Here is a 57,671-nt window from a genome sequence, read left to right as displayed (position 1 = left end):
GGGCGCGCCAAGGTGGAGCTGGTCATTGATAACGAGGACGGCGCTCTGCCCCTGCCACATGCTGAAATTCGACTGTCTCGGACCATGTTTTCTGCCGGTGGGTCTGAATATGAGATTAATGGTCAGTCTGCGCGTCTTGCTGATGTGCAGGATCTGCTGGCGGACGCTGGGGTGGGCCGAGAGCTCTATACCCTGGTGGGCCAGGGGCAGGTCGATAAGATTCTGCACGGCACCGCCGATGACCGCAGGGAGCTCATCGAGCAGGCTGCTGGCTTGCTCAAGCACCGCAAGCGTCAGGCTAAGACTGCCGGCAAGTTGGATGATCTGAAGACTAACCTGGACCGGTTAGAGGATCTTGCTGGTGAGCTGGCTGACCAGTTGGAGGGGCGTAAGGAACAGGCTGAGGCGGCCAGGGCTGCTGGCGAGGTGGCCAGCCGCGTCCGCAGTCTTACTGCCGACCTACTGACCTGCGAAGCTCGGGGCATGGCCAAGGAGCGAGAGGCTGAGATAGCCGCCGGTGAACAGGCTGAGTCTGCCCGAATGCGGGCTCAGGAGCGCAGTAGCGCCCTTCAGGAACAGCTAGGAAAGCTGAGTGTTGCCCATCAGGCAGCCAAGGAGGTGCTCGAAAAGGTTGCCCGGCGCAGTACCGCGCTCAAGGAGCTTGCCCACCGGGTGGAAACGGTGCAGTTGGTTGCCGCTGAACGCTTGAGTGGCGTTCAGCATGAAGAGGAAGAAAAGGACGCCGCCACCCGCTTGGCCCAGGCTGCCCAGGTCTGGGAGCGGGAAAAGGAAACGTACGCTCAGGCCCAACAGGCGGCTCAGGCAGGGGCTGAGGAGGTGGCTTCTGCCCGAGTAGTCTTCGAGGCTGCCCAGAAGCTGTTGAATGAAACCCAGCAGGCCCTTGAGGTAGCCCAGCAGCAGGCTAAGGGCTACCGGGAAAGCCTGTCTGAGCTCACCACGGGGCTGGCCTCTGCCCGTGCAGCTTTTGAAAAAGCCCGGGAAGAAACAGGGCGACGGGCAGCTGAATATGCTGAGGCCAAGGAGCAGGGTGCCTCAGCCGGGGCTGATACCGAAAAGGCTCGGGCAAGGGTGGAAGGTTTCCGGGAGCAACTGCTAGAGGCAGAAAACCAGGAGAAAAAGCTTCGTCAGGCCCGCCAGCAGGCGGATGCTCAGGTTGGAGAGAGCCGCCATGAGCTGCATCAAGTTCAGGTAAAGCTTCATTCTGCTCGGGCACGATATGAAGCCTTAAAAGCTGCCTGGGACCATGATGGAGATGAGAGCGGGGATGATGAAGGTCTACGTCAGCAGGCCCTGGAGCAGGGAGCTGAAGAGCTTATTTCTCTACTTGAGGTTGAGCAAGTCTGGCAGGGCGCTCTGGCTACTGTACTGGGTCCCTATTTGCGAGTCCTGGCTCTAGACGGTAGCGCTGCCCTGCCTGGCGAGGTCTCCCAGATTTACTCTCTTGAGATACCTCTTTCTGTATCTGACATGTATGAACTGTCTTTATCTCAAGCTGAGGTTTATAAAGCCAGTAGATGCATTGACGTCCTTTCCGCTCCGCAGGCCCTAAAACCTACCCTGGCCCTACTGACTGCCAACGTCTACCTAGTCCCCGATGAAACAACCGCCCGAACTCTGGTCCAGGATTACCCACAGGTCAGCGCCGTGACGCCAGAGGGGATAAGTGTAACTGCCGGGTCTGTGCTCTACCCCTCGGAACAGAGACCCCTGACTGAAAGCTACGCTGAACTGTCCCAGGCTGAGCGAACCTGTGGCGTCCTTGCTGATGAACAGCAGCAAGCAGAGACAGTCTATAGGCAGGCCCAAGAAGCCCTTAAAGCTGCTCAGGAGGCTGAGAAAGCACAGGCGCGAATCACAGGCTCCCTGGCGGCCCAGCTGGCCACCGCCCGCGCAGAACTGGCCACCCTCACCGGCCGGGCAGAAAGCTCCCAGGCCTCTCTTAGGCGCCTACAAGAAGCTGCCGCTCGCGCAGACGAAACCCAGAAAGAAGCCCAGGCAGCACTGTCCAAGGCCCAAGAAGCTCTGGCTCAGACTCAGCAGAACAAACCCGAGGCTGACCTCGATACCCTGAGCGGAGCCGTCCGCGCGGCAGAACAGACCCTGGCCGAGGCTGCCGAAACAAAAACCCTGGCCGAGGCTGCTTGTATTTACGCCCGCGAAAAGGAAGAGGCCGCCCAGGCCCGCCTGACCCAGGCTCAAGAGGCGCTCAGCGCCCTGGAGCAGGCGGATAAGGCTCGCCAGCAGCGCCAGCAGGAGGAGGCGGACGCCCGCCACCAGGCGCGCAGGGTCGCTGCCCGTGCGCAGGCCCTGGCACTGGCTATTGAGCGGGTGCAGGCTCTGGAAGATGAGGCGCATCAGAAGGCCCTGAAGAAAGTCCAAGAAGCCAGTAAGGTTCTGAACGCTACCCGTGAAGAACTAGCAGGATCCCAGGCTTCGCTTGCTGCCGCCCTGACCCTGCAAGCTGAAGCTGCTGCCCAGGGAGCCCGGGTTGAAGCCCGCTGGGAAGCCCTTGCCCGGCGGGTGGAGAAGGACCTGGGGCTCAGTCTCGACACCCTGCTCGAAACCAGGGAAGTGAGTGATCTGCCCCGCGAATCTCTTGAAGCTCACCTGGTAGCAGCTGAGGCAGAACTGGCCCGCTTTGGAGCCATCAACCCCCTGGCCCTTGAAGAATACGAAGCCCTAGAGCAGCGTCACAGCTACCTGCGCCAGCAGATTAAGGACATCAAGGCATCGAGATCTGACCTACGGGCCGTGATGAAAGATGTGACCGGTCATATTGAGTCCTCTTTCACCCGGGCCTTAGCCGATGTGCAGGTGGAGTTTAGCCGGATTTTTGCTCTGCTCTTTCCCGGCGGGCAGGCCGAGCTGGTACTGGCAGACCCCAACGACCTGGAACACAGCGGCCTTGATATCCGGGTCAAGCCTGCTGGCAAGAAGGTTACCCGCTTATCCCTGCTCTCTGGCGGCGAGCGCACCCTGGCCTCACTGGCACTGTTGCTGGCAGTCTTTATGGCTCGCCTAGCCCCCTTCTATGTGCTCGATGAGGTGGAAGCGGCGCTTGATGACCGGAATCTAGGCCGCCTGCTGGAGGTGCTGGCGGAACTTCGGGAGAAGTCCCAGCTGCTGATGATTACCCACCACCAGCGCACCATGGCTCAGGCTGATACCCTTTACGGCATTTCCATGCGGCAGGGGGTTTCGACCGTCCTTTCTCATCGCTTAGAGGACTAAGAGTTCTACCTGCCGGTGTAGCCCTCGTCGGCTATATCGGCCGGGAACTTGGGCCGGTAGCCGGGGAACCAGCCGATAGCTGCAAGAAGTAGCAGGGAACCTGCGACGATGAAGGTGGGGAAGAAGCCCCAGGCATCGATGATAAAGCCGGCTACAAGCGGGCCAACGATGAGGCCGATGTCCGAAACCATCTGATAGTAGGCCAGGGGCTGGCCACCGGAGCGCTTATTGCCCACGATGTCTGACACGGCAGCCTGCAGGGAGGGCCCGAGCAGGGCTGAGGCGATACCGAGAAGCACAGCCGCACCTACAAAGACCGCGGGATGGGTGATGATGCCGAAGACGATAGTGACGATTCCCGCCAGAATCAGCCCAGAAAAGATCATGGGGCGGCGGCCGATCTTATCGCCCATCTTGCCTGAATAAATCTGTACAAGGGCATTGCCAGCTGCATAGGTAGCGAGGGTAAAGCCTGCCAGCTTGGCCCCGGCAACAGCGGCATCGTAGCCAGCCTCCCCGGCATGCAGGTTGGCCAGGAGGGCTACCGCGGCAAGAGGGACCACGGTGGACTGTAGCCCGAAGACGCTCCACCCTACCGCCAGGTTAGTTACCAGGGCGGCTTTGAAGTTGGTGAATTTGAGGGCGTCAGCCAGTTTGAGTTCGGGCTTGGGAATAGCAATGCCCTGGGTGTTGAGGTTGACTTCCTGCGGCTCGTCCTTGAGCTGGGTAAGAACTACCAGAGCTGCGCACAGGAGCATCGCGGCATAAACAAAGAAAGGCATCCGCATGCCCAGAGAGGAAGCCGCTGCGCCCAGTACCGGCCCCAAGATATTGCCCAGCAGGAAGGACGTAGCAAAGTAGCCCGAGACCTTACCCCGAATAGTGGGGGGAGAGTTGCGCACCAGAATACCCATGGCCGCTACGGTAAACATGACCGAACCGGTTCCGCCTACAATACGGGAGACAATGAGCATTGGGTAGTTGACCGAAAGACCGGCTCCGATGGAGCCCAGCCCCACGATAATGAGGCCCGCTGAGTAGATGCGGCGCTCCCCGAAGCGGGAGATGAGGCGACCGGACGCCGGCGCGAAGGCCAGGCGGGAGAGGGCGAAGGCAGAGACAACGAAGGTCGCTGCCATGGCACCCACGTCAAAGCTGCGGGCAAATCCTGGGAGGACCGGGGCTACGAGTCCGTAGCCGAGGGCTATCAGAAAGGAGGCTGCAATGAGCACCTTGATCTGGGTGGGTACCTTGACGGCTTTGGTTGCGCTCGGCTTTTGAGTGCGGCTTTCCTGCCGTACTAATTCGGGGATGATGGGGATAGCCCCGGTATCCATGGAGGGGGTGGGTATGTGGTTACTCATGTGCGTGTGTTGTGGTGCCTCTGTGCTGTATCTATCGTTCCGAAAAGTATCTTAGCTCACAATGGCTGCTGTTGTGGGGTGGCGCTGTGCAGAAGTGCATTCTACTCCCATCATCGGGGCTGTATGGGGCGGGGAGAATATGGCAAGCTAGAAGGGTGAACGATTCTCTAACTCTCATTGTGTACATACTTCTGGGTGTGCTGATTCTAGGCGGCGTACTCGCCGTTCTGCTGCGCGGCCCCAAAGCCCCTAAGGAAGGCTACGAGGGCACCCGCGATTCTGATGACCTACCCTCTGATAGCGCTGACGGCCCGGTTACCACGATCGAGCGTCCGGCCTCCGCCCAGGGGCGACTGGTGCGCCTACGCGCCCGCCTTTCCCGGTCCAATAACCTGCTGGGTAAGGGGCTGCTGGCTCTGCTCTCTCGCGACAAGATTGACCAGGACGTCTGGGATGAGGTCGAAGAAACCCTACTGCTAGCAGACTTGGGTGCTGAGCCCTCCGCTCGCCTGGTGGAGGCTCTGCAGCAGCGTGTACGCGTGGAGGGCACCGAGAACCCCGCCCACGTTAAGCAGATGCTGCGTGAGGAACTTCTTACTATCGTGGGTGAAGATACCGACCGCTCCCTGGCGCTAGATGGTGCCGATGGCAACCCCGGCGTTGTGCTCGTTGTGGGCGTCAACGGCGTCGGCAAGACCACTACAGTGGGTAAGCTGGCCCGCGTGATGGTCGCTGAAGAGAAGAATCTGCTACTGGGTGCGGCTGATACCTTCCGTGCGGCAGCGGCCGACCAGCTTCAGACCTGGGGCGATCGGGTGGGTGTTGATACCGTCCGCTCAGAGAAGGACGGCGCCGACCCTGCTTCCGTTGCCTTCGAAGCTATTCGCGAGGGCAAGGCCCGCGGTGTTGATACCGTCATGATCGATACCGCCGGACGCCTGCAGAACAAGGCCGGGCTGATGGACCAGCTGGGCAAAATCAAGCGCGTGGTTGAGAAGGAAGCGCCCGTGACCGAGGTGCTCCTGGTCATTGATGCCACCACCGGCCAGAACGGCATGATTCAGGCCAAGGTCTTCTCCGAGGTGGTTCAGATTACCGGTATCGTGCTGACCAAACTCGACGGCTCAGCCAAGGGCGGCATCGTAGTTGCTATCCAGGAAGAGCTGGGTGTGCCGGTCAAGCTCATCGGCCTGGGTGAGGGCCCTGACGACCTGGCGCCCTTCGAGCCCGGTGCCTTTGTCGACGCTCTCCTCGACTAAAGTACAACCTGAGTTCATCTAGGAACCGGGGGAACTGTTTCTAACAGTTCCCCCGGTTTTTCATGCCCGCTAAGAGGGCCGGTAACCTGCCCGTTACCGCCCGAAACACCCCCGTAACCGGTGTTTTCATACCCGCAACACGGGGAGGGCACCTGTAACCGGAGCGAAACTCCATGCGCAAGCAGCCGAAACACGCGCAGAGAACAATAGAAACTGTCAACACACCAAGAGCCGGTCTACCGGCACACAGGTTTTCTTTACGGGTTTTGAAAGGGGTAACAGGTATGGAACTCACCGCTAGTGATGTTTGGACCGTGGTTGCCGCGGCACTTGTTCTGTTCATGACGCCGGGTCTCGCTCTCTTCTACAGCGGTATGACGCGAGCCAAGTCAGCACTCAACATGATGATGATGTCGGTCATCTCCATGGGTCTCGTTGGTGTCTGCTGGGTACTCTGGGGCTACAGCATGAGCGGGGGAGATGCCCTCATCCACGACATCGTCGGCTCACCCTTTAACGATTTTGGCCTATCAGCTACGCTTGCGGACGGCGGCACCAACCTTCTTTCGGTAGCCTTCAGCTCCACCTTCGCTATCATCGCGGTGGCTATCATCTCAGGGTCTATCGCGGATCGCGCCCGCTTCGGAGCCTGGTGCATCTTTGTGCCCCTCTGGCTCACCCTGGTCTACTGCCCCCTGGCCTTCATGGTGTGGGGCGGCGGTCTCTTCGGTGAAGAAGGCTTCATCGGGGCTATGTTCGGCGAAGCGATTGACTTCGCAGGTGGCTTGGTTATCCACATCAACGCCGGTGTAGCAGGTTTGATCCTGGCCCTGGTATTGGGCGCTCGCAAGGGCTTTGGGGAAGACCCAAACCAGCGCCCCCACTCCCTGCCCCTGGTCATGCTCGGTGCAGCTATCCTCTGGTTCGGCTGGTTCGGTTTCAACGTGGGGGCTGCTGCGGACGGCGCCCAGGCAGGTCTGATATGGGTCAACACCCTTGCAGCCCCGGCAGCTGCCATGCTGGGCTGGGCCTTACTGGAGCGCATCCGTGACGGCCACGTGACCTCCCTGGGGGCGGCGTCCGGCCTGGTCTCGGGTCTGGTCGCTATCACCCCGGCCTGCGCTAACGTCGATCCGGTTGGTGCCCTAGCTCTGGGCTTTATCTCGGGTATCGCCTCAGGCTGGGCAGTGGGCCTCAAGTACCGCTTGGGCTACGACGATTCTCTTGACGTAGTGGGTGTACACCTGGTTTCCGGTCTCATCGGCACTTTGGCTCTGGGCTTTATCGCAACCCCGGCTACCGGAACTGCAGGTCTCTTCTACGGTGGAGGTCTAGGCCTGCTGGTCACCCAGACCGTTGCAACCCTGATTTCTATGGCCTACTGCGCGGTTGTGACCCTGCTGATTGTGATCACGATTCACCGCACCATGGGTTTCCGGGTCAGCGAGAAGCAGGAGATCCAGGGTATCGACCTGGCCCAGCACGCTGAAACCGCCTACGCCATGTCGAGTGGCACCTCCGGTGCCTTCGCTAAAAACTAGAGGGAATTCACGCTATGAAACTTATTACCGCTTTGATTCAGCCCGAAAAATTCGACGACATCCGCCAGGCCCTCGAAAACTTTGGGGTCGACGGGATGACGGTGTCAGAAGCCCAGGGCTACGGACGCCAGCACGGGCACGTAGAGGTCTACCGCGGCAAGGAATACGACATTCGCCTGATTCCTAAAATTCGACTGGAAATCCTGGCTGATCTTGATCGGGCGGAGGACATCATCGACTTGATCATCGCCACCGCTAACACCGGCAGCGCCGGGGACGGCAAAATCTGGGTGAGCAGCGTGGACGAGGTGGTTCGGGTGCGCACCGGAGAACGCGGCGTCTCCGCCATCTAAACACAAGCGTCCTACAGATCTAGGGCAGACCCACGGTTTCGTGGGTCTGCCCTCACCTTTTGCGGTCTAGGCAGGAGAGCTAGCAGGGAGGGGCGGACGAGGTCAGGGCGGCGGCAGGGGAGTGCCGGGTAGACTAGAGGGCATGAAACTTGTCTCCTGGAATGTTGATTCACTCAATGCTGCACTCACCAGTGAGTCGGCCCGTGCCCTGCTCTCGCGCGATGTCTTTGCCTCCATCGCCCTGCTGAACCCCGACGTCCTTGCCCTCCAAGAAACCAAGCTTTCAGCCAAGGGACCCACCAAGAAACATCTCGAAGCCCTGCATGCCTACTTCCCCGATTACAAGATCGCCTGGGTATCTTCCGACGAACCGGCCCGCAAGGGCTATGCGGGCACCATGTTCCTCTACAAGCAGGAGCTAGAGCCCACCGTCACCTACCCCCGCCTTTCTGCCCCCACCACCATGGATGCAGAAGGGCGCATGATTACCCTGGAATTTGAGGACTTCTACGTCACCCAGGTCTACACCCCCAACGCTTCAGACGGGCTGCGCCGTCTGCCTGACCGCCAGGTCTGGGACCGTCTCTACGCCGATTATCTTGCCGGTCTGAACGCCTCCAAGCCCGTGCTTGCAACCGGCGACTTCAACGTTGCCCACACCGAAATTGACCTGGCCAACCCCAAGGCTAACCGCCGCTCACCCGGCTTCACCGACGAAGAGCGCGAGGGCTTTACCCATATTCTCTCCCGGGGTTTTACCGACACCTTCCGCCACCTGCACGGGGACGTCGCCGGAGCCTACACCTGGTGGGCCCAGCGATCCCGTACCTCAAAGATCAACAACACAGGCTGGCGCATTGACTACTGGCTGGTATCAGACCGGGTCGCTGAGAAAGTGCGGGCTTCAGAAATGATTGATTCAGGCCCGCGCCAGGACCACACGCCGATTCTGCTAGAAATCGACCTGTAAGCACCGATGGGTAGACGGGGCACCTGCATAAGCGGGTGCCCTTTTGCTGTGGGGGAGGGCCCGCTATCTGACATGAATTATTAATAATTTGTGAAGCATCGTGGCAAGGAAAAGCTGGGGGTGGGTGTAGGGAGCGGACGCCGCCCGCCGGTTTTTCGGGTTTTTTCAGCCCGGTGGGGTGCTTGAGGGTAGGTAGGGGAGGCGTCGGCGCTGCTGCAAGGAGCGCACAATAAGAGGGCCTTACTTGATGTGATGGGTGCGACAAAATATACTCAATTCATTACGTCATCTTATGTCAGGTGTCACACGCTGGCAGAACCCGTAAAGGCACACACAATGTTTCATCCCACGAACGAGGTCGCCGCATGATTAAGTACCTCTTAAGGCGCATCGCCGTCTACGCCGTCATGATTTTCTTGACGACCACCGGCGGTTACTTCCTGGCCGTTACCTCCCTTAACCCCGCCCTGCTCGAGCAGGAGCGCATTCCCCGGCCCACTCCGGAGCAGATTCAGCGCAACTTTGCTGCCCTGAACCTTGACCCCTCGATGAGCGCCTGGGAACGCTACGTTCAGTGGCTGACCAATGTTGTTCTGCACTGGGACTGGGGCCGCAGCCCCAACGGCGCCTACATCAACGCTGAATTCGGCCAGCGCGTGTGGGTTTCAACCCGCCTCTACATTGTGGCTGTGATTCTTTCGCTGATTATCGGTGTTGCCCTGGGCGTTTACTCAGCAGCCCGTCAGTACAAGTTCTCTGACCGCGTTATCACCGGCTACTCCTACCTGGTGTACATTCTGCCTGCCCCCATCGCCTACTTCATGGTGCAGCTCGGTGCAGTGGCCATCAACAACATGGCGGGGGAGCGCATCTTCTTCGTCACCGGTATCTCGTCCCCCGGTGTGGAGCCGGGTTTGCCCTACATCATTGACCTGGCTGCCCACTACATCGTGCCTACCTTCTGTATCACGATTATGAGCTGGGGCGGCTACCAGATTGCCCAGCGCCAGTACCTGCTCGATAGCGTCAACGCCGACTTCGTGCGTACTGCCCGAGCCAAGGGCCTGACCCGCAACCAGGCTATTCGCCGTCATGCCCTGCGCGTTTCCTTCATCCCCGTGGCCCAGTCCATCGCCTTTACTGTCCCGGCTATCTTCACCGGCGGTATCTTCGCCGAAATGATTTTCGCCTGGCCCGGTGTTGGCCTCTGGTCGGTGCAGGCGATTGGCGCACAGGACGTCAACGCGGCGGTAGCTACCCTGGCCTACGGTTCTTTCATCTTTGCGGTAGGCGCAATTCTTGCTGATATTGCTACCACCATCGTCGATCCCCGAGTGAGAATCTCATGAGCAATTCACCTTCGCTAGACCATAACAACATGACCGGGATTATCACCCGCGTGGATCAGGCTAACGCTGATTTTGAGATTATCAGCAAGAGCAAGATTATCTTCCGCCGCTTTATGCGTAACCGGGCGGCAGCCTTTGGCCTGGTTGTCTTCCTGCTGGTGGTAGCCTTTGGCTTCTTTGGTGGCCTGCTGGCCCAGTGGGATACCACCACCATCGACCCCTTCTATATCTCAACCGGCCCCAGCGCCGCCCACTGGTTCGGTACTACCAGTGCTGGAACCGACCTTTACGCCCAGATGGTTGAGGCGGTGCGCACTTCGGTCTTTATCGGCCTGATTGTGGGCGGTGTATCGGTTATCTTCGCGGCAGTCTACGGCTGTGTGATGGCCTACTTTGGTGGCAAGGTCGATAAGACCATGCTCTTTGCGCTGGAAACCCTGATTATGGCTCCCAGCCTGCTGGTAGTTGCTATCGTGGTCAACGGTGCTGGCGGTCAGGGCCTTCGCGAAAACGTGCCCGGCTGGCTGCTGCTGACCATCGTGCTCCTGATTTTTAGCTGGATGTACACGGCCCGTGTGATTCGAGCTATGGCTATGTCACTGATTTCCCGCGACTACGTGAAGGCTGCCCGCTACATGGGTGTGCACCCCATGAAGATTGTGTGGCGCCACCTGGTTCCCAACATTGGGTCGCTCATGGTTCTGGAGTTCACCCGCGGTATTACCGCAGCGATTCTGGCTGAGGTCTCCTTCACCTTCATCGGTATTGGCGTCAAGTACCCCAACTTCTCTCTGGGCTCCCTGATCGCCCAGGCATCGAGCCAGATTAACACCCTGCCCTGGATGTTCTGGATCCCGCTGCTGTTCTTCTTCCTCTTGGTAGGCCCCCTGGCCCTGATGAATGACGGTCTGCGTGACGCCTTTGACCCCACCTCCCTCTCCGTTGGCAAAGTTAAGAAAAAGAAGAAGTAAATGAGCACTACACCAGTACTGAGCGTCAAGGACCTCAACGTCAAGTTCAATACAGAAAACGGTATTGTGCATGCGGTGCGCGGCATTGACTTCGACCTGTATGCAGGCAAAACCCTGGGTATTGTGGGTGAGTCTGGCTCCGGTAAGTCCGTAGCTTCTATGGCAATCATGGGCCTGCACCCCACCACCGCTGATATCACCGGCTCTATTAAGTACAACGGTACTGAGCTTCTGGGGCTTTCTGATAAGCAGATGTGCGAGTATCGAGGTAAAGATATCTCGATGGTCTTTCAGGATCCCCTCTCATCCCTGACCCCGGTGTTTTCCATCGGCCACCAGCTTGCCGAGGTGCTCAAGGTTCACAACAAGAACATGAGTGCCCAGGCCATCAAGGCCCGCTCTGTTGAGCTGCTGCGCATGGTGGGTATTCCTTCACCTGAGAGCCGACTCAAGTCTTTCCCCCACGAGTTCTCTGGCGGTATGCGCCAGCGCGTGATGATTGCTATGGCCATTGCCAATGAGCCGCGTGTGCTGATTGCCGATGAGCCCACCACTGCGCTCGACGTAACGATTCAGGCCCAGGTGCTTGAGGTTATGCAGAAGGCCCAGGAGGAGACCGGCGCTGCAACCATCATGATTACCCACGATTTGGGTATCGTGGCGGGCATGGCTGATGAAATCATCGTCATGTACGCCGGTAAGGCGGTTGAACATGCGGTTGCCGAGGATCTCTACAAGAAGCCCTCTATGCCCTACACCATCGGTCTGCTAGGCGCTGTGCCGCGCGTAGACCGCAAGGAGAAGGTGTCACTGGTTCCGATTGAGGGCACACCCCCCAACCTGCTCTACGAGGTTAAAGGCTGCTCCTTTGCCGATCGCTGCCCGGTGGCTACGGACGAGTGCCGCGTGATTGAGCCTCAACTGAAAGAGGTTGCGGGTACGGCCCGAAACCACCGAGCTGCCTGCCTTTTTGCTGACCGGTTTGTGAACGAGCGCCCGGAGCAGATGTTCCCTGTACCCCAGATCCCTGTTTCTGAGCTCGATGCCCTGCCGCGTGAGCAGCGGGCCTCGGTGCTTGAGGTCAAGGATGTTAAGAAGTTCTTCCCGCTGACCAAGGGGGCGCTCTTCAAGCGCCGGGTAGGTACCGTGAAGGCCGTTAACGGCGTCAGCTTTGATATCCGTGAGGGTGAGTGCTTCTCGATTGTAGGTGAGTCTGGTTGCGGTAAGACCACCACCTTGCTGGAAATCATGGAATTTAACAAGGACCTTGACGGTGAGATTGTCATTGACGGCGTCTCAAACAAGCAGGGTCTTCGCGGTTCTGAACTCAATGCCCTGCGTAAGAACCAGCAGATGGTCTTCCAGGACCCCACCGGTGCCCTTGACCCCCGTTTCACTGTCTATGAGGTACTGGCTGAGCCCCTGATTAACCAGGGCTGGGCTGTGAAAGACATCAAGAAGCGGGTGCTGGAGCTCATGAAGACGGTGGGCCTGCAACCTGACCACGTCAACCGCTTCCCCAACCAGTTCTCGGGTGGTCAGCGTCAGCGCATCGGCATTGCACGAGCTCTGGCCGTGAACCCCAAACTGGTTGCTTTGGACGAGCCCGTTTCGGCTCTGGACGTTTCGGTGCAGGCAGGCGTTATCAACCTGCTTGAAAAGCTGCGTGTTGAGCTGGGCCTCAGCTACCTCATGGTGGCCCACGACCTGGCGGTGGTTCGCCATGCATCTGACCGGGTAGCTGTCATGTACCTGGGCCGAATCGTTGAAATCGGTCATGTAGATGCGGTCTTCGATAACCCCGTCCACCCCTACACCCGGGCCCTGCTCTCCGCGATTCCGGTGCCTGACCCTGAGGTAGAGGCCAACCGCCAGCGCATCATGCTTGAGGGTGATCTGCCTACACCTGTTAATGCTCCTGAGGGCTGTGCTTTTGCAACCCGCTGCCCGATTTTCAAGCTCCTGCCTGAAGATAAGCAGCGCAACTGCACCCAGAACCAGCCGGTGCTGTCATCTGCCGGTGAGGATCACCAGTTTGCCTGTCATTATCCCGAACACAAAGTTGCTATGAGCTAAATCTCATGTGTACTATGTGATGTGAACCATCACACATGTGTCTCACCCCCATCCTCTTTACAAAGGAGAAGAGAGAATGAACAAGAATATCGTTCTGAACCGTCGCACCCTGCTGTGGGGTACCGGTACCCTGGGCACCATCGGCCTGCTGACCGCCTGTGGTAGCTCCGGTGGAACCACCACTAGCGCAGCTAGCGCAAGCATGGCTTCTGCCGGTGCTAGGGTCGAAGCTCAGATTAACGCACAGGATGTAGCTAACCTGCAGACCGGTGGCACTCTGACTCTGCCTGTTGGCACGCTTGGTCCAGATTTTAACAACACTTCCCAGAACGGCAACGCAGCGGATAACTCCTTTGTTCTGTCGACTTTCAACACTTCAATGACCAGCGGTATCTGGCAGTCAGACTTTGATGGTACCCCCTCGGTCAACCCTGACTTCTGTGAATCTTACGAGGCTGAAACCGTTGACGGCGTGCAGACCATTCGTGTCAAGCTCAACCCCAAGGCCAAGTTCAACGATGGCACCCCCATTGACATTGAATCCCTGCGTACCTCCTGGCAGGTATTCCGTTCGGCTGACGGTGACTACAACATCGTCAACTCTGGTATGTACGAGTTCATTGAGTCCATTGAAGAAGATGGCGATGCCTTCTCCGCTGTGGTAACTATGAGCCAGCCCTACTATCCGGCTGACAATATCTTTGGAGCTCTTCTGCACCCGGCTTTGCGCGACCCCGAAGTCTTCAATAACGCTTATACTGATAACCCCAACCCCGACTACGCGGTAGGTCCCTTCAAGTTGGAAGAGTGGAACTCTACTGAAAAGCGTCTCTCGGTAGTTCCCAACGAGAACTGGTGGGGCACTAAGCCTCTGCTGGAGCGCATCACCTTCCGTCAGATGGAGGCCGCCGCAGCCCGTGCAGCCTTCCGTAACGGCGAAATCGATGCTGTTAGCGCACGAACCCAGGCAGCCTACAAGGACGTTGAGGGCACCGCAGATGCCGAGCCCCGCCGCGCTCTGCGCCTCTTCGCTGGTGGCCTCAACCTGAACCCTGCCCGCATTCAGGATGTTGCCCTGCGCCGCGCTATCTTTGCAGGCACCGACCGTAAGGCAATCTCTGATATCCGCTTCCAGGGTCTGAACTGGACCGAAGAGACCCCCGGCTCTATGATGCTTCTGCCTATCTCTGAGTATTACTCAGATAACTACCCCGAAGAGCGCGGGGTTGAGGCTGCCCAGAAGATTCTGGAAGATGCAGGTTACACCAAGAACGGCGACTTCTACGCTAAGGATGGCGTGAATGCTAGCTTCCGCATTACCAATTTCGGTGATGATCCTGTGGGCGCAGCAATGTCGCAGACCATGATTGAGCAGATGAAGGCTATCGGTATTGAGTGCTCTATCGACCAGCAGCCTGATGCTAACTTTGCATCGGTGGTTGGCAATAAGGAATACGACATGACCTTCTCGGGCTATGGCGTTGGATATGATGCAACGACCGCTGCCCGTCAGTTCTACCACTCAGCTAACCTTGATGGTGCCGCAGGCTCCCCTGAAATCGATGCCATGATTGCTGAGATGGAGCAGATTGAGGATGACGCCGAGCGCATGGCTAAGTGCAACGAGATCGAGAAGAAGTTCATGGCCGAGTTTGCAACCCTGGGCACCGTCTTTAATGGTCCGGATATTCAGTACTGCAAGAAGAGCCTGGCCAACTACGGTGCTGCTATGTTCGGCGCACCTGCTTCTAACCCCCAGCTCTGGACCCGCATGGGCTGGATGAAGTAAAAATATTAGAGTTCACTCAAAAGGTTTTGCAGGCTTACGCTTTCTATTGGTTTCTTCGGTCCATACATATTGAGGTGTACCTCAAGCACGAGCCAACGGGTTCGCTGTGAGCCTGCTTTACCAGTCTTTTGAATAAACTTAAAAGGAGCAAGGCGTTGAAAACGCCTTGCTCCTTATATTCTTTCGATAAATTTTAGGCGGGATATTTTGTACAGATATCCCGCCTAAAATTTATCTGGTATTTATCTACCAGCACCGAATTATTCCACCAGCCAGTCTAAAGCAACCTACGGAGCCTCCGCCACCTCCGCCACAAGCTGGATTAGAGCTCGAGGATAATGAAGTGGTCAGAGGAGATACGCTTAATGGGGCGCACTCCCCACCGCCTCTAGATGGCAGACTATGCGCATTTGCAGGCGCAAATCCTGAAATCGCTAGAAGTGATGTAGCAGCTGCGGAAAGTAAAATTTTATTTATGTGTTTCATGTCTCAATATTATTTTTTAAAAACTTCTCCGTCAATATTTCTTTGTCAAAAGATTTTTGACTAAATCCATGCGTAGCGTTTAGATTTCCTTAATTATTCCTTGATTTTATTGTAAATAAAAAATCTCAATATGTGAGAGAGGGGGTTGGTGGGGGTGGTGGGTAATGCATTTTTTTCTGCTAGGGTTGTCTCAATCACACAGATGGTGTGGCGAATATTAAGTTCTTCTGAACTGTTTTCTTTCGAACTATCTTTTGAACAAGGGGTGGCATCATGTCTGCACAGCTCAACATCAACCGCAGGTCCTTCTTCCTCGTCTCAGGCGTAGCCGGCATGACCGGCCTGCTGGCAGCCTGTGGCGGATCCGGTAACACAACCTCAGCCGCTACCGCTTCAGCAGCAGCCGCCGGTGACGATATTTCCCAGCTCGTCTCCATCAACGAGCGTGACCGCTCCGAGCTACAAACCGGCGGAACCCTCACCCTGGGTGTTGCAACCCTGGGCCCTAACTTCAATGTCGCTACCCAGACCGGCTACACCACCTCCAACCTCAACGTCATGGCAGCGGTCAACACCGCCACCGTCAGCGGCCTCTGGAAGACCAACGCTACCGGCGAGTACAGCATCAACACCGACTACTGCCTCTCCTACGAGTCCACCGAAACCGACGGTGTGCAAACCGTCTCCATCAAACTCAACCCCGAGGCCAAGTTCAACGACGGTACCCCCGTCGACATCAAGGCCCTGCAGGTCACCCACAAGACCCTCACCGAAGAGGGCTACAACATCGTTGATCCCGGCGTTTATGCCCACATCGCCTCTATCGAAGAAGACGGAGACGCTTACTCGGTCAAGATCACCATGACCGAACCCTATTACCCTATCGAGGGCCTCTTCGGCACCGGCCTGGTCCACCCCGCCATGGAAGACCCCGCAATCTTCAACGATGGCTTGCTCGATACCATCAACAATGACTACCTCTCTGGCCCCTACAAGGTCGATAACTGGGATTCCGCCCAGAAGGTGCTCACCGTCGTCCCCAATGAGAACTGGTGGGGTGAAAAGCCCCTGCTCGAACGGATCACCTTCCGCCAGATGGAAGCCGCCGCCGCCCGCGCAGCCTTCCGCAACGGCGAAATCGATGCTGTAACCGCAAACAGCCTGACCGCCTACAACGACATTGACGGCACCAGCGGCGCTGAACCCCGCCGCGGCCAGAACCTCTACGCCGGTGGCCTGGTCATCAACCCTGAGCGACTCACCGATACCGCTCTGCGCCGCGCTATCTTCGCCGCAATTGACCGCCAGGCCATTGCAGCCGTCCGCTTCAACGGTCTGAACTGGACTGAAGAAGTACCCGGTTCTATGATGCTCATGCCCTTCGCCACCGACTACCAGGACAACTACCCGACCGAAACCGGTGCAGAGGCAGCTAAGAAAATCCTGACCGACGCAGGCTACAGCGAAAGTGGCGAGTACCTCGCAAACTCATCAGGCAACGCTAAGTTTGCCATTACCACCTTTGGTGATGACCCGGTAGCGTCAGCCACTGCCCAGACCATTGTGCAGCAGATGAAGGCTGCCGGCATCGAATGCACTATCGATAACCAGCCCGACGCGAACTTCTCCACCGTCATCGGCAACAAGGAATACGACGTGACCTTCTCCGGTTACGGCATCCTGGGTGAAGATGCATCGGGTTCAGCAGAGTACTTCTACCACTCCACCACCTACAACGGTATCGGCACTGACGAAATCGACGCGATGTGTGAGCGCCTGCGCACCATCGAATCAATGGAAGAGCGTAACGCCCTGTCCAACGAAATCGAGAAGAAGCACATGGCAGAGGTGGCCACCATGATCCCCATCATCAACGGCCCCGAAATCTGGTTCTGCAAGACCAACCTGGCCAACTACGGTGCCTTCCTCTTCGCCCGCCCCTACGCCAACCCGTCCGCCTACATCAACGCAGGCTGGGTCAAGGAATAGGACCAACGTCTAAGTTTCCACCCTTTCGCCGGTTTTCGACGGTCTAGCCGTTGAAAACCGGCGAAAGTGTCGAAACAGGGATTCTGACTCTCAACCGCGCAAACCCGGCGGCTTCTTGCCCACATACGTTATTCTTAATAGCTGATTCTTAAATTTGTTAGCGGGCCGGTTAAGCCCGTGACGCCCATCCAGCCACGAAAGTAGTGCACAGCCCGTGTTTAATTCACTCTCAGACCGGTTGACAGCAACCTTCAAAAACCTGCGCGGCAAAGGCAAGCTGACTGAAGCAGATATTGACGCTACAGTTCGCGAGATTCGCCGTGCCCTGCTGGATGCCGACGTGGCCGTCCCCGTCGTCCGCGAATTTACCTCCCACATCAAGGAACGCGCCCTGGGTGCCGAGGTCTCCGAAGCCCTCAACCCCTCCCAGCAGATCGTCAAGATTGTCAACGAAGAGCTGGTCAACATCCTGGGCGGCCAGACCCGCCGTATCAACATGGCCAAGACCGGCCCCACCATCATCATGCTGGCCGGTCTGCAGGGTGCCGGTAAGACCACCCTGGCCGGTAAGCTTTCCCACTGGCTCAAGAAGCAGGGCCACACCCCTATGCTGGTGGCCTCTGACCTTCAGCGCCCCAACGCCGTCAACCAGCTCAAGGTGGTGGGTGAGCGCGCTGGCGTGCCCGTCTACGCCCCGCACCCCGGCGTCACCAGCGAATTCGACGTACCCACCGGTGACCCTGTCCAGGTTGCCCGCGATGGTGTAGCTGAGGCCCGCGCCAAGCTGCACGATGTGGTCATTGTCGATACCGCAGGCCGCCTGGGCGTCGACGCCGAGCTCATGCAGCAGGCCCGCGACATCCGTGACGCTATTGAACCTAACGAAGTTCTCTTCGTCATCGACGCCATGATTGGTCAGGACGCCGTCAACACCGCTAACGCCTTCAACGAGGGTGTCGACTTTACCGGCGTTGTGCTCTCTAAGCTGGACGGTGACGCCCGCGGTGGTGCCGCCCTGTCAGTTGCTTCGGTAACCGGCAAGCCCATCATGTTTGCCTCAACCGGTGAAAACGTTACCGACTTTGAGCAGTTCCACCCTGACCGCATGGCCAGCCGTATTCTCGACATGGGTGACGTGCTCACCCTGATTGAGCAGGCCGAGCAGACTTGGGACAAGGCCGAAGCTGACCGCATGGCAAAGAAGTTCGTTGACCAGGAAGACTTCACCTTTGAAGACTTCCTGGCCCAGATGCAGCAGATTCGCAAGATGGGGTCCATGAAGAAGCTGCTCATGATGATGCCGGGTGCAGCCCAGATTCGTCAGCAGCTGGAGAACTTTGACGAGAAGGAAATCGACCGCGTCGAGGCAATCGTGCGCTCCATGACCCCTCACGAGCGCGTGGCTCCCAAGATTATTAACGGATCCCGCCGTGCCCGTATCGCTAAGGGTGCCGGTGTGACCGTTTCTGAGGTCAACATGCTCATGGAGCGTTTTGCCCAGGCGCAGAAGATGATGAAGAAGCTGGCTAGCGGCAATATGGCCGGTATGCCCGGTGGCATGCAGATGCCCGGTATGGCCGCTGCCGGTGGTGCTGCCCGTAAGAACAAGGGCAAGGGTAAGGGCAAACAGAAGGCTCGTTCTGGCAACCCGGCAAAGCGCGCCCAGCAGGAGCAGGCAGCAGCAGCTAAACAGCAGGCTGCTCTGGGCTCGGCCTTTGGTCAGCAGGCCCAGGATGTGAAGCCTGAGGATCTGAACCTGCCTAAGGGCTTCGAGAAGTTCCTCAAGTAAAACCTGCTCATAGGGCGGGGGTAAGCAGTTGGCTTACCCCCGCCCTGTGGTTTTTAAGGACGCTTGTGGGGAGGGGCCAGTTCTGCTGAGAGAGTGCAAGGGCTCCTCTACCTTTTACGCTGTGGTCTGGCGCGGTACATTGGGTGTAGTAACCGCCCGTCGAGAAGGAGCAGTACCGTGGTTGATTCTTACCTGCCTGAAGAAGAACTGAAAGCCTTTATTGACAGTCTGCCCACCCGTCGTCTGGCAGCCGGTGCCCTGATTCGAAATGATGAGGGGAAGATGCTGGTGGTCAAGCCTAACTATAAGGATGGCTGGACTATTCCCGGCGGTACCGTAGAGGCTGGCGAAGCCCCGCAGGCCGGTTGCTTCCGTGAGGTAGCTGAAGAAGTTGGTCTTGACCTAGAACCGGGCCGCCTGCTGGTAATTTTTCACGGGCTTCAGATGGGTATCTGGGGCGACTCTACCTACTACATTTATGATGCTGGCGTGCTACCTGCGACCACGACGATTACCCTGCAGGAGGAAGAGCTCACCGGCTATGAGTGGGTTGCTCCTGAAGATTTAGATGATTATTTTGGGCCCCGTCACGCCCACCGTCTGCGACAGGCTTTCCGCGCTGTGCAGACCGGCGCCGTGTATGAGTTCTCTAGCGAAAGATCTGCCAGCTAGATTTTTCTTCCCCTGTAGCCCGGGTAGAGCTCTGCCCTTTTGATGTAGCCTTGATTAGGATTTTAAGCATATGACTGATTCACAGCGTGAACCTGCCCAGCAGAATACCTCCCGGGGGCAGGTTGTGGGTTCTGATGTACTGTGGGTGCGTCTGCGCATTGACCGTGCGCAGCCAGGGGTGGACTGGCGTGAACTGATTTCAGCTGCTAACGGCGGTGAAGCGGAAGATCCTCAGCTTGCGGACGCCGGTAACCAGACGTCCTTACCCTCTGATGTTGAGCAGCAGGTCAGAGACCAGCTAGAGAGTATTATTGGTATGATTCGCGAGCAGGCTCAGGCCCCAGCTCAGAGTTATGAGTACACCGAGGACGAGCTCAAGAGCGTTGAGGAGCTCGCTGCCGACCCCGATAAGTTCGATGACCTGATTCAGCAGATTATGCAGGCAGAGCAGGGGAGCGAAGAGGTCCTGGCAGAGCCTGAAGATATTCCTACTGAGGTTACCGCAGAGGAGCTTCAGGCGCTGACCGGCGACCCCACCCCAGAGGCTCTGGCCGCGATGGAAGAGCTGAACTGGGAGATTACCCCTCAGCTAGCGGGCTATTTAGAGTCGGTGGCGACGGTGACGGCCCTTGAGACGGACGGACGCCGTGCCCAGCTCTTCGTGCTGTGCGAGCGGGTGCCGGGGCAGGCGTCCTTGCGCACCGTGCAGACCGACAGCACCGGGGTGCTGCTGCCCGGTGTGCCCCTGAATAAGTTCCTGACCCAGATGGACGCTCTCTTCCCGGGTGCCGCTGACCTTCTGCCCCAAAAGCCGGGGGAGGACTACCACCTGGCGTCCTTCTCCCAGGGCACCGATTCCCTGAGCCTTGACCCGCACGGGGTGAGTGCTGCGCTGGTGGAACTGTCGATGGCTGACCTTGCCACCTACATGCAGCCTGAGCTCATGGCCGGTGAGGTCGAGGCGGCGCCTGCCGATAAGGGCTGGTCGCTGCTCACCGCCGACCCTTGCACCCTGGCCAACCTGCTTGAAGCTATGGACGTGCCCTCAATTGTGGCTGAACAAACCCTCTTTGGCCAGAACCTGACCTTCGTGCTCCCGGCCGATTCCACCGGCCCCGAAACCGGTAGCGTCACCGACTGGGTTAACCAGGTCATGGGCACTCCCGACTCGGGTCTGGTGGGCACCGTGTTGACTTTCAGCTGGTCACCCCTCACAAAAATCGGCTCTGCCCTTGAACGGGTCTCCAGCGAAGTGGGCAACCTGGTCTGGAGTCTGCCGGGCCTACTCCCGGCACCGTTCAGGGAGCTAGCCGCCCGTGACCAGCTCGAACAGCTCATCTGGCTCTACGGGCTCGATGAGCAAACCGCTAACCGCCTGACCAACTACGTGCTGGACTGCGAAAGCAGCGACGGGCTCGAGTCCACCATTCACGCTCTGGAACTGCCCGAAGAACTCCTCAAAGTGCTCACCGGGGCCGTAGGCCTGGACGAGTTCGTGGGCTACCGTCGCTTCACCGCCGATATGAACGGTCTTGACCGTTTCAAGGAAAGCGTCACCGCCTACCCTAACGGCACCGATACGCTCAGCACTGTCAGCCGCGAAATCCGCCAGCGCCCCTGGCTTCTGACCGCTGACGCCGCAGCCCAGCTGGGTGCCTCAGGGGCTCTGGCTCTGTGGGCAGCCCGACGTGCGACACATGGGCGCTCACCCCGAGCAGCGCTGATTGCAGCAGCGACTCTAGGAGCTACCGGTGCTGCTGAGATGCTGATCGCCCGGGTCTACCAGCGGGTTGTAGCCGCAGAAAAGCTCCCCCCGATGGAGCATCATCAGGCTCGCCCCCTCTCACTGACCGAAGAGCTACGGGCCCAAGCTCAGCAAGAGGAAGAGAGAAGTCCTGAACCCAAGGCTCCCAAGGTTGTGCGCAATACCCAAAAATTGGGTCGGCAGGCTGGGCAGCTTGCCCGCCAGCAGCTGGGACGCTTCTTCGGGGCACGCGACCAACAGTAGGTACTTTCCCTCTATCGGGGGAGTTGCCCCGTGCTAGGTCTTGATACAGTGGACAGGTGAACACTGCCACCCGTTTTTCCTTCTCACAGATAGACCCCGACTGGGAGCGGCCCACCCCACCGGCGGCGTCCTTACGTAAGGATGTTCTGGTGTGGGGCGTGGTGCTTGCAGCTACTCTTCTCTTGAATGCCGCCTACCACTCTGCGGGTTTTCTGGGGGACGATACCGAGCAGATTCGCTATTCCTATGGGGCAGCTGCTGCTATGACCCTGCCCTTGATTCTGCGCCGTATCTACCCGCTGAGCATGATGCTGGTAGCCACCGCCCTCTTCATTGCTCTGAGTTATGTGTCCGAAATAGCGCCCGCCACCCTGAGCTACCAGCTCTGCTATTTCGCGGTGCTTTTTGCCGGCATAGCCTGGGGCAAAAACCGCACCCTGACCTGGATTGTCTACGCCCTGGTCTGCACCGCCGCCCTCGTCTGGATCGTGATTGCCTGGGCGGTAACCGACTCGGCCTACAGCATGGCAGGTATCGAGGAGTATTCCGGTGGCCTGATGAGCCAGGCTACCGCCGGATACGTGATGGCCTCGGTAACAAACCTTTTTTACTTTGGGTGCGCAGCCCTCATGGGGCGAACCGCCTGGAACCAGGCCTACCAGCGAACCGTGCTTGCTGCCCAAGCCCAGCAGCTTGAGCAGCAGGCCGAGCAGATGGCTCAGGACGCCGTGACCCGCGACCGCCTGCGCATCGCCAGGGAACTCCACGACTCGGTGGGCCACCACGTCTCATCCATGGGAATTCAGGCAGCAGCAGCCCGCCGGGCCCTGAGCAAGAAACCTGAACTGGCAGCAGAGCCCCTGGCCAACATTGAAAAGCTGGCTCGCTCTTCGGTCTCTGAAATGAAGAACCTGATTCGAGTCATGCGTGCCGCCGGGGAAGCTGAGCACGGCGGCGGTTCGGCGAAAGAACCCCAGGTCGCTGAAATTTTTGACCTGGTAGAGCACATGAGCTCGGTCGGTGTCCAGACCCGGCTGCAGGTAGGGGAGCAGGACCTTGACCGCCTGACCCACCTTCACCAGGGAACCCAGCTGTCCATCTACCGCATGGCCCAAGAAGCCCTGACCAATGTGCGCAAACATTCAGCGGCCCAAAACGCGGTGCTGGCCCTGCGCACCGGCGGCAGCACCGGTGCCTACTGGGCTGAATTAGAGGTCACCGATGACGGCCCTGCCACCGGCCCAGAGCGGGGAGAAGGCCAAGAGTACATACCCGATTCCAGCCACCACGGTTACGGGCTCCAAGGCATCCGGGAACGAGCTGCCGCCCTGGGTGGTACCTGCTGGGCAGGCCGGAGGCAGGGTGCCCCCGGCTGGAAGGTGCAGGTGCGTTTCCCTATAGACATTGACGAAACCCACGACCCCGACGCCTCTAGGAGCGCCTCATGACCCTCAAAGTACTGTTAGCGGACGACCAAGACATGGTGCGATCCGGTTTCGCCCTCATTCTCTCGATGGAGGACGACATCGAGGTAGTCGGCCAGGCCCGCAACGGCAAAGAGGCGCTGGAACTTGCCGCAAGCGTCCGCCCCGATGTAGTGCTCATGGACGTTCAAATGCCCGTAATGGACGGAATCACCGCCACCGCCGCCTTGACCGAGCAGCTGCCGGGCACAGCCGTCCTGATTCTCACGACCTTTGACCGCGAAGACTACCTCTTCTCAGCCCTGCAAGCCGGTGCCAGCGGTTTCCTGCTCAAAACTTCAGACGCTGATGAGCTGGTTGCTGCTATCCGTAAGGTTGCCGGGGGTCTAGCTCTGCTCTCACCCGAAATGACCCTGCCGCTCATCGCCCGTTTTGTGGAGCAGACTAAGGGGCAGGACGCCGCCAACCCGGCAGGAAGCATCGGGCAGGGACAGGCTGGGGGAGTGCAGGCCACCAGTGACCTGAGCCCCGACGATGCCTTTGCTCTTGCAGCCCTGACACCGCGCGAGAAAGAGACCCTGGAACTGCTCGCCCAGGGGCTCACCAACGCGGAAATTGCAGAAAAGCTCTTTCTGGGAGCTGCAACCGTCAAGACGCACGTATCGAACATCCTGGCCAAAACCCACAGCCGTGACCGGGTTGGCGCCGTGATTTTTGCCCACCGGGTAGGGCTAGCCTAGATTCTCAACCTAGCTTCTTGGCGTCCGCCCACAATCTCCCCCGCCCGGCTCCACCCGGCGGGGGAGTTCTTCTTCGCGTGGACTTTCTAGACTTGGGGGTACAAGCAAGCCACAGGAAGTGCCCTTATGAACGACCATACGATAGAAGTCCGCGACCTCACCAAGGTCTACGGCAGCGGCCCCGGTGCCACCACCGCTGTAGAAAAGGTGAGCTTTACCGTTGAACCCGGCTCCATGACCGGCTTCCTCGGCGCTAACGGCGCGGGTAAAACCACCACCATGCGCATGATCATGGGCCTGCTCGAACCCACCGAAGGGCAGGTACTCTACGGCGGCCGTCCCATTACCGCCGCAGACCGCGCGGGTTTTGGCTACATGCCCGAAGAACGCGGCCTCTACCCAAAGCAGGCTATCCTGGCCCAGCTCGTCTATCTGGGCCAGCTACGCGGTATGAGCGCCAGCACCGCCCGCACCATCGCCACCAATCACCTCACCGAACTGGGGCTGGGGGAGCGCCTGAACGACAAGCTCGAATCCCTCTCCCTCGGCAACCAGCAGCGGGTGCAGATTGTAGCCTCTATCCTGCACCAGCCCACCGCCCTAATCCTCGACGAACCGTTCTCTGGCCTTGACCCTAAAGCCGTAGACACCATGGTCTCCATGATGCGCGAGCTCATGCGTGTTGGCGTCCCCATCCTCTTCTCATCCCACCAGCTCGACCTGGTAGACCGTCTCTGCGACCGCGTCGTTATTCTGCATGGGGGCACCGTGCGAGCCGCAGGCAGCGCCACCGAACTCAGAGAATCAGGCACCCCCCGCTACCTCTACCGGGGCGGGGCCGATGCCGCCTGGCTGCGCGAACTACCCGGGGTCAGAGTCCTTGATGTGTCCGGCACCGACGCCGTCCTCGAACTGGCCCCCGGCGCTGACCTCGCTAGCGTCCGCCATCAGATCCTGAGCACCGGCCTCCACCACGACATACACGAGTTCTCCCGCCAGCTCCCCACCCTCGGCGACATCTACCGAAAGGTCACCGGCCAATGAACACCGCACCCACCCGCCCCAGTACCGCCCCCAAAAACGCCTGGCAAATCGTCGCAACCCGCGAAATCATGGTCAAGCTGCGAGACAAATCTTTCATCGGCGGAACCATCTTCTCCCTCGTCATCATCCTGGCCGCAATCCTCATCCCTTACTTTATGAGCTCGGGGTCAACCGACTACACCGTAGCCACCAGCGACGACCGAGCCACCTCCCTGGTCGCTGCCGCCGAAGCCAGCAGCGACGAGAACACCAGCTACACCGCCACCCAGGTCGACAGCGCGGACGCCGCCCGCACCCTCGTTGCCGACGGGGACGCGGACGCCTACCTCGCCCCCACAGACCAGGGCTGGGAACTCGTCTTCGACTCTTCCCCCGACAACAGCCTGGTCACTAAACTGGGTGCCGTCATCACCTCCACCGTTACAGCCGAAAACGCCACTTCAGCCGGTGTTGACCTTGAAGCCCTGGCCGCAGGCACCCAGGTGAGCACCAGCGTCCTCTCCGGCAACAGCAATGCAGGGCTGGCCTTCCTCATCGCCATGGTCTTCGCCATGATTTTCTACATGACCACCGTGCTCTTCGGCGTAGCCATCGCCAACTCCGTGGTCGAAGAAAAACAAAATCGCATCGTCGAAATCATCGCCACCGCCATACCGCTCGGCCAACTCCTCGCCGGAAAAATCGTGGGCAACATCGTGCTCGCCATCCTGCAGGTAGCCATCTACGCAGTCGCCGGCCTCGTCGGCATGCAAATCACCGGAAGCGCCTCAGAATTCGGTTGGATTCTACCCTCGGTCGGCTGGTTCGCCCTGTTCTACGTCGTTGGCTTCGCAGCTATCGCCACCATCTGGGCCGCAGTCGGCGCCATGGCAGCCCGCACCGAAGACATCGCCAACCTCTCCAACCCCATCACCATGGTGCTCATCGCCGCCCTCTTCGCCGGTATCTACGTCTCAGGAACCTGGCTCAAGATTGTTTCTTTTGTGCCTGTCCTTTCCTCAATTGCCATGCCCCGCCGCCTACTCACCGAAGATGTAGCCCTCTGGGAACCCCTGCTCGCTCTTGCCCTCACCCTGGCAACAGCAGCCCTCCTCACCCGCCTCGGTGCCCGTATCTACCGGGCCAACATTATGCGCGGCGGCACCTCGGTCAGCTGGAAGCAGGCGCTGAAGAAATAAACACGGTCAGCTTGCTCACAACACGCTTACTCCATAGAGCGTAACCCTAGATTAAGCGGGGCGGAGCTGGCATACTTGACGGGTACTCGATTTTTCCCGGCCCCTCTCATCCGGGAGAAATTGTGTCCGCAGAGGTCTTGACGAAGCCCGCCCCACGAGCTGACCCCTGACCTCGAACAGTTATAGAAAACAGGAGAAACCACTACAGTGGCTGTTAAAATTCGTCTGAAGCGTTTCGGTAAAATCCGCGATCCCCGCTACCGTGTTGTAGTAGCTGACTCACGCACCAAGCGTGACGGTAAGGCTATCGAGGAAATCGGCATTTACCACCCGACCGAGAACCCCTCACGCATCGAGATCAACTCAGAGCGTGCCCAGTACTGGCTGTCCGTTGGCGCCCAGCCCACCGAGCAGGTAGCTGCTCTGCTGAAGCTGACCGGCGACCTGGCTGCTGCCAAGGGCGAAAAGGCTGAGTCAACCGTAAAGCCCGTTGACGCCAAGCCCGAGTTCGTTGTTCCCGAAAAGGGTTCCGTCATCCTTCCCGAGGCAATCACCCCCAAGGGCGAGGACAAGGCTGAAGAAGCTCCCGCAGAAGAGGCTGCTGAAGAAGCAGCTTCTGAGGAAGCAGCTGAGTAATCATGTTGGCTGACGCTCTCGAACACCTCGTTCGGGGTATCGTCGACAACCCAGACGACGTCCAGGTCCGCGCCAAAACCGGCCGCCGGGGCGAAACCCTGGAGGTTCGCGTGAACCCTGATGACCTTGGACGCGTGATTGGCCGCTCCGGCCGCACCGCCAAGAGCATCCGCACCGTGGTCAACGCCATCAACGACGGCGACCACGTGCGTGTAGACGTCATCGACACCGACCGACGACGCTAACTGAATACTTCTCAAGAAGCCCCTACCGCTTATCAGCTGTAGGGGCTTTCTTGTACCTACCCACCGGCGTCCGCGTCCTTGGTGCCCTTGCCATACCTCCTGCTGGCCTGGGCCTCAGAACCCCCATTGCCTCCAAGTAACCTGCGTTCTAAAATAATGAGTGAGAAAGAAAACGGGTAAAGGGGAATAAGCTACAGGAAGCTTCCCATGACTTTCGACCCTACTAAAGTGCCTCGAAAGCACTACACACGCTCAGCCTTCAAACACGGCTATACCGAAGCTGAGATATGGAACGCAATCATCCATGCGCAATGGATGTATCGCGAATACGACATTAGCAAGGAACCAATCTACCGCTATATTGGGCACCCCGACCCCTACACACGAGACCTTATCGAAGTTCTCGTCAAACCAATTCAGAACGACACCATCATGGTAATTTTCCATGCTATGAGAACAGGAGAGAGGGCCAATAATGACCAGCACCTCCGCTGAAAACATGCTCCTTCATAACGAAGAATACTGGGAGCTACTCTCCCACGCTGCTGAGCTCGGGCTCAACACCCCGCGTGAAGAAGAACCCCTTACCGGCAAAGCGGCCCAACTTCACGCTGCAGCTACCTTCGGTATAGAAGCAACAGCACACAACACCCCTTCAAACTAACTACACAAGCCCCGGGCTAGCATCTCGCTGGTACGGGGCTTTTATCTACCCACCGGCGTCCGCAAAACCCGGTAAAGTTAGACCCAAACCCCACAACACCTTTACCCCCAAGGAGATACGCGTGCAGGTACAGGTCGCCCGCATCGGCAAACCCCACGGCATCCGCGGCGAAGTCACCGTCCAGCTCTTCACCGACGCCCCCGAAGAACGCTTCGCTCCCGGGGCCGTACTCGACATCGAAAACTTCAACCCCGCAAGCCCCGCAGGCACCATCGCCCCCGCAGGCACCCTCACCGTCAAAAAATCCCGCTGGAACAAAAAAATCCTGGTCGTAGCCTTCGAAGAAGTCACCAACCGCAACCAGGCCGAAGAACTCCGCGACACCCGCCTCACCTTCGACTCCTCCGCAGAAACCGACACCGACAGCGACGACGAAGGCTACTACGAGCACGAACTGCTCGACCTGCCCGTCTACCTGGCCGCCGACATCAAGGACGGCTACCTACCCGAAGAGCCCATCGCCATCGTCACCGGCCTGCAGACCATGCCTACCCAGGATCTGCTGATTCTCGAAAACACCGCAGACGGTGAAGAGGTCATGATCCCCTTCGTCGAAGAACTCATCCCCGCTATCGACACCGAAGAGGGCTACATCATCATCAACCCTCCAGCCGGCCTGCTCGAACTCAACAGCGACGATGAAGAAGCAGAACCCGAGACCGAGAGTGAGCACAGCTAACGCTCATGCGCTTTGACGTCATCACCATCTTCCCCGAATACCTGGCCCCGCTAGAGCTCTCCCTCATGGGCAAAGCTCGCGAATCGGGCAAGGTTGACCTGCACCTGACCAACCTGCGTGACTTCGCCTTCGACCGGCACAAAACCGTTGACGATACCCCCTACGGCGGGGGAGCGGGCATGGTTATGAAGCCCGAGCCCTGGGGCCTCGCTCTGGACCAGGCGCTTGCCGCCTCACCGGCGTCCGCACGGGCGGACGGGGGTAAACCCCTGCTCATCGTGCCCTCACCGGCCGGCACCGTCTTCAATCAGCAGCTGGCCTACGACCTGGCAGAAGAAGAGCACATCGTGTTCGCCCCGGCCCGCTACGAAGGCATTGACGAGCGTGTGCTGGACTGGGCTGAGCAGGAATTTAGGGTGCTGCCCGTATCAATCGGCGACTACGTGCTCTACGGGGGTGAAGTGGCCGTGATGGTGATGATTGAGGCCATTACCCGCCTGATTCCCGGTGCTATGGGCAACCCTGAGTCCCTGGCCGAAGAGTCCCATACCGGCGGGCTGCTGGAGTACCCGGTCTACACCAAGCCCGCCACCTGGCGAAACCAGCAGGTGCCGCCCGTCCTGCTCTCTGGCAACCATGGCGCCATTGCCCGCTGGCGCCGCGACGAGCAGATCAAGCGCACCTTCGCCCGCCGCCCCGACATGATCAAGGCCTACCCCGCAGAGAACTGGGACAAGAAAGACCGCAAGCTCCTGCAGGAGCTGCACACCGAGCAGAAAGCCGCCAAAAAAGCTGAGCGCGAGGCCGGGCTTTCGAGGGAAGGCCAGTAAAGTAGGTAAGCTCACAAGCAACACGCGGACGCCCGCCCCGGGACCCCTGGTGCGGGCGGGTTTTCTGTGGGATAATTTTTATTTGTGTTCATGCTGGGCACGCCCCTGCCGCAGGGGGAAGAGCGACCTATAACAGCGTGAACCACCGGCTCTGACCGTTCAGAGCGCGGTGAGTAAAGAATTCATCGCAGACAGCATCAGTCTGGCACCACCCGGTGACCCCTAGACACTGCCTGCGACATACACCGAATATGTTTGACCTGCGGCAGAGATATTCACGGAGAAACTCAATGCAGACTCTTGACTTCATTGATAACAAGTCACTTCGCACCGACATCCCCGAGTTCGGCCCCGGCGACACCCTGAACGTACACGTCAACATTGTTGAAGGTAACCGCAGCCGTGTCCAGGTCTTCAAGGGCTTCGTTGTTGGCCGTCAGGGTGCTGGCGTCCGCGAAACCTTCACCGTCCGCAAGGTTTCCTTCGGTGTTGGCGTAGAGCGTACCTTCCCCGTACACTCTCCCGTCATCGAAAAGATCGAGGTTGTCACCCGCGGTGACGTCCGCCGTGCAAAGCTCTACTACATGCGCGACCGTCACGGTAAGGCTGCTCGTATCCGCGAGAAGCGCGAAGCCTAAGCCATTTAGGTTTCATCAGATTTATGGAGACTGGCGTAAACGCCGACTCTTCTGAGGCAAGGCGCCAACCCTTTCTACAGGGCTGGCGCCTTGTTGCTGTCGCCGCAGCCCTCGCCTTTACCGTGCTCCTGGTGGTTCGTTCCTTTTTCATTGATGTGTTCTACATACCCTCAAGTTCCATGGAACCCACCTATGAACCGGGCGACCGTATTCTAGTCTCAAAACTAGCTACCGAGCCCCAGCGTGGCGATGTGGTCGTTTTTGACGGTACCGGCTCCTTTGCCCCCTATGTGCCCGGCAGCCCCTGGGTGCGTGATCCGCTCACAACCGCGGGGCAGTGGCTCGGGCTGGTGGGCTCAGATACGGTCTACATCAAGCGTGTCATCGGGGTTGCTGGCGATACCGTCGAGTGCTGCGATACCGAGGGCTATCTTCTCATCAATGGGCAGCCTTCCGAAGAGCCCTATCTTTACCCCGGCGACAGCGCCAGCGAGGTGAGCTTTAGCGTACAGGTGCCCGAAGGACGCATGTGGGTGATGGGCGACCACCGCTCGGCGTCCGCTGACTCCCGGGCCCTGCTAGGGGCCCCCGGTGGCGGTATGATCCGCACCGAGAAAATCATCGGCACCCCGGTCTTCATCGCCTGGCCGGCCCACCGCTTTGGTCAAGCTCCCAGCTAAAACCACTAAACTATCTCTAAACACGTTCACAGCAGAAGGGTGCGGGCTCATGGAGCAGCAGAAGAACTCAGACAGCATCGAGGCAGCGGCACAGGACGCCACCACAGCCTCGACCGACAAGCCCCGCGGCGGTAAGCGCCGCCGCGAAAATAGCGCGGTCAAAGAGTACACCCTGATTATCCTCTACGCGGTGCTCATCGCCTTCCTGCTGAAAACCTTTATTGTTCGCGGGTTTTACATTCCTTCTAGCTCCATGGAAGATACCCTGCAGATCAACGACCGTGTTTTTGTGAACGTAGCAGGTGGACTCTTCACCGAAGCCGAGCGCGGCGACATCGTGGTCTTCAAGGACACCCAGGGCTGGATGCCTGTCCCTACCAGCTCTAACCCCGTACGCGATGCGCTTGCCTTTGTGGGGGTTATGCCTGATAGCTCATCAAACTACCTGGTCAAGCGTGTGATTGGCGTGGGCGGTGACCACATCGTGGGTACCGCCGATGGTCGCATCACCGTCAACGGCGTAGAAATTGACGAGACCTACCTCAAGCCCGGTGTAAGCCCCACCGAGCTTCCCTTCGACGTGATCGTTCCCCAGAACTCCTACTTTGTCATGGGCGATAACCGCTCTAACTCTGCTGACTCCCGCTACCATATTCAGACCGGCACCGAGTTCATCAACGACGCCGACGTCGTGGGCGAAGTCTTCGTTGTTGCCTGGCCCCTGTCTAGCTTCACGTTCGTCGGTGGGGCTAGCGATGTCTTTGCCGACGTACCCGATACCGAGTAAGACCGTGCCAACTAAAGAAACCGCGTCCGCTAATCTGAGTGTCGAAACCGAGCTTTTTGTAGCGGGCAAGACCCTGGTGGCGGGTATGGACGAGGTGGGGCGCGGTCCGCTGGCCGGGCCGGTGACCGTTGGGGTTGCCGTGATTGATGCGAGCGCCCAGCTCAGCATCGAGGGGCTCATTGATTCCAAGGCCCTGACCGAGAAAAAGCGGGTGGCGATGGCTCCGCAGGTGAAGCAGTGGGCCGTGACCGCAGTGGGGCACGCCAGCCCTGCTGAAATCGATGCTCTGGGTATTACCACGGCCCTGCGTTTAGCGGGGCAGCGGGCTCTTGCACAGGTGGCTCGGGCTGGGGCCTACCCTGACGCCGTCCTCTTGGACGGCAAGCATAACTGGCTTTCTGCCCCCGAGGCTGACCTTTTTGCCGACCTTGATCCGGCAACCTCCCTCTACCGTGGGCTGGTGGCTGAAGCCTGGGCAGGTCTGGCGGGGGAGTCCGGTGGCTGGTTCGGGCCGGTACAGATGGAGATCAAAGGTGATTATCGCTGCGCTTCTATCGCTGCGGCCTCGGTAGTGGCCAAGGTGGAGCGCGATCACCTCATGGACGAGCTGGACGCCCGCTATCCCGGCTATGGTTGGGCGAAAAATAAGGGCTACGGGTCGGGCGCCCACCGCACCGCGATAGCAACGATGGGGCCCACCCCCCTGCATCGGCTGAGCTGGTCGCTGCCGGCTACCGAGGCACAAATCCAGCAGGCAATGGTGGAACGAGAGAAGGAAGAAGTATGAGCCAAGAGGATCTTGAGAGCTACGAGTCAGGTGCCCAGCTAGCCCTGTATGAAGAGTACAAGAATGTAGCTGAGCTCTTTACCTATATCGTTGAGACCGACCGCCGTTTTTACCTGGCCAACCAGGTGCAGGTGACCCCGCGAACTGCTGATGGGTCTCTGTATTTTGAGGTTGAGATGCAGGACGTATGGGTGTGGGATATTTTCCGCCAGTCTCGGTTTGTTAAGAACGTGAAGGTGTATTCGGTGCGCGATGTGAACGTTGAAGAACGCGCTGCCGCTGAAGACCTGGTAGTGCCGACTATGAGTGATTTCGACCCCGGTTCGGCCTAAAAACTAGCGTATGAGCCCGCCTCCTTCCCGTGAGGGAAGGGGCGGGTTTTTCGTATGCAGAGATGCGCGGACGCCCGGTGCAGCTGCCTGGGGATAAGGATGCGCGGGGCGTCATGGTTGCGTCACGGCTGTACCGTTTATGAGCGTGAATACGGGAGCTATCTGGCGCTGACCTGGTGGTATAGGGGAGCCGGGGATATCCACAGACAGCACAGAGGTAGGTAGAACCAGACCCGGTAGGTCATGATGGGGCTAACCCTGATACTTGAAGGAGGCCCCCATGAACCCCGCACTACAACCATCCTCACCCCATGCGTCCTTGCGGCCCAAAGAAGTGGGGCGCTGGGGTGAAGATATCGCCCTGGCAGTCTTAGAGCAACAAGGCTATACCCTCTTAGCTCGTAACTGGCGGCCCGCACGAACTGAAGAGCGGCCGCGGTGGAGTGGCGAACTTGATTTGATTATGCGCGATAGCGACCAAACCCTGGTCTTTATCGAGGTTAAAACCCGTTCTGGTGCGGGCTACGGGCATCCTCTTGAATCCATTACTACCCGGAAACGCCAGATGCTACGACACCTGGCCTACGCCTGGTTAGCAGAAAACCGGGCTCCCTATTCCACCATGAGAGTAGACGCTATTGCCCTGTGCGGGAGCCCCACTGATTTCACCTTTGAGCACCGGCAGGCGGTGGTGTAGCCGTGGCCTTCGCACGAACCTATTCGGTTGCCCTGGTGGGCGTCACCGGCTACCTCGTTGAAGTAGAAGCCGATATTTCATCTGCCCTACCCGGCTTCGTGCTGCTGGGCTTGCCCGATAGTTCTTTGAACGAGGCCAAAGACCGGGTGCGGTCTGCCGCGAAGAATTCCGGGCTGCCCCTACCGCCCCAGAAACTCACCATCAACCTCACCCCGCCTACTCTTCCCAAGCGCGGCTCGGCATTTGATATGGCCATGTTGGTTGCAGCCCAGCAGGCGGCGGGGCAGCTAGGTTCATCAGGCCGCACGGTCTTCCTGGGCGAAGTCGGTCTCGATGGGAGTGTGCGACAGGTTCCCGGAATACTACCTGCTGTCAAAGCCGCCCGTGATGCCGGGCATGAGCGGGTAGTTGTACCCGAGGGTAATGCCCAAGAAGCAGGCCTCATAGAGGGAGTTGAAGTGACCGGGGTCAGCTGTCTCGCTGAAGTGTTTGAACTTCTGGGCTGCCCCGAACCAGAAAAGCTCAAAAGACCAGTTCTGGTGGGGAGTCAGAGGACGGGGGTGGAACACAGCAGCCCGCAGCAGAGCGCTGATATGGCAGATGTCGCCGGGCAGGCGGAGGGGCGCCTAGCCCTTGAAATAGCGGCTGCAGGGGGCCATCACCTGTTGCTGACCGGCCCACCCGGTTCTGGCAAGACCATGCTGGCTGAACGTCTCTCCGGTATTCTTCCTCCGCTCACACCGCAAGAAGCGCTGGATGTCACCGCGGTGCACTCGCTCTGCCGTTCGGGTGAGCCGCTTACAGAACTGATGACCAGACCGCCTTTCGAAGCGCCCCATCATACTGCCAGCGCACCTGCGATTATGGGAGGTGGTGCCGGGCTGCCCAAGCCGGGGTGCATCTCAAAGGCGCACCGGGGCGTCCTTTTTCTCGATGAAGCCCCGGAATTTAAGCGCAGCGTTTTAGATTCTCTGCGCCAGCCCCTCGAAAGCGGCGAAGTCATTATTAGTCGCTCAGCGGCTTCAGCCCGGTACCCGGCTAGGTTCCAACTCGTTTTAGCTGCCAACCCCTGCCCCTGCGGTTATAACGTGGGGCGCGGTCTAGACTGCACCTGTACTAGCCGTGAGCGAAGGTCCTACTTCAGCCGGCTATCGGGGCCCCTGCTTGACCGTATCGATCTTCATATCAGCGTTCCTAAAGTTACGGCCGCCGACCTCGCTACCAGCGGCACTAACGAAAGCTCAGACGAGATTCGTTACCGGGTCAGTCAAGCCCGCAAAGCCCAGGCAGAAAGACTGACCCCGCTGGGCGTGACCACAAACGCTGAGACGAACGGCAAGATTCTGCGCGGCCCTCTCAAGCTTCCAGCCCAACTCACCTCGTCCCTCTCCACCGCCCTGGACCACGGCACCCTCACAGCCCGCGGCTATGACCGAGTGCTACGGACAGCCTGGACCTTAGCCGACTTAGATGGAGCCACCAGCCCCAGCCGAGACCACCTTGACCTTGCCCTCTACTTCCGCAACCACGCCACTGAAAGCTACCAGACATGACACATCACGACCCCCACCACGATATTCGTAGAGCCCGCACCGAGATCCTGCGCATTACCGACCCCGAGGACGTCGCCACCTACACCCTGCTTCGGCTTGTGGGACCGGTCCGTGCCGCAGACTACCTCACCGGCCGTCAGGAACTCACCCCGCGTCTTCTAGCCCGCCACCTTGAGGAAGCAGGAGCACACGATGTCTCTGCGGCACCTGCCCTCGCTAGTGCCATCGGTGAACGGACCCAGCGGTGGAAGAGCAGACGGGCAGGTATCAGCGTCCAACAGGATATGGCTTTAGCCCGGGCCAGCGGCAGCTGGCTGTGTATACCCGAAGACCCAGACTGGCCACAGGCCTTGAATGACCTCGCAGAAAAAACTCCGGTCGGCCTCTGGGGCAGGGGAGACCGCCAGCTGCTGGCTCAGCTCACCGCCGAAAAGAGTTATGCGGTCGTGGGGTCCCGCGATGTCAGCTCCTACGGTAACTCAGCAACCAGCCACCTGGCCGGTGAACTAGCAAACCGGGGCTATACGGTGGTCTCAGGCGGAGCCTTTGGCGTAGACGCCACCGCCCATCGAGCAGCTCTCGCTACAGCGACGTCTTCCCTGCCCACTGTAGCGTTGATGGCAGGAGGTCTTGATCGTCTTTACCCCAAGCCCAATGAACGCCTGCTACACGAGATTATTGAACGGGGCCTGCTGCTGAGCGAGGTTCCCCTGGGGCAGAACCCCACTCGTTACAGGTTCCTCCAACGCAATCGGCTTATCGCCGCTCTCACCGGGGCCAGCATAGTTATCGAAGCCCGCTGGCGCAGTGGCGCGCTCAACACCGCCCATCATACCCTAGAACTGGGGCGCCCCGTCTATGCTGTACCCGGCCCTATCTTTTCACCGACCTCAGAAGGCTGCCACCGTCTGATTCGCGACGGTCTAGCCCAGCTTGTGACTGACGCCCGGCAGATTCTTGATGACAGAACTTCGGAGATATCTGCAGAACAAACCAGCCTATTTTCAGCTCCTTCTGCCCACCAGAAGCTCCTGGATTCGCTCACCGAAACTCAAAGACGGGTGTGGGACGTACTGCCTCTCCGCACTCCGGCTACCGTTGAACAGCTCAGTGCTGACCTTGCGCTACCTGCCCGAACCGTTATGGTTGCCCTATCTCAACTCAACCGACTCAACCTCGCAGAGCAGGAAGGCCTGGGCTGGCGAAAACCTAAACCATCGGCGGAAAGCTCCGGGGGATAGAATGAAGACCTGACCTCAGCCACCGGTAGAAAGGAGCGGTACGGTGCACCCTGCAGACCAGCTACCCACCACCCTCAAAATCGGGGCCTCCACGGTCGATGAAGACCGAGAGTTCGTACGAGCCCTTGAAGCCTTTGAACGCTACCTCACCTACGAGCTCCACCGCTCACCCCAAACAATTCGGGCCTACGTCTCTGACCTCACTGATTTCTTTGCCCATGCCCGCAGGCACGGCACCACCCACCTCTCCCACATCACTCTTGAAGTCATTCGAGACTGGCTAGCCTACCATCACCGAAAACAAGCTGCCCGGAGCTCTATGGCCCGGCGGACCTCGTCCTTGCGGACCTTCTTCACCTGGGCGGAGGAAGAAGAACTCATCCAAGCCAACCCGGCACTCAAACTCACTACCCCCAAGAAGAGCAACCACCTGCCCTCGGTACTCAGCGAAACCCAGATGCAGGCCCTCACCACAACCCTCACAACAGCTCTGGAGCAGACCCCGCGGGACGCCCGACTCCTGCGTCTTCAAGCGGTAGTGGAGCTACTCTACGCCAGCGGGCTGCGCATCTCAGAGCTCACAGGTCTCGACCTAGCAAGCATTGACCGCCACCAGCGAACCCTACGCGTACTGGGTAAGGGCAATAAAGAGCGGGTTGTGCCCTTCGGAGCCCAGGCTATGCAGGCCCTCAACCGGTGGGTTGTGGCAGGACGCCCGCAGTGGCTTCCCGAGACAGAAGCAGCTAAAAGCGCCCCGGCTCAACACGCCCTCTTCATCGGCCCCCAAGGTAAACGCGCCAACCCCCGGCAGATTCGCCAAGACCTCACCACCCTGCTGGGTACCCTGGGCGACACCGAAGCCACAGGCGCCCACGTCTTCCGCCATACAGCTGCAACCCACATGGTCGATGGGGGAGCAGATATCAGAGCCGTCCAAGAGTTTCTTGGGCACAGTTCTTTAGCAACCACCCAGGTCTATACCCATGTCTCGGTAGACCGCCTTGCCCAGGCCTATAGCAGGGCTCACCCCCGGGCCTAAAGGTAAGGCAGAAGGTATAGGATGGGAAGACCATGTTTTCACCAGCAGAAAAGACCGGCCAGCCCGTCCCACTACCGCCAGAGACTATCGGCAACCCTACCGGTGGTTTTATCTTTCTGCTGGCTGTCCCCTCAGCTCTCACAAGCCACGTGACCTGGGCTCTTGAAAATCTCACTGCTCACCGGCTGACCCCCACCTGGCAAGCCCAACCCCAGAAACCGGGCTACCACCGTGCAGATATCAGCTGGCAGGGCAACAGCGGGGGAGCAGCCCTCATAGCCTCCACCCTGCGGCACTTCAAGGGTAGCTATTTTGAAGTCACCGAGCGCCGCACCGCAACCTCCGATGCCTTACGCATCATGCATACCCCCGAACTCGGCATCTGTACCCTACCGGTAGACCTCCAGGGCAACTTCACCGTGACCGAAGACCGCATCCGCTATGCCTTCGAAAAGGCAGCCGGTAATTTTGATGAACTTTACCGGCAGTTCTCTGCGGCCGTTGGCCAGCCCTGGGACGACGACCTTGAGCCCCTGCGTCCTAACGCCTCATCGGCTAGCGCTACCGTCAGGCTCCGGGCCTAAGGCAAGAGCACCCCCGCCCCAGAGCACAGAAAAGGGCCCTTCTGCCCGAACTAGAGTTCGCGTAGAAGGGCCCTCTCTCACAAGCTAGACCAGCACGGTGTTAGTTGCTGACGCTACGGAAAGCCGCTACAGCGTTGTGACCACCAAAGCCGAAGGAGTTCGAGACAGCAACAATCTCACCGGCAGGAAGGTCCCGAGCCTTGGTGACAACATCGAGGTCAATCTCGGGGTCCTTGTTCTCCAGGTTAATGGTGCAGGGAGCCTTACGGTGGTAAACCGCAAGAACAGTCAGTACAGCTTCAAGAGCACCGGCACCGCCGAGCAGGTGACCGGTCATTGACTTGGTTGCAGATACAGCCACCTTGCCGGTGTGCTCCCCGAAGACCTCACGCAAAGCCAGGGACTCGGGGATATCACCCACGGGAGTAGAGGTTGCGTGCGCATTGACGTGCACTACCTGCTCAGGAGAAATACCGCCATCGGTCAGAGCTTCCTGCAGGGCGCGGGTAGCACCCAGAGCAGCCGGGTCGGGAGCGGTGATGTGGTGGGCGTCCGCTGAGACGCCGGTGCCAACCAGCTCCGCGTAGATACGGGCTCCGCGGGCCAGCGCGTGCTCCTCAGATTCAAGAATTAGCGCAGCACCGCCCTCACCCATCACAAAACCGTCGCGGCCGATATCGTAGGGGCGGGAAGCACCAGCAGGGTCATCGTTGCGGGTCGATAGGGCCTGCATCTTTGCAAAGGCGCCAATCGTCATGGGGTGGATCGCGGCCTCAGAACCACCGGCAATCACCACATCGGCCTTACCCGAGCGAATCAGCATCAGGCCCAGCTCCAAAGCCTCGGTCGACGAAGCGCAGGCGGACACCACGGTCTGGGCAGCGCCACGGGCCTTCAGGTTCATCGAGACGGCAGCAGCATTTGAATTGGGCATCAGCATGGGAACCGTCATAGGCAGCATACGGCGCGGGCCCTTCTCGCGCAGAGTATCCCAGGCATCAAGCAGAGTCCACACACCACCGATACCGGTACCAAAAGCAACCGCGGTCCGCAGCGGGTCGCACTCTTCAGCAGCCTCAGCGTCAGGGCCGCTAAAACCGGCGTCCTCCCAGGCCTCGCGCGCAGCAACCAAAGCCAGCTGGCCCGAGGGGTCCAGGCGCTTAGCCTCAACCTTGGTCAGGCGGCCCGACTCAACAGCGTCTACAGCCACACGGCCAGCAATCGAAACAGGCAGGTCGAATTCCTCAACCCAGGGCTCTTCAATAGTGGTGATGCCTGAGACACCTGCAAGCGCATTTTCCCAGGTCGTCGGGACATCCCCACCGATGGGGGTGGTGGCGCCGAGGCCGGTGACCACAACTTTACGAGTCATGCTTGATTCCTTCGAATACAGTCTTGGGTTGGGGTAAAGAATAAAAAGCAGGTTGGGCACGATAAGACCGTGCCCAACCTGATCAACGCGACTTAGGCGTTAGCGATGAAGTTAACAGCGTCGCCGACGGTCTTCAGGTTCTTGACCTCTTCGTCGGGAATGGTAACGCCGAACTTTTCCTCAGCGTTCACAACGATGGTCATCATTGAGATGGAGTCGATGTCCAGGTCTTCGGTGAAGGACTTCTCGAGCTGGACGTCCTCAACCTCTACACCGGTCTCTTCGTTCACGATTTCTGCAAGACCTGCGAGGATTTCGTTCTGATCTGCCATGATGGCTCCTTCGTCTTAGTATGAGTGGCGTGGGGCCACTGATGTAACTCACCGCGCAGGGGCGCGCAGCGGTTGAGGGATAAGCGGGCAGAGCCCACTTTAGCTTCCAAAATTGAGTGTAGCCCCTAGCCCGCACAAAGCTAAGCTGTGACGCCACCTAATTTTTGAAATAAATCTAACATTTTGTCAAAATACGGTGCGGACGTCCGCCCCGCCGACCCGGCACAGGGCAGGTTAGGGGAGTACAACAACCTGAGCCGCGTAGGCCAGACCCGCACCGAAACCAATCTGCAGGGCAAACTTGCCAGAAAGATCGGGGTTATCCTGGAGCAGCTGGTGGGCAGCTAGCGGAACGGAGGCAGCAGAGGTGTTACCTGCACACTCGATATCGCGGGCAACCACAACGCTCTCGGGTAGCTTGAGGGTCTTTACCATCTGGTCAATGATGCGCATATTGGCCTGGTGGGTCACCAGCGCCCCCAGGTCATCTGCGGTAATACCGGCAGCATCGAGAGCCTTCTGAGCAACCTTAGCCATCTCCCAGACAGCCCAACGGAAGACCGTCTGACCGTCCTGACGCAGGGTCGGCCAAAGCTTCTCGCCCTCCTGCACCGGGTTAGCCATAAAATCACGGTTGCGGATTTCAAGCATGGAATGGGTCATGCCCACAGCGCCCCAGCGCTCGCCGTCCGAACCCCAGATAGTGGGGCCGATGCCGGGCACATCGGAAGCACCAACGACCGCCGCACCAGCACCGTCACCGAGCAGGAAGGAAATGGTGCGTTCGGTGTTGTCGATGAAGTCTGAGAGCTTCTCAACGCCGATGACCAGAACCTTCTGGGCGGTGCCGGAGCGCACCAGGGCGTCCGCCTGGGCGATGCCGTAGCAGAAGCCTGCACAGGCTGCTGAGATATCGTAAGCGGGAGCCTTGGACCCCACAGCTTCAGCTACCAGGGTCGCGAGGGCCGGGGTTGCGTAGGGGTGGGAGATGGTTGCGACGATGACGGCATCCAGTTCTTCACCCTGCACACCTGAGGCGGTCAGGGCGTCCTGGGCAGCTCCCACAGCAAGATCTGTTACAGAAATCTTTTCTGAGGCACGGTGGCGGGTCTTGATGCCGGTGCGCTGAACGATCCATTCATCTGAGGAGTCGATCGGGCCGGCAATATCGTCGTTGGTGACGATCAGGTCGGGGCGGGCAGCACCATAGCCCAGAATACGGGAGTAGCGGTTGGGCTCAACCTGCTTGAGAGTAGGCATCGTGAAGTCCTTTCGGGAAAACTTTAGGCCTGAAGAGCCTGGGCTAGAGCGGCAAGGTCATCGGGGGTGTTGATGGCGGACGCCGGTGTGCCGCGCATACCGCGCTTGGCCAGACCTACGAGGGTGCCGGCGGGAGCGACCTCAACAAGGTGGGTAACTTCCCGCTCCGCGAGGGTTGCCATACACAGGTCCCAGCGGACGGGGCGGGTCACCTGGGCAACCAGCGATTCAAGGGCCGCTGCCCCTGAGGCAACGGGCTGGCCATCGAAGTTTGAGAGCAGCTCAGCAGTCGGTTCTGCGGGGGAGAGATCTGCCGCAAAGTCTGCCAGGGGCCCCTGGGCTGCCGCCATATAGTCGGTATGGAAGGCGCCGGCTACCTTCAGCGGAATCACGCGGGTCTTGGCGGGCGGGTTCTCGGCGAAAGCTGCAAGAGCGTCGAGGGAACCAGCGGCTACAATCTGCCCGCCGCCGTTCGAGTTAGCGGCGGTGAGGTTGGCTTCGGCGATAGCGGCGCGGACGTCGTCCTCAACTCCGCCGAGTACGGCAGCCATACCGGTGGGGGTAGCGGCAGCTGCCTGAGCCATGCCATCGGCCCGCACCTTGATAAAACGCATGGCGTCCTCTTCGGTGAGCACACCGGCTAGGGCTGAAGCGGTAATCTCCCCCACTGAGTGACCGGCAAAAACAAGCTTCTGGCCCTCTAGGGCCTTCTGGGCTAGGCGACCGGTGACAAGACCAGCTGCCACAATCAGGGGCTGGGCAATAGCGGTGTCCTTGATGGTTTCCTCATCGGCCTCGGTGCCGTAATGAACCAGGTCGAGCTCTACAGCCTCAGAGAGACGCTCGAGGTGGGGGCGTACCCCATCGAGGTCTAACCAGCTTGAGAGGAATCCGGGCTTCTGCGACCCCTGGCCGGGGCACACCAGTGCTATCACGCGTAACCGCCTTGAAAATAGAGTGTGAGACCTAGAACTTGAAAGTTTCTAGCGCTTTGTTCAAATAACTATCCTACTCCTGTTAGCAGGCCAGCTGGGACGGCACAGCTGTTCAATCTCAAAAGCCAAGAAAACTCACAGCTAAGGGCTTCGGCCCAAGAAAACTAGAGGGTAAGACCGACTAGGCAAAAGACTGCCCAGAACAAAAGCGGCCCCCACGATAATCGTGGGGGCCGCCCTTACACTCAGCGCGAATCTATGACTCGCTGTGAGCTAGAAAGTGATCAGCACAGGGGCTTAGGCGTCGCCACCGGCGGTACCTGAGGTGCCTGCATTGATGTTGTTCAGGTCGTACTTCTCGAAGGCTTTAGCAGGTGCATCAGCGGGGACCTCGCCTCGCTTAGCCAGCATCTGCAGGGTACGGACGACGATGGACTCGGCGTCGATCTTGAAGAAGCGGCGGGCACCGGCGCGGGTGTCTGAGAAGCCGAAGCCGTCTGCACCCAGGGTCGCGAATTCGTTGGGAATGAACTGGCGGATGCCGTCCATCAGGTCGGTCTGGTAGTCAGACACAGCGACGATGGGGCCGGTTGCACCCTCAAGCTGCTGGGCAACGAAGGGGGTGCGGGGGGTGGCGGACGGGTTGGTCAGCAGCTCGCGCTCGGCGGCAAGGCCGTCGCGGCGCAGGTTGGTCCATGAGGTAACTGACCAGACGTCTGCTGAGACACCCCAGTCCTCGGCCAGAATCTGCTGTGCCTTTTCAGCCCAGGGAACTGCAACGCCTGAGGCCAGAAGCTGGGCGCGGGGGCCGTCATTCTTTGCCTCGTGCAGGCGGTAGATACCGCCGAGCAGGCCGTCAACATCGAGGTTCTCGGGTTCAGCGGGGTGCTGAATGGGCTCGTTGTAGACGGTGATGTAGTACATGACGTTGTGGTCTTCGTCCTTGTCACCGTACATGTGTTCGATACCGCGCTTGACGATGTGGCCGATTTCGTAACCGTAGGCAGGGTCGTAGTGGATCACTGCGGGGTTGGTGCCGGCCAGGACCGGTGAGTGGCCGTCTGCGTGCTGCAGGCCTTCACCGGTAAGGGTGGTGCGGCCAGCAGTTGCGCCCATGATGAAGCCGCGAGTCATCTGGTCAGCTGCTGCCCAGAAGGCATCGCCGGTGCGCTGGAAACCGAACATCGAGTAGAAGATGTAGACGGGGATCATGGGTTCGCCGTGGGTGTCGTAGGAGGAACCTACGGCGGTGAAAGCAGCGGTGCCGCCAGCCTCATTGATGCCCACGTGAATAATCTTGCCCTCGGGGGATTCCTTGTAGGCCAGCATGAGTTCACGGTCAACAGCGAGGTAGTTCTGGCCGTTGGGGTTGTAAATCTTGGCGGTGGGGAAGTAGGAGTCCATGCCGAAGGTTCGGGCCTCATCGGGGATGATGGGCACGATGCGGTGGCCGAAGTCCTTCTCACGCATGAGATCCTTGAGCAGACGCACGAAGGTCATGGTGGTAGCAGCCATCTGCTTACCGGTGCCCTTGAATGCACCCTTGTAGGCCTTGTCTGAGGGCAGGGTAATCTTGGGCTGAACGTTCTTGCGGGAGGGGACGAAACCGCCCAGTTCCTCACGGCGGGCCATGAGGTACTTGTACTCTTCGGAGTCCTTACCGGGGTGGTAGTAGGGCGGGTTGTAGAGGTCCTTCTCCAGCTCTTCATCGGAGATGGGGATACGCAGGTGGTCGCGGAACTGCTTCAGGTCTTCCATCGACAGCTTCTTCATCTGGTGGGTGGCGTTGCGGGCCTCGAAGGAGGCACCCAGGCCGTAACCCTTAACAGACTGAGCAAGGACGACGGTGGGCTGACCCTTGTGCTCGACAGCTGCCTTGAAGGCTGAGTAAACCTTCTGGTAGTCGTGAGCGCCGCGCTTCATAGCCCAGATTTCGTCGTCGGTCATGTCCGCAACGAGTTCCTTGGTCTCAGGGGTCTGGCCAAAGAAGTGCTCGCGGATGAAGCCGCCGGACTCAGCCTTGTAGGTCTGGTAGTCGCCGTCGCGGGTTTCGTTCATGATGCGGACGAGCTCGCCGGACTTGTCCTTCTCGAGCAGGGAGTCCCATTCGCGGCCCCAGAGGACCTTGATGACGTTCCAGCCAGCGCCGCGGAAGAAGGCTTCAAGTTCCTGGACGATCTTGCCGTTACCGCGAACGGGGCCGTCCAGACGCTGCAGGTTGCAGTTGACCACGAAGGTCAGGTTGTCGAGCTTGTCGTTGGCAGCCAGCTGCAGGGCGCCACGTGACTCGGGCTCATCCATTTCGCCGTCACCCAGGAAAGCCCAGACGTGCTGGTCTGAGGTGTCCTTGATGCCGCGGTTGTGCAGGTACTTGTTGAACTGTGCCTGGTGGATGGCGTTCAAGGGGCCAAGGCCCATTGAAACCGTGGGGAACTGCCAGAAATCAGGCAGGTTACGGGGGTGGGGGTAGGAGGGCAGATGGGTGCCCTGCTTGGTCTTTTCCTGGCGGAAGCCGTCGAGCTGCTCTTCGGTGATGCGGCCTTCGAGGAAGGCACGTGCGTAGTTACCGGGGGATGAGTGGCCCTGGAAGAAAATCTGGTCGCCGCCACCGGGGTGGTTGCGGCCACGGAAGAAGTGGTTGAAACCTACTTCGTAGAGGGTAGCTACACCCGCGTAGGAGGAGATATGGCCGCCTACGCCAATGGTGGCCTTCTGTGCGCGCTGAACCATCATGGCAGCGTTCCAGCGCAGCATAGCGCGGTAGCGGCGTTCAATCTGTTCGTCGCCAGGGTATTCGGGTTCCTGATCGACAGGAATGGTGTTGACGTAGTCAGTGGTAGTCACCATGGGTACGGTGATCGACTTCTGGCCAGCGCGCTGCATGAGTGAGCGCACGATGAACTGTGCACGTTCGGTGCCGTGAGCTTCAACCAGGTCGTCGAAAGACTCAATCCACTCGCTGGTCTCTTCGGGATCAATGTCGGTGAAGCTGTTGGTCAGTGCACTCAAAACGTGATCGTTCGTTTCTGAGGGTCCCACTAGTCAACCTCTCTTTGTTGTAGGGGTATGTGTTCACCTGTGGCAGCGTATGTGCCTGGTGAGCCTTGGGTGTATGCCTTGCGCGGCCGGTGGGCAGGCGCTAAGACAACTTCTCTTCTATGTTGTCACAATTTGCCGGTTTTAAGGTCGTGGTTTCAGGGATTTAGGGGTGTGAATTAGCCGTCACTTGCCCCTTCTTTTTCTGTGGGTGAAATTAGGTGACCTGTTTTGGTCGTGTTCTGTTGATTTGGGGCCTTGAAGCGTGTTCAGTAGGAACTATGAGCATGCCTGTGCTCACTCATCAAAGGAGTGGACGCGGGTGCGCAGGGGTCTGCGGAATGGCAAGCCCGTTACTTTCTTTTGATTCTTGGAGGACATACGTGAGCGCCACCGGTGCTACTAAAGAGACTGTTGGTCAGAAGCTAGGACTGCCTGCTGGCAGCCTGATGCAGGAGTTTGGCTACGATGAGGACGTCGACTTCGACTTGCGCGATGCCCTGGAGGATTTTCTGGGTACAGAACTGCTCGATGAAGACGACCAAGAAGTGGTCGACGGTATCTTGCTGTGGTGGCGTGCTGAAGATGGCGATCTGGTCGACGGGCTTATGGATGTGCTGGCAACCCTGGATGAGGGGGGAGTCGTGTGGCTTCTGACTCCAAAGAACGGTCGCGAGGGGCATATCCCGCCGGTGGAGATTCAAGAAGCTGCTCCATTAGCGGGTTTGCATGTGACTACATCTGAGTCTCTGGCGCATGACTGGGCTGCTTCCCGCCTGGTGATGAAGCAAGGGAAATAGGAATGAGGGCCTTCTGTCTCGTGAGACAGGGGCCCTTTTTGGCAGATTTTGGCGCTGGAAGGGGCTGTGTAGAAAAAAGTTAATAATTTTTTTAAAAAAATATAACCCCATGTCAAGATGGACTTTTCTGATATTTGTCTGTTGAAAACGGTCAGAAAATCGGGTCATTTTGCGCTTCGGGGGAGTTTTTCGATTTGCGCAGCTGTTTTGACCTGCGTAGAGTATTACATGTCGCCGCGAGAGATAACGCGGAAGAGACAGCAAGGGTCTTTAGCTCAGCTGGTAGAGCGCCACGTTTACACCGTGGATGTCATCGGTTCGATCCCGGTAGGACCCACCGGTAAGCCCCACACTCCGGTGTGGGGCTTTTTGCTGCCCGGTCCCTCTTCTCATGCAAGAAGTCTTTGGAAGGGGAACTGTAGGCGCATATGGGGGCGCACCTCACCCCAGTTCTTCCCTTTCGGTACGCGAATTCTAGGTAAACTATTAATCTCATTCATCGCACCGCACACATTCATTGGAGGAATCCACATGCCGACCTCACGTCGTACCCTGCTACAGGGTACTGCCTGGGCCGCGCCCGCCGTCCTTGCAACTACCGCTATCCCTGCCTACGCTGCGTCCACTCCAACGGTGAACGCTACCGGCTTTGGCGAAGTATTTGAGTTCCAATCTGCAAACAGTACAGACCCTGCCTCCTTTACCGGTACTACTAACCGAGGCGGCCAGGGTGGTTTCGACCTCTATACCACTGATGGAAGCACTGCAAGCGTCAGTATCGCTTCACTGACCTATGTCATTCTGATTCCTAAAAATACTCTTTATAAAATCGACGGCCTGGAGCATAACTACCAGGTATCTGCACGAGAGTGGAGCCCCTTCAGCTCCTATAGCGGATCTACCGTAACTTTAGCTGACGGTACTACGCTCTCATCAGATAACTACCTGATTTACAGCTCTACCCGCACCGTCACCGATTTGAGCGATATTTCAATTGCCGGTAAAGACTCAACTCCGATTGATGGAACTGCAATCTCGACTAATATCGCTGGCCAATTCACAGATGGAGGTAACGCTATGATTCCCAGCGAGATTACTGGCCTCTACACCGGCTACATCGCGACTTACTCAGTCAACGGCGCAGCTAGCACTACCTCGTCTACCGTTGCACCTTCAACTAAGACTTCCTAAGGGCAATTTTTACAACCCACATTAAAGAGGGAAGATCTCCACGCCGGGCTCTTCCCTTTTTCTGTCCGCTACCAGACCGTACAGTATTCTTTGAGGGATAACTGCCGAGCCAATAATCTCGATACATAAACGCCTACGAGGAGTAGCCCTTTGATGAACAGAAACTTTAAGCCTCGAAACTTTACCGCAGTCTTCTTGTCCGTAACCTGGCTACTCATCTCTATTTTCTTCCTCACTCAAGGAACCATGGTGACCCTATGGTCGATTTTTGCGTGTGTGGCTCTGGTTATCGGGGCTGCGGCAGTGTGGGTGCTGTTTACCGATACCTACGATTCCTAAAAAACCCATGACCCCTACTGCTCTCCCATAATGTGAGAGTTTGCTTCATCTCACCCGGCCCTGAAGCATAAATAGAGCAGACCAGCGTAGGCTTAAGGCATGACTGAAAATAATACTGCTCGTAAGGCGCAAATTGGTGTAACCGGCCTGGCTGTCATGGGTGCAAACCTGGCTCGCAACCTGGCCCGTAACGGCTACACCGTAGCCCTGCACAACCGTTCCGTTGAAAAGACTGACGCCCTGCTTGAAGCTCACGGTGATGAAGGTGACTTTATCCGCACCGAGACCCTGCAGGAACTGGTCGACTCTCTCGAAGCCCCCCGCCGTATCCTGATTATGGTGAAGGCAGGCGGCCCCGTCGACGCCGTCATTGAACAGCTCGAACCCCTGCTCGATGAAGGCGACGTCATCATCGACGGCGGTAACTCCCACTTCCCCGACACCATCCGCCGCGAGCGTGCCCTGGCCGAAAAGGGTCTACACTTCGTCGGTATCGGTGTTTCGGGTGGCGAAGAAGGCGCGCTCAATGGCCCCTCCATCATGCCCGGTGGCTCCGCTAAGTCCTACGAATCCCTCGGCCCCCTGCTCGAAAAAATCTCAGCTAAGGCCCCCAACGGTGATCCCTGCTGCGCCTGGATTTCAACCGACGGTGCTGGTCACTTCGTCAAGATGGTCCACAACGGCATTGAATATGCCGACATGCAGGTTATCGGTGAAGCCTACGACCTGCTCCGCACCGTGGCAGGTCTAGAACCCGCTGCCCAGGCAGAAATCTTCAAGCAGTGGAACACCACCGACCTCAACTCCTACCTCATCGAAATCACCGCTGAGGTTCTTGCTCAGGTCGATGCTAAGACCGGCAAGCCCCTGGTTGACGTTATCGTCGATGAAGCTGGTCAGAAGGGTACCGGCCGCTGGACCGTCCAGGCCGCTCTTGACCTGGGTGCCCCCGTCTCCGGTATTGCAGAGTCAGTATTTGCCCGTGCCCTGTCTTCTAGCAACTCTGATGCCCGCAAGCAGGCCCAGGAAGAGCTACCCGCAGGCCTGATCGCAACCACCGCCGTTGCTAACGGCGACGAAGAGTTTATTGAGGACGTCCGCAAGGCCCTGTTTGCCTCCAAGCTGGTTTCCTACGCCCAGGGTCTCGACATGCTGGCTAAGGCCGGCGACGAGTACGGCTGGGACCTTAAGCTCGACGTCATCGCAGGTCTCTGGCGTGCAGGCTGCATTATCCGTGCAGAACTGCTGGGCGAAATCATGAACGCCTACAAGGACGAAACCCCCGCCAACATGCTGCTGGCCCCCGGCTTCAAGAAGCTCATGGAAGAACTCGTTCCTTCCTGGCGTCGCGTGGTTGCTAAGGCAACCGCCGAGGGCGTGCCCGTCCCCGTCTTTGCGTCCTCCCTGAGCTACTACGACGGCCTGCGCCGCAAGCGCCTGCCCGCCGCCCTGATCCAGGGCCAGCGTGACTTCTTCGGTGCCCACACCTACGGTCGAATCGACTCAGAGGGCATGTGGCACACCGAGTGGAGCGGCGACCGCAGCGAAATCAACGCTGAGGACTCCCACACCCACTAGTCTCTTCTGAAGCTAAGTCGCCTGTGCCCCGCCTGCTGTTGCAAGCGGGGCACAATTCTCTACAGAACCAAATGTTTTTCGAGGCGACCCGGTACACTGGTAGCCAACACCTGCACCGCAGAAAGAGAGCTCTCCGTGCCAAAACTTCCGGTTTCTAAAGAACGTCTTTTAGCCCTGTTCGACAGCGACAAAGGGCAGCCTTTACGATACGTTTATGGGATTGTAGTCAATAACTATATCCGTTACCTGCGATTTGTCGCCCGCAGAAACGGACGTGGCTTGGCCCCCTACAGTGCAGAACTTAACAGGGACGTCACTATCGTGGCAAAAACTTTTTCCCGCCCCAAGGCTATGGACCGTTTGCTCTCATCGATCCGGGAGGCAACGTTTACCGGTAAAGTTCTGGTCGCTGATGACTCTGAGAAATATTGGTCAACCCGTGACCCCCAGGTAGAGGTACTGCAGCTACCGTTTAACGTTGGTATTTCTGCAGGGCGCAACCGAGCCCTAGAACGGGTCGAGACTCCTTACGTCCTACTGACCGATGACGATTTTGTCTTTACCCGTCTGACCAACTGGCAAAAAGCCTACGATTACTTAGAAGCCCACCCCGATGTTGATGGTGTTGCCGCAACTCAGGTTGAAGTTCCCACCTTCAAAACGCATATCCACGGTACCAGCGACCTCGCCCTGTACCGCGGGGCAGACAAACCTATCTACGAGGCCGGTCATGACCTTTACGGGCTGCCCGTGCGTGTCAAAACCCCGAACATCTTTCTAGCCCGTACCGAGTCAATTCGCTCAATCGGTGGCTGGGACGAAGAGTTACGCGTGATTGAGCACAGTGATTTCTTCAGCCGTGCCAGCGGGAAGCTAGTATTTGTACAGGACCCCGAAATTCAGATCTATCACGGACGTACTCCCTGGCTCAAAACCTTCTCAAAGCACCGCAACGATATTGAATCTTCTCGCCAGGTTCTCGCCCGTAAGTGGGGCCCTCAGCGAGGTAACTTATAAGCTGTTTACATCAAAGGGCCCGGTACTCCTTCCACGAAGGAGTACCGGGCCCTTTGACGTAAAGGTCTCTAGATCCACATGGTCGGGTCCACGTACTCGACGGCGTCGACCAGGGGTTTTTTGTTTTCGGGGGTGCGCGGACGCGAGCGGGCAGGAATACCGGTAATGATGGAGTCCTCGGGGTGGTCGTGTACCACCACCGAGTTACCGCCGATAGCCGAGTCAGCACCGATGAGAACCGGGCCTAGGACCTTGGCACCGGCGCCGATGGTCACACGGTCGCCGATAGTGGGGTGGCGTTTCCCCTTCTCCAGGGAACGTCCGCCCAGAGTCACCCCGTGGTAAATCATGACATCGTCACCGATTTCGGTGGTTTCACCGATCACCACGCCCATGCCGTGGTCGATGAAGAAGCGGCGGCCAATGGTGGCGCCGGGGTGAATCTCAACCCCCGTCATGAAGCGGGCAAACTGGCTGAGGGTGCGGGCTAGTGTGCGGGTAGAGTCCTTCTGCCACAGTTTATGGGCTAGCCTGTGAGCCCAGATGGCGTGCATACCCGAGTAATTGATCATGATTTCCACATTACCGCGGGCTGCGGGGTCGTGTGCTTTGACGGTGTCTAAGTCTTCACGCAGGCGCGCTCGGAAACTCATGGTTCTCCTCACAATCTAGGCAGGGGAGCGCGGCGGGCGCTCTTGCTGAACTCTACAACAGTCACGGCTAGAACGATATTCCGTCTCACCCACAATATTTACGTCAAGCTGAGGGCGGACGTCCGCGCGGGCTACCAGACATAGACACACGGGCACCCCGCTGCCAACCAGCGGGGTGCCCGGCTTGTGCGGCGGTAGCTTTTAGCCGCGGATGTCTTCGTAGAGCAGGGTGGAGATGTAGCGCTCACCGAAGTCGGGAACGACAGCGACAATCAGCTTGCCGGCGTTCTCGCTCTTCTTAGCTTCTTCCAGGGCGGCCCAGACGGCTGCACCGGAGGAGATGCCGCCCAGGATGCCCTCTTCGGTACCCAGCTTACGGGCGGTAGCAACGGCGTCGTCGATAGCAACGTCGGTGACGGCATCGTAGATGTCGCGGTTGAGGGTATCGGGTACGAAGTTAGCGCCCAGACCTTGGATCTTGTGGGGGCCAGCCTTGCCCTCGGTCAGCAGGGGGGAGTCCTTGGGCTCGACCGCAACGACCTTGATGTTAGGGTTCTGCTCCTTGAGGTACTTGCCGGTACCAGAGACGGTACCGCCGGTGCCAACGCCAGCTACGAAGATATCAATCTTGCCTTCGGTTGCTTCCCAGACCTCGGGGCCAGTGGTGTTGTAGTGAATCTCGGGGTTAGCTTCGTTGGAGAACTGGGAGGCCAGAATAGCGTTCTCGGTGGAGGCTACGATTTCCTTGGCCTTTTCAACAGCACCGCGCATACCCTCAGAACCGGGGGTCAGTACGATTTCAGCACCGTAGGCGCGCAGCATGACGCGACGCTCGTTGCTCATGGTTTCGGGCATGGTCAGAATGACCTTGTAGCCGCGGGCAGCGCCCACCATAGCCAGGGCGATGCCGGTGTTGCCTGAGGTACCTTCAACGATGGTGCCGCCGGGCTTGAGGGCGCCGGACTTCTCAGCGGCGTCGATGATAGCTACACCGATGCGGTCCTTGACGGAGTTGGCGGGGTTGTAGAATTCCAGCTTGACTGCGACGTTGCCGGGCAGGTCAGCGTCCATGCGGTTGAGGCGGACGATGGGGGTGCGACCGACAACCTCGGTGATATTGTTGTACATCTTTGACACGAGTGTACCTTTCAGGTGGAAGCGATGAATGGTTCGCCCTCTAGTGTACGAAACAAAGGGGGAGGGCTTAACTTCTAAGAAACCTGGCGTAATGTTGCCTAGTCTTAGCAAGCTTGGGGTTGATGACGGCCATGCAGTACCCCTGGTAGGGGTTAAGCGCGTAGTAGTTCTGGTGGTAGTCCTCAGCCTCATAGAAGGTGCCCAGGGGTTCCACCACCGTCACGATGGGCTGGTCCCACAGCTGAGAGGCCCTCTGAATGGCTGCCTCGAAGAGGGCCTTCTGCTCCTCGTTCTCGTAGTAGAGGGCCGAGCGGTACTGGGGGCCGGCGTCCGCCCCCTGCCTATCCCAGCTGGTGGGGTCGTGCGAGGCGAAGAAGATATCGAGCACGGTTTCGGCGGGAATGACGGTCTCGTCAAACTCCACCTTGACGACCTCGACGTGGCCGGTGGTACCCGAACACACCTCGCGGTAGGTGGGGTTCTCAACGTGCCCACCGGTGTAGCCGCTGATACTGGCGGTAATTCCTTCAAACTGACGATATACGGCGTCGATGCACCAGAAGCACCCGCCGCCTACAACAAAACTTTGCATACTTTGGGTAACCGTAGGCTCCCCGGTCTTATTCCCGCCCCGGCGCTCATGACACAATAGGGGCATGACTGAACTTTCAACTCCCACCCTGAACGATGTAACCCGGGCCTTCCACGATATTTTCCCACCCACTCTTGCCGAGAAGTGGGACGCTGCTGGTCTGGTGGTCGGGCGAGCTGGCGCCCCCGTCACCACCGTTGGTTTCGCGGTGGACGCCACTGTGGCAACTGCCCGCGAGGCTGCAGAAAAAGGCGCGGGCCTGCTCATTACCCACCACCCCCTGCTGCTGCGCGGGGCGTCCTTCCTGCCCGATACCGACTACAAGGGCGAAATCGTGCATACCCTCATTGAGGCTGGCTGCGGCCTGCTGGGCGCCCACACCAACGTGGACTCGGCCCCGCACGGCACCAACGAGGTCTTCATGAGCAAGCTGGGCATCACCGACACCGAGATTCTGGCCGAGGAAGAGACCGTACAGATTGAGGGGGCGGACGTTCGCGTCGGCATCGGGCGCGTTGGCAGTCTGCCTGCCCCCGTCACCCTTAAGGAACTGGCCGAAAAAATTGCTGACTTCCTGCCGGCAACTGCCGGTGGCCTGCGCATCGCAGGCCGGCCCGATCAGAAGGTTCAAAAAATTGCCCTCTGCACAGGGGCAGGCGATTCCCTCTTTGGCGATGCCCGCGCATCGGGAGTGGACGTCTACATCACCGCCGACCTGCGCCACCACCCGGCTTCAGAAGCCCGCGAGCAGGCCCTCATCAGCGGCGGCACCCCGGCCCTGATCGACTGCTCCCATTACGCCAGCGAATGGCTCTGGATGGACGGGGCCGCCCGCCTTATCACCGAAAAACTGGAGGAGCGAGGCTTTACTATCGACACCTACGTCTCGATTCTCAACACCGACCCCTGGGACTTCAATGTCTCCACCGGGCAGGTAGCGGGCTCAGCATCTACCCGCTAGGTGCCCTACTCCCTCACCAGAAGAGTCAGGGTGCCCGGCTTCTTCTCGGTGGGGGAGAGCAGCTCCACCTCAAAACCGGGGGCAAGCGCCTCGGCCAGCTCACCGGCGTCCTCAATCTCGGTCAGATTTTCCTGCACCAGGTAGCGGCCCAGCAGGCCCCGGTAATGCTTGGCCATATGCGAGACCACCTTGCGGCTCCCGTCAGCCGCCACCCTCTCCACCCGAACCAACAGATGGCGCTGCGGGGTAGGCGTCCACGCCTTCGCATAAGCAGCAGAGCGGCCATCCACCACCAGCTGATCCCCGGCCAACTCATCCAAGGGGCGTCTGAGCTCGCCCTTCCAAAACTTAGCCAGATCCCCGATCTCACCCAGCTTCGTGCCCATCGACAGCCGGTAGGCCGGAATCATATCGGTAAGACCCACCGCACCCCACGCCGCAGATATCACCACAACAGCCCTATCAGCCCGCGCCCGTGCGTCCGCCCCCAAAGAACCGTACCCAAAAGCCTCAAACAAAACTCCCGAATACACCTCGGACGCAGGCGCCGCAGGCTCCGACCACAACCGAGTATTCCGATCAACCTCAGCCAGCAAGGACGGGCCCACCTTCAACAGCTGCCCCGCATCGGGCAAACCGCTCACCCGCACCAACTCATCCACCACAGCCTCACGAGCCCCCGTCAACTCAGGAGCCAACAACTCACCCAACTCAACCCCGGAACCAGATGTGGCAGGAGTCTTACCCTCAGACGGCGGAAACAAAATCAACATACCCACCAGTGTAGTAAAGTAGAACCCCAGAACGGGACGCCCAGGCAATCGCGCAGCGCACAAACGCTTCGAGGAAAGTCCGGGCTCCACAGCACAGGGTGGTCGATAACGTCGACTCAGGGTAACCTGCAGGCCAGTGCCACAGAAAACAAACCGCCCCACCACGGGGTAAGGGTGAAAAGGTGAGGTAAAAGCTCACCAGTACCGCAGGCGACTGCGGTAGCTCGGTAAACCCCACCCGGAGCAAGGCCAAACAGGGCGCGCCAGTAACCAGTGCGGTGAAGCGCCCGGGTAGGCTGCTTGAACCCGCCGGCAACGACGGGTCTAGATGGATGATTGCCGCCTGCCCTCGGGTAGGTACAGAACCCGGCTTATCGGGCGTCCCGTTCTCTCACAAGACCTTATCGGGCGTCCCGTTCTTTACTCCCCGTGACCAAAGGGGTCGGGGTCGACGCCCGGCATCCAGGTGTTACCTTCGGCGGTCCAGCCCTCAGCTTTAACAACCTTCTTGTACTTCTTGGTGTACTTGGCGTTTAGTCGATTCACGTAGAGCTTGCCGTCCAAGTGGTCAGTCTCGTGCTGCATGACGCGGGCAAACCAGCCGGTCGCCTCAAACTTCAGCGGGTTACCCTCGCCATCAAACCCGTTGACCGTGACCCAGTCAGCGCGCTTGAGCGGGAAAGAATAACCGGGGAAGGACAGGCAGCCCTCAACCTCATCGTAGGGGTCGGGATCAGCCGTCGAAATCTTGCCCAGAGTCAGCACGGGGTTAACCACCACGCCCAGCGGGGGCACACCGTCCTCATTCTCAAACTTGTAGGTGAACAGGCGCAGGCCCACACCCACCTGGGGGGCCGCCAGGCCCACACCGTTCGAGACCTCCTGGGTCTCGTACATATCGTCGATCAGCTTGCGCAGCTCATCATCAAAGGACGTCACCGGGGCAGCCGGGCGGTGCAAAACCGGGTTACCGTGAATAACAATGGGCAAAACAGTCATGACATAACCTCTCACACGGGGTAAACAAAAAGGGCCGCTACGATAAAAACCGTAGCGACCCTTCTACTCGGGGTGATCGACGGGGGTTGAACCCGCGACCTCCTGGACCACAACCAGGCGCTCTGCCAACTGAGCTACGACCACCATGTTTACAAAAACTACCGTTTCTTTCACCGGCTTGTTTTGGCAACGGATACTAGCTTACACACAGTTTTGATTCCCCGCAAATCGAAAATGAGGTTATATGGGGTGACTGTGCTCACGGACTTTTGGGGCTGGGGGTCGGGCGGACGCTGCCAGGCAACGGGCAGCGTCCGCACCGCCTGAACCCCTACGCAGGATTAACCTGCTGGCGGGTTGCCGCAACCTCCTGGGCAACCTTCTGGGCGGTTGCGCTATCGGGCCCGGGGGAGGGAACAAAGACCGTTCCGCGGTAGTAACGCAGCTCGTCAATGGAATCCTGGATATCGCCCAGTGCCCGGTGATTGCCGGTTTTCGCCGGGGCGTTATAGGTGGCCTTCTCAAACCAGCGGCGAGAAAGTTCCTTGATAGTAGACACGTCAATCACGCGGTAGTGCAGATAGTCCACGAGCTCGGGCATATCGCGCACCAAAAAAGTCTTATCGGTGCCCACAGAATTACCGCCCAGCACAGCCTTGCGCGGCTCGGGAACCCACTGCTTCACATAATCCAGTACCAGCTGCTGGGCCTCAGCCATAGTGATGCCCTGGTCCAGGTCATCCAGTAGACCAGAGACTGTGTGCATATTGCGCACAAAATCATCCATCTGCTCAAGCGCCTCTGGTTCGGGCTTAATGACGACGTCCACGCCGTCACCCAAAATATTGAGATCCCCGTCGGTCACCAGTGCGGCGACCTCAATCAGGGCGTCCTTCTCTAGAGAGAGGCCGGTCATCTCACAATCAATCCATACAATACGTTCATTTGAAATAGACACAGAACCAATCTACCCCTTTAGGGGCCTAACCCACAGCAGATTTTCAGAGAGCAGAAGGTCTAAGACCTGCCTGTGCCACTCAGCCGACGGGTAAAATCAGGTGTACTCATTTGCTCGGCCAGGAGGACCATGAGCCCCAGAACAGCGCAAACCCACACCGACAGCATCCCGGTGCACCGGTATAGCCCCAAGACAGCTCACTATGTTTCGGGTAGCCCCCTGCGAACCCTCATCTTTGGAACCATCGGTTCTCTGCTGGTGATGTTTGCATCCTTTGGGGTGGGGTGGCTCGCAGACGCCTCACCTTTCCGCCGCGTGGACTGGATTATCCCGCTGCGCTACACAGCACCCGGGTTAATTACCTGTATCGCCCTGCTCGTTGTGGGGTCGATGATGCTCTGCCGTGAATGGCTGCGCATGGTGCAGAAGCTGCTCGTTTGGGATCAGCGTGCAAAACGCTGGGCAACCGCAGCGATTATCTGCTGGATGCTTCCCCAGCTTTTTGCTTTCCCCCTCTATAGCCGTGACGTCTTCTCCTACTTTGCTCAGGGACGCGTCATGGCATCAGGGCTTAACCCCTATGAGTACGGGGTTTCTTCTGTCAATAACTTCTTTCAGTACGGTGCTGACCAGATGTGGTCTGAGTCGGCTCCGCCCTACGGCCCCATCTTCCTGCTCATTGAAAAATGGGTAGCCCAAATCGCCGGTGACTCCGTAGATACCGCCCTCTACCTCTTTAGGCTGGTTGCTCTTATCGGGGTGGGGCTTATTGCCTACTACGTGCCCAAGCTAGCGAAGCTCCACGGCATCAATGGCATACGTGCTAACTGGCTGGTGCTGGCCAACCCCCTCTTTATCGCCGCTTTCATCACCTCTTCCCATAATGATGCCCTGATGACCGGCCTGGTGCTGGCAGGCGTCTACCACGCGGCAGCCCGGCGCAATACGATGGGCGGCCTACTGGGAATTACCCTGGTGACCGCAGCCGTAGCTGTCAAGCCCATTGCCCTGGTCGCCCTACCTTTTATCGGGCTGTTCTGGGCCGGTAGGGGAGCCAGCTGGCCCCGCCGCTTTATTTTCTGGGCTATGACACTGGCTATCTCCATGGCGGAGCTCTGGGTGCTAGGTGCTGTGACCGACCTGGGCTTTGGATGGATTGGAGCCCTAGCTACCACCGGCGGCCAGTACATCTGGTTCACCCCCATTGGCTTCCTGGGGCTACAAATCAACCAAATCCTGGTATCTATCACCGGCGATAATGCCCTGGCGAATTCGGTGCGCGATACCTTCTTCTCTCTGGGGAAACTAGCCGGCATGCTGCTGGCCGTAGTCGTCATGTTTGTGGGAAAGGACGAAAACCTCATCCGCCGCACCGGCCTGGCCCTAGCTATGGTTGTGGTTTTTTCACCCATGTTGCAGTCTTGGTATCTGCTCTGGTTCATCCCGCTGTTTGTGGTGGCAGGTGTGCGTACCGACTGGCAGCTAGATTTCTATTTCCTGACAACCCTGTTCTTTGTTATGTACGGGGTCTCAGATCAGCTTGCCGTCTCGCCCTATCTCGATAACTTTGATCAGAACATGGGCCGTCTCATTGCGGCTGTGCTCAGCGTGGCCTATGCCTTCTGGCTGGTCTTCTTCGACCCGGCAACCCGCCGAGTGCTCCGCCGCGGCCAGCGCTCGTCCCTCTACGAGGTAAGTATCTAGCCTCCAGACGAGAGCGGGAGCCTCCTAATCTCTTGGTCGGGGGTTCGACTCCCTCCTGAGGCTGATATGACTTTTAGCCGAGGAATCGATAGTATAAACAGCGGCTAGCCTCAGTAGCTCAGTGGATAGAGCAGGAGCCTTCTAATCTCTTGGTCGGGGGTTCGACTCCCTCCTGGGGCGCGCAACATATCCCTCACTTGGTAAAACAAGTGGGGGGTATTTTTTATTATCAAATGTGGGGTTATAGGCAGAAAAGGGGTTATAGGCAGAAAAGTGTGTCCCACCCCGGGCGCGTCACCCACCACGACCACCCCAACCACGCCGCACC

General features: G+C 58.8%; 52 protein-coding genes, 3 tRNA genes and 1 other RNA gene (1 of these 56 running past the window's edge). 43 read left to right on the top strand and 13 right to left on the bottom strand.

Translation table 11 applies throughout. The features are described from left to right. Positions 1 to 3,252, top strand: partial view of a chromosome segregation protein SMC gene (gene smc / locus ACED88_RS08040; RefSeq protein WP_449109288.1) — the 3' portion only. The gene continues 225 nt to the left of window position 1, outside the view; 3,252 of the gene's 3,477 nt are visible here — the last part of the coding sequence; its start codon lies off the left edge, out of view; the stop codon is at positions 3,250 to 3,252. 5 nt (positions 3,253 to 3,257) lie between these two features. On the opposite strand, the gene ACED88_RS08035 is transcribed toward smc, so the two are convergent. Beyond that, a complete protein-coding gene (locus ACED88_RS08035) occupies positions 3,258 to 4,616 on the bottom strand; it encodes an MFS transporter (protein ID WP_449109287.1) in 1,359 nt (452 codons plus the stop codon). 155 nt (positions 4,617 to 4,771) lie between these two features. Between ACED88_RS08035 and ftsY the strand changes: the two genes are divergently transcribed. From ftsY to ACED88_RS07875, 32 genes are all read left to right on the top strand, one after another. Next, the gene (ftsY, locus tag ACED88_RS08030) at positions 4,772 to 5,875 is read left to right on the top strand and encodes a signal recognition particle-docking protein FtsY (RefSeq protein WP_449109286.1); all 1,104 of its coding nucleotides are present in this window, start codon (positions 4,772 to 4,774) and stop codon (positions 5,873 to 5,875) included. A 284-nt stretch (positions 5,876 to 6,159) separates the two neighbouring features. Next, complete coding sequence (locus tag ACED88_RS08025) at positions 6,160 to 7,416, top strand: ammonium transporter (RefSeq protein WP_449109285.1); 1,257 nt, start codon at positions 6,160 to 6,162, stop codon at positions 7,414 to 7,416. A gap of 14 nt (positions 7,417 to 7,430) precedes the next feature. After that, positions 7,431 to 7,769 (top strand): P-II family nitrogen regulator, encoded by a 339-nt coding sequence (locus ACED88_RS08020; protein ID WP_237205811.1) that lies wholly within the window; start codon positions 7,431 to 7,433, stop codon positions 7,767 to 7,769. 142 nt (positions 7,770 to 7,911) lie between these two features. Next, positions 7,912 to 8,739, top strand: coding sequence for an exodeoxyribonuclease III (locus tag ACED88_RS08015; RefSeq protein ID WP_449109284.1), 828 nt, complete (start codon positions 7,912 to 7,914; stop codon positions 8,737 to 8,739). 365 nt (positions 8,740 to 9,104) lie between these two features. Next, the gene (locus ACED88_RS08010) at positions 9,105 to 10,088 is read left to right on the top strand and encodes an ABC transporter permease (protein ID WP_449109283.1); all 984 of its coding nucleotides are present in this window, start codon (positions 9,105 to 9,107) and stop codon (positions 10,086 to 10,088) included. 29 nt (positions 10,089 to 10,117) lie between these two features. Then, positions 10,118 to 11,059, top strand: a complete 942-nt coding sequence (locus ACED88_RS08005; protein WP_449109305.1) for an ABC transporter permease — start codon at positions 10,118 to 10,120, stop codon at positions 11,057 to 11,059. Further along, complete coding sequence (locus ACED88_RS08000; protein ID WP_449109282.1) at positions 11,060 to 13,135, top strand: dipeptide ABC transporter ATP-binding protein; 2,076 nt, start codon at positions 11,060 to 11,062, stop codon at positions 13,133 to 13,135. It begins immediately after the preceding gene. Positions 13,136 to 13,211: 76 nt separating this feature from the next. Next, positions 13,212 to 14,924 (top strand): ABC transporter family substrate-binding protein, encoded by a 1,713-nt coding sequence (locus ACED88_RS07995; protein ID WP_449109281.1) that lies wholly within the window; start codon positions 13,212 to 13,214, stop codon positions 14,922 to 14,924. Between the two features lie 759 nt (positions 14,925 to 15,683). Next, complete coding sequence (locus tag ACED88_RS07990; protein WP_449109280.1) at positions 15,684 to 17,399, top strand: ABC transporter family substrate-binding protein; 1,716 nt, start codon at positions 15,684 to 15,686, stop codon at positions 17,397 to 17,399. Positions 17,400 to 17,613: 214 nt separating this feature from the next. Further along, the gene (gene ffh / locus ACED88_RS07985; RefSeq protein WP_237205806.1) at positions 17,614 to 19,188 is read left to right on the top strand and encodes a signal recognition particle protein; all 1,575 of its coding nucleotides are present in this window, start codon (positions 17,614 to 17,616) and stop codon (positions 19,186 to 19,188) included. A 177-nt stretch (positions 19,189 to 19,365) separates the two neighbouring features. Next, positions 19,366 to 19,860 carry an NUDIX domain-containing protein gene (locus ACED88_RS07980; protein WP_449109279.1) on the top strand — a complete coding sequence of 165 codons (495 nt, stop codon included), beginning with the start codon at positions 19,366 to 19,368 and terminating at the stop codon, positions 19,858 to 19,860. A gap of 70 nt (positions 19,861 to 19,930) precedes the next feature. After that, positions 19,931 to 21,868, top strand: a complete 1,938-nt coding sequence (locus tag ACED88_RS07975) for a hypothetical protein (RefSeq protein WP_449109278.1) — start codon at positions 19,931 to 19,933, stop codon at positions 21,866 to 21,868. A gap of 56 nt (positions 21,869 to 21,924) precedes the next feature. Continuing rightward, the gene (locus ACED88_RS07970; RefSeq protein ID WP_449109277.1) at positions 21,925 to 23,316 is read left to right on the top strand and encodes a histidine kinase; all 1,392 of its coding nucleotides are present in this window, start codon (positions 21,925 to 21,927) and stop codon (positions 23,314 to 23,316) included. Next, a complete protein-coding gene (locus ACED88_RS07965; RefSeq protein WP_449109276.1) occupies positions 23,313 to 24,032 on the top strand; it encodes a response regulator in 720 nt (239 codons plus the stop codon). The genes ACED88_RS07970 and ACED88_RS07965 overlap by 4 nt, the downstream gene beginning before the upstream one ends. Positions 24,033 to 24,158: 126 nt before the next feature. Further along, entirely contained in the window at positions 24,159 to 25,076 is a 918-nt protein-coding gene (locus tag ACED88_RS07960) for an ABC transporter ATP-binding protein (protein WP_449109275.1), read from the top strand. Beyond that, positions 25,073 to 26,254: an ABC transporter permease gene (locus ACED88_RS07955; RefSeq protein WP_449109274.1), complete on the top strand. Its 1,182-nt coding sequence runs from the start codon at positions 25,073 to 25,075 to the stop codon at positions 26,252 to 26,254. The genes ACED88_RS07960 and ACED88_RS07955 overlap by 4 nt, the downstream gene beginning before the upstream one ends. A 207-nt stretch (positions 26,255 to 26,461) precedes the next feature. Further along, positions 26,462 to 26,890 (top strand): 30S ribosomal protein S16, encoded by a 429-nt coding sequence (gene rpsP, locus ACED88_RS07950; RefSeq protein ID WP_185174544.1) that lies wholly within the window; start codon positions 26,462 to 26,464, stop codon positions 26,888 to 26,890. A 2-nt stretch (positions 26,891 to 26,892) separates the two neighbouring features. Then, a complete protein-coding gene (locus ACED88_RS07945; RefSeq protein WP_135011094.1) occupies positions 26,893 to 27,135 on the top strand; it encodes an RNA-binding protein in 243 nt (80 codons plus the stop codon). A gap of 207 nt (positions 27,136 to 27,342) precedes the next feature. Further along, on the top strand, positions 27,343 to 27,630 hold the full coding sequence (locus ACED88_RS07940) for a hypothetical protein (protein WP_237194132.1): 288 nt from the start codon (positions 27,343 to 27,345) through the stop codon (positions 27,628 to 27,630). Continuing rightward, positions 27,611 to 27,799, top strand: a complete 189-nt coding sequence (locus tag ACED88_RS07935; RefSeq protein ID WP_237194130.1) for a hypothetical protein — start codon at positions 27,611 to 27,613, stop codon at positions 27,797 to 27,799. Before ACED88_RS07940 ends, ACED88_RS07935 begins: the two co-directional genes overlap by 20 nt. Before the next feature lie 121 nt (positions 27,800 to 27,920). After that, positions 27,921 to 28,538, top strand: coding sequence for a ribosome maturation factor RimM (rimM, locus tag ACED88_RS07930; RefSeq protein ID WP_449109273.1), 618 nt, complete (start codon positions 27,921 to 27,923; stop codon positions 28,536 to 28,538). Between the two features lie 5 nt (positions 28,539 to 28,543). Continuing rightward, on the top strand, positions 28,544 to 29,368 hold the full coding sequence (trmD, locus tag ACED88_RS07925; RefSeq protein ID WP_449109272.1) for a tRNA (guanosine(37)-N1)-methyltransferase TrmD: 825 nt from the start codon (positions 28,544 to 28,546) through the stop codon (positions 29,366 to 29,368). Positions 29,369 to 29,658: 290 nt separating this feature from the next. Beyond that, positions 29,659 to 30,006 carry a 50S ribosomal protein L19 gene (gene rplS, locus ACED88_RS07920; RefSeq protein WP_135011098.1) on the top strand — a complete coding sequence of 116 codons (348 nt, stop codon included), beginning with the start codon at positions 29,659 to 29,661 and terminating at the stop codon, positions 30,004 to 30,006. 23 nt (positions 30,007 to 30,029) lie between these two features. Then, positions 30,030 to 30,686, top strand: coding sequence for a signal peptidase I (lepB, locus tag ACED88_RS07915; protein WP_449109271.1), 657 nt, complete (start codon positions 30,030 to 30,032; stop codon positions 30,684 to 30,686). A 49-nt stretch (positions 30,687 to 30,735) separates the two neighbouring features. Continuing rightward, positions 30,736 to 31,473 (top strand): signal peptidase I, encoded by a 738-nt coding sequence (gene lepB, locus ACED88_RS07910; protein ID WP_449109270.1) that lies wholly within the window; start codon positions 30,736 to 30,738, stop codon positions 31,471 to 31,473. A 4-nt stretch (positions 31,474 to 31,477) separates the two neighbouring features. Beyond that, entirely contained in the window at positions 31,478 to 32,260 is a 783-nt protein-coding gene (locus ACED88_RS07905) for a ribonuclease HII (protein WP_449109269.1), read from the top strand. Continuing rightward, positions 32,257 to 32,592, top strand: coding sequence for a DUF2469 family protein (locus tag ACED88_RS07900; RefSeq protein WP_185174550.1), 336 nt, complete (start codon positions 32,257 to 32,259; stop codon positions 32,590 to 32,592). The genes ACED88_RS07905 and ACED88_RS07900 overlap by 4 nt, the downstream gene beginning before the upstream one ends. 280 nt (positions 32,593 to 32,872) lie before the next feature. Continuing rightward, on the top strand, positions 32,873 to 33,289 hold the full coding sequence (locus tag ACED88_RS07895) for a YraN family protein (protein WP_449109268.1): 417 nt from the start codon (positions 32,873 to 32,875) through the stop codon (positions 33,287 to 33,289). A gap of 2 nt (positions 33,290 to 33,291) precedes the next feature. Next, on the top strand, positions 33,292 to 34,842 hold the full coding sequence (locus tag ACED88_RS07890) for a YifB family Mg chelatase-like AAA ATPase (RefSeq protein WP_449109267.1): 1,551 nt from the start codon (positions 33,292 to 33,294) through the stop codon (positions 34,840 to 34,842). After that, positions 34,839 to 36,083: a DNA-processing protein DprA gene (dprA, locus tag ACED88_RS07885; RefSeq protein WP_449109266.1), complete on the top strand. Its 1,245-nt coding sequence runs from the start codon at positions 34,839 to 34,841 to the stop codon at positions 36,081 to 36,083. The genes ACED88_RS07890 and dprA overlap by 4 nt, the downstream gene beginning before the upstream one ends. A gap of 43 nt (positions 36,084 to 36,126) precedes the next feature. Further along, a complete protein-coding gene (locus ACED88_RS07880) occupies positions 36,127 to 37,122 on the top strand; it encodes a tyrosine recombinase XerC (protein WP_449109265.1) in 996 nt (331 codons plus the stop codon). 32 nt (positions 37,123 to 37,154) lie between these two features. Continuing rightward, complete coding sequence (locus ACED88_RS07875; RefSeq protein WP_449109264.1) at positions 37,155 to 37,706, top strand: DUF3145 family protein; 552 nt, start codon at positions 37,155 to 37,157, stop codon at positions 37,704 to 37,706. 100 nt (positions 37,707 to 37,806) lie between these two features. Here ACED88_RS07875 and fabF read toward each other — a convergent pair whose 3' ends face one another. The 5 genes from fabF to aceE all read right to left on the bottom strand — a co-directional run bounded on the left by fabF (position 37,807) and on the right by aceE (position 44,644). Beyond that, the gene (fabF, locus tag ACED88_RS07870) at positions 37,807 to 39,078 is read right to left on the bottom strand and encodes a beta-ketoacyl-ACP synthase II (RefSeq protein ID WP_449109263.1); all 1,272 of its coding nucleotides are present in this window, start codon (positions 39,076 to 39,078) and stop codon (positions 37,807 to 37,809) included. Between the two features lie 92 nt (positions 39,079 to 39,170). After that, positions 39,171 to 39,410, bottom strand: coding sequence for an acyl carrier protein (locus ACED88_RS07865; RefSeq protein WP_185174557.1), 240 nt, complete (start codon positions 39,408 to 39,410; stop codon positions 39,171 to 39,173). 234 nt (positions 39,411 to 39,644) lie between these two features. Next, on the bottom strand, positions 39,645 to 40,670 hold the full coding sequence (locus tag ACED88_RS07860) for a beta-ketoacyl-ACP synthase III (protein ID WP_449109262.1): 1,026 nt from the start codon (positions 40,668 to 40,670) through the stop codon (positions 39,645 to 39,647). A 23-nt stretch (positions 40,671 to 40,693) separates the two neighbouring features. Further along, on the bottom strand, positions 40,694 to 41,605 hold the full coding sequence (locus ACED88_RS07855; RefSeq protein ID WP_449109261.1) for an ACP S-malonyltransferase: 912 nt from the start codon (positions 41,603 to 41,605) through the stop codon (positions 40,694 to 40,696). Between the two features lie 297 nt (positions 41,606 to 41,902). Next, positions 41,903 to 44,644 carry a pyruvate dehydrogenase (acetyl-transferring), homodimeric type gene (gene aceE / locus ACED88_RS07850; protein WP_449109260.1) on the bottom strand — a complete coding sequence of 914 codons (2,742 nt, stop codon included), beginning with the start codon at positions 44,642 to 44,644 and terminating at the stop codon, positions 41,903 to 41,905. A gap of 380 nt (positions 44,645 to 45,024) precedes the next feature. On the opposite strand from aceE, the gene ACED88_RS07845 reads away from it, so the two are divergent. From ACED88_RS07845 to ACED88_RS07820, 6 genes are all read left to right on the top strand, one after another. Beyond that, complete coding sequence (locus ACED88_RS07845; protein ID WP_237194096.1) at positions 45,025 to 45,441, top strand: DUF3052 domain-containing protein; 417 nt, start codon at positions 45,025 to 45,027, stop codon at positions 45,439 to 45,441. Between the two features lie 264 nt (positions 45,442 to 45,705). After that, a tRNA-Val gene (locus ACED88_RS07840) sits at positions 45,706 to 45,778 on the top strand. Between the two features lie 194 nt (positions 45,779 to 45,972). Then, entirely contained in the window at positions 45,973 to 46,632 is a 660-nt protein-coding gene (locus ACED88_RS07835) for a hypothetical protein (protein WP_237194094.1), read from the top strand. 153 nt (positions 46,633 to 46,785) lie between these two features. Then, entirely contained in the window at positions 46,786 to 46,971 is a 186-nt protein-coding gene (locus tag ACED88_RS07830) for a hypothetical protein (RefSeq protein WP_237194092.1), read from the top strand. A gap of 99 nt (positions 46,972 to 47,070) precedes the next feature. Beyond that, positions 47,071 to 48,549, top strand: a complete 1,479-nt coding sequence (gene gndA, locus ACED88_RS07825; RefSeq protein ID WP_237205789.1) for an NADP-dependent phosphogluconate dehydrogenase — start codon at positions 47,071 to 47,073, stop codon at positions 48,547 to 48,549. A 321-nt stretch (positions 48,550 to 48,870) separates the two neighbouring features. Beyond that, the gene (locus tag ACED88_RS07820; protein ID WP_237236264.1) at positions 48,871 to 49,566 is read left to right on the top strand and encodes a glycosyltransferase family 2 protein; all 696 of its coding nucleotides are present in this window, start codon (positions 48,871 to 48,873) and stop codon (positions 49,564 to 49,566) included. A 68-nt stretch (positions 49,567 to 49,634) separates the two neighbouring features. On the opposite strand, the gene epsC is transcribed toward ACED88_RS07820, so the two are convergent. The 3 genes from epsC to msrA form a co-directional block, all read right to left on the bottom strand. Next, positions 49,635 to 50,219, bottom strand: coding sequence for a serine O-acetyltransferase EpsC (gene epsC / locus ACED88_RS07815; protein WP_449109259.1), 585 nt, complete (start codon positions 50,217 to 50,219; stop codon positions 49,635 to 49,637). Positions 50,220 to 50,420: 201 nt separating this feature from the next. Then, complete coding sequence (gene cysK, locus ACED88_RS07810) at positions 50,421 to 51,347, bottom strand: cysteine synthase A (RefSeq protein WP_237236267.1); 927 nt, start codon at positions 51,345 to 51,347, stop codon at positions 50,421 to 50,423. A gap of 76 nt (positions 51,348 to 51,423) precedes the next feature. Further along, positions 51,424 to 51,948: a peptide-methionine (S)-S-oxide reductase MsrA gene (msrA, locus tag ACED88_RS07805; RefSeq protein WP_185174566.1), complete on the bottom strand. Its 525-nt coding sequence runs from the start codon at positions 51,946 to 51,948 to the stop codon at positions 51,424 to 51,426. 64 nt (positions 51,949 to 52,012) lie between these two features. Between msrA and ACED88_RS07800 the strand changes: the two genes are divergently transcribed. After that, a complete protein-coding gene (locus tag ACED88_RS07800; protein WP_449109258.1) occupies positions 52,013 to 52,909 on the top strand; it encodes a Nif3-like dinuclear metal center hexameric protein in 897 nt (298 codons plus the stop codon). Between the two features lie 5 nt (positions 52,910 to 52,914). Here ACED88_RS07800 and ACED88_RS07795 read toward each other — a convergent pair whose 3' ends face one another. Next, a complete protein-coding gene (locus ACED88_RS07795) occupies positions 52,915 to 53,682 on the bottom strand; it encodes a YaaA family protein (RefSeq protein ID WP_449109257.1) in 768 nt (255 codons plus the stop codon). 32 nt (positions 53,683 to 53,714) lie between these two features. On the opposite strand from ACED88_RS07795, the gene rnpB reads away from it, so the two are divergent. Continuing rightward, an RNA gene (gene rnpB / locus ACED88_RS07790) (RNase P RNA component class A) lies at positions 53,715 to 54,072 on the top strand. 30 nt (positions 54,073 to 54,102) lie between these two features. Here the strand turns inward: rnpB and def are convergent. The 3 genes from def to orn form a co-directional block, all read right to left on the bottom strand. After that, complete coding sequence (def, locus tag ACED88_RS07785; protein ID WP_237194068.1) at positions 54,103 to 54,681, bottom strand: peptide deformylase; 579 nt, start codon at positions 54,679 to 54,681, stop codon at positions 54,103 to 54,105. Positions 54,682 to 54,752: 71 nt separating this feature from the next. Further along, positions 54,753 to 54,825: transfer RNA gene (locus ACED88_RS07780), tRNA-His, on the bottom strand. Positions 54,826 to 55,012: 187 nt separating this feature from the next. Further along, complete coding sequence (gene orn / locus ACED88_RS07775; protein ID WP_449109256.1) at positions 55,013 to 55,639, bottom strand: oligoribonuclease; 627 nt, start codon at positions 55,637 to 55,639, stop codon at positions 55,013 to 55,015. 129 nt (positions 55,640 to 55,768) lie between these two features. On the opposite strand from orn, the gene mptB reads away from it, so the two are divergent. Continuing rightward, positions 55,769 to 57,343, top strand: coding sequence for a polyprenol phosphomannose-dependent alpha 1,6 mannosyltransferase MptB (gene mptB, locus ACED88_RS07770; protein ID WP_449107028.1), 1,575 nt, complete (start codon positions 55,769 to 55,771; stop codon positions 57,341 to 57,343). A 107-nt stretch (positions 57,344 to 57,450) separates the two neighbouring features. Next, positions 57,451 to 57,523, top strand: a tRNA-Arg gene (locus tag ACED88_RS07765). Positions 57,524 to 57,671 lie beyond the last annotated feature (148 nt).

It is taken from the genome of Rothia sp. 11273D007AR (assembly GCF_053547255.1).
The sequence above is the reverse complement of the archived record's forward strand: the minus strand, read 5'-3'. Positions and strand labels throughout refer to the sequence as shown.

Excerpts from the sequence above, each read along its gene's own strand:
- ACED88_RS08035 (WP_449109287.1), bottom strand. The coding sequence starts at position 4,616 with ATGAGTAACCACATACCCACCCCCTCCATGGATACCGGGGCTATCCCC.
- ACED88_RS08025 (WP_449109285.1), top strand. The coding sequence starts at position 6,160 with ATGGAACTCACCGCTAGTGATGTTTGGACCGTGGTTGCCGCGGCACTT.
- ACED88_RS08020 (WP_237205811.1), top strand. The coding sequence starts at position 7,431 with ATGAAACTTATTACCGCTTTGATTCAGCCCGAAAAATTCGACGACATC.
- ACED88_RS08015 (WP_449109284.1), top strand. The coding sequence starts at position 7,912 with ATGAAACTTGTCTCCTGGAATGTTGATTCACTCAATGCTGCACTCACC.
- ACED88_RS08010 (WP_449109283.1), top strand. The coding sequence starts at position 9,105 with ATGATTAAGTACCTCTTAAGGCGCATCGCCGTCTACGCCGTCATGATT.
- ACED88_RS08005 (WP_449109305.1), top strand. The coding sequence starts at position 10,118 with ATGACCGGGATTATCACCCGCGTGGATCAGGCTAACGCTGATTTTGAG.
- ACED88_RS08000 (WP_449109282.1), top strand. The coding sequence starts at position 11,060 with ATGAGCACTACACCAGTACTGAGCGTCAAGGACCTCAACGTCAAGTTC.
- ACED88_RS07995 (WP_449109281.1), top strand. The coding sequence starts at position 13,212 with ATGAACAAGAATATCGTTCTGAACCGTCGCACCCTGCTGTGGGGTACC.
- ACED88_RS07990 (WP_449109280.1), top strand. The coding sequence starts at position 15,684 with ATGTCTGCACAGCTCAACATCAACCGCAGGTCCTTCTTCCTCGTCTCA.
- ACED88_RS07975 (WP_449109278.1), top strand. The coding sequence starts at position 19,931 with ATGACTGATTCACAGCGTGAACCTGCCCAGCAGAATACCTCCCGGGGG.
- ACED88_RS07965 (WP_449109276.1), top strand. The coding sequence starts at position 23,313 with ATGACCCTCAAAGTACTGTTAGCGGACGACCAAGACATGGTGCGATCC.
- ACED88_RS07960 (WP_449109275.1), top strand. The coding sequence starts at position 24,159 with ATGAACGACCATACGATAGAAGTCCGCGACCTCACCAAGGTCTACGGC.
- ACED88_RS07955 (WP_449109274.1), top strand. The coding sequence starts at position 25,073 with ATGAACACCGCACCCACCCGCCCCAGTACCGCCCCCAAAAACGCCTGG.
- ACED88_RS07945 (WP_135011094.1), top strand. The coding sequence starts at position 26,893 with ATGTTGGCTGACGCTCTCGAACACCTCGTTCGGGGTATCGTCGACAAC.
- ACED88_RS07940 (WP_237194132.1), top strand. The coding sequence starts at position 27,343 with ATGACTTTCGACCCTACTAAAGTGCCTCGAAAGCACTACACACGCTCA.
- ACED88_RS07935 (WP_237194130.1), top strand. The coding sequence starts at position 27,611 with ATGACCAGCACCTCCGCTGAAAACATGCTCCTTCATAACGAAGAATAC.
- trmD (WP_449109272.1), top strand. The coding sequence starts at position 28,544 with ATGCGCTTTGACGTCATCACCATCTTCCCCGAATACCTGGCCCCGCTA.
- rplS (WP_135011098.1), top strand. The coding sequence starts at position 29,659 with ATGCAGACTCTTGACTTCATTGATAACAAGTCACTTCGCACCGACATC.
- lepB (WP_449109271.1), top strand. The coding sequence starts at position 30,030 with ATGGAGACTGGCGTAAACGCCGACTCTTCTGAGGCAAGGCGCCAACCC.
- lepB (WP_449109270.1), top strand. The coding sequence starts at position 30,736 with ATGGAGCAGCAGAAGAACTCAGACAGCATCGAGGCAGCGGCACAGGAC.
- ACED88_RS07900 (WP_185174550.1), top strand. The coding sequence starts at position 32,257 with ATGAGCCAAGAGGATCTTGAGAGCTACGAGTCAGGTGCCCAGCTAGCC.
- ACED88_RS07895 (WP_449109268.1), top strand. The coding sequence starts at position 32,873 with ATGAACCCCGCACTACAACCATCCTCACCCCATGCGTCCTTGCGGCCC.
- dprA (WP_449109266.1), top strand. The coding sequence starts at position 34,839 with ATGACACATCACGACCCCCACCACGATATTCGTAGAGCCCGCACCGAG.
- ACED88_RS07875 (WP_449109264.1), top strand. The coding sequence starts at position 37,155 with ATGTTTTCACCAGCAGAAAAGACCGGCCAGCCCGTCCCACTACCGCCA.
- fabF (WP_449109263.1), bottom strand. The coding sequence starts at position 39,078 with ATGACTCGTAAAGTTGTGGTCACCGGCCTCGGCGCCACCACCCCCATC.
- ACED88_RS07865 (WP_185174557.1), bottom strand. The coding sequence starts at position 39,410 with ATGGCAGATCAGAACGAAATCCTCGCAGGTCTTGCAGAAATCGTGAAC.
- ACED88_RS07860 (WP_449109262.1), bottom strand. The coding sequence starts at position 40,670 with ATGCCTACTCTCAAGCAGGTTGAGCCCAACCGCTACTCCCGTATTCTG.
- ACED88_RS07835 (WP_237194094.1), top strand. The coding sequence starts at position 45,973 with ATGCCGACCTCACGTCGTACCCTGCTACAGGGTACTGCCTGGGCCGCG.
- ACED88_RS07830 (WP_237194092.1), top strand. The coding sequence starts at position 46,786 with ATGAACAGAAACTTTAAGCCTCGAAACTTTACCGCAGTCTTCTTGTCC.
- gndA (WP_237205789.1), top strand. The coding sequence starts at position 47,071 with ATGACTGAAAATAATACTGCTCGTAAGGCGCAAATTGGTGTAACCGGC.
- epsC (WP_449109259.1), bottom strand. The coding sequence starts at position 50,219 with ATGAGTTTCCGAGCGCGCCTGCGTGAAGACTTAGACACCGTCAAAGCA.
- cysK (WP_237236267.1), bottom strand. The coding sequence starts at position 51,347 with ATGTACAACAATATCACCGAGGTTGTCGGTCGCACCCCCATCGTCCGC.
- msrA (WP_185174566.1), bottom strand. The coding sequence starts at position 51,948 with ATGCAAAGTTTTGTTGTAGGCGGCGGGTGCTTCTGGTGCATCGACGCC.
- ACED88_RS07800 (WP_449109258.1), top strand. The coding sequence starts at position 52,013 with ATGACTGAACTTTCAACTCCCACCCTGAACGATGTAACCCGGGCCTTC.
- ACED88_RS07795 (WP_449109257.1), bottom strand. The coding sequence starts at position 53,682 with ATGTTGATTTTGTTTCCGCCGTCTGAGGGTAAGACTCCTGCCACATCT.
- def (WP_237194068.1), bottom strand. The coding sequence starts at position 54,681 with ATGACTGTTTTGCCCATTGTTATTCACGGTAACCCGGTTTTGCACCGC.
- mptB (WP_449107028.1), top strand. The coding sequence starts at position 55,769 with ATGAGCCCCAGAACAGCGCAAACCCACACCGACAGCATCCCGGTGCAC.